This window comes from Streptomyces sp. NPDC002004, assembly GCF_053593975.1.
This window is the reverse complement of sequence record NZ_JBSFDP010000002.1, coordinates 169,630-223,828: the sequence shown is the minus strand read 5'-3', so window position 1 is coordinate 223,828 and position 54,199 is coordinate 169,630. Positions and strand designations below refer to the sequence as shown.

At 70.0% G+C, this 54,199-nt stretch carries 63 protein-coding genes and 1 pseudogene (2 of these 64 running past the window's edge); 6 read left to right on the top strand and 58 right to left on the bottom strand.

What is annotated here, in order from left to right:
• A protein-coding gene (locus ACWCP6_RS04065) for a THUMP-like domain-containing protein (protein WP_450930746.1) crosses the window boundary here: on the top strand, window positions 1-1,033 show its 3' portion. 254 nt of this gene lie to the left of the window's left edge; the window shows 1,033 of its 1,287 coding nt (coding positions 255-1,287); its start codon lies off the left edge, out of view; the stop codon is at window positions 1,031-1,033.
• Between the two features lie 36 nt (window positions 1,034-1,069).
• On the opposite strand, the gene ACWCP6_RS04060 is transcribed toward ACWCP6_RS04065, so the two are convergent.
• The 7 genes from ACWCP6_RS04060 to tsaB all read right to left on the bottom strand — a co-directional run bounded on the left by ACWCP6_RS04060 (window position 1,070) and on the right by tsaB (window position 7,820).
• The gene (locus ACWCP6_RS04060; RefSeq protein WP_450930745.1) at window positions 1,070-2,344 is read right to left on the bottom strand and encodes an RNA polymerase sigma factor; all 1,275 of its coding nucleotides are present in this window, start codon (window positions 2,342-2,344) and stop codon (window positions 1,070-1,072) included.
• An 87-nt stretch (window positions 2,345-2,431) separates the two neighbouring features.
• On the bottom strand, window positions 2,432-2,782 hold the full coding sequence (locus ACWCP6_RS04055; RefSeq protein ID WP_450930744.1) for a YciI family protein: 351 nt from the start codon (window positions 2,780-2,782) through the stop codon (window positions 2,432-2,434).
• A gap of 140 nt (window positions 2,783-2,922) precedes the next feature.
• Window positions 2,923-4,974: a cell wall-binding repeat-containing protein gene (locus tag ACWCP6_RS04050; protein WP_450930743.1), complete on the bottom strand. Its 2,052-nt coding sequence runs from the start codon at window positions 4,972-4,974 to the stop codon at window positions 2,923-2,925.
• Window positions 4,975-5,040: 66 nt separating this feature from the next.
• Window positions 5,041-5,337 (bottom strand): hypothetical protein, encoded by a 297-nt coding sequence (locus ACWCP6_RS04045; protein ID WP_450930742.1) that lies wholly within the window; start codon window positions 5,335-5,337, stop codon window positions 5,041-5,043.
• A complete protein-coding gene (gene tsaD / locus ACWCP6_RS04040; protein WP_450930741.1) occupies window positions 5,334-6,431 on the bottom strand; it encodes a tRNA (adenosine(37)-N6)-threonylcarbamoyltransferase complex transferase subunit TsaD in 1,098 nt (365 codons plus the stop codon). Before tsaD ends, ACWCP6_RS04045 begins: the two co-directional genes overlap by 4 nt.
• A 79-nt stretch (window positions 6,432-6,510) precedes the next feature.
• The gene (gene rimI, locus ACWCP6_RS04035; RefSeq protein ID WP_450931095.1) at window positions 6,511-7,155 is read right to left on the bottom strand and encodes a ribosomal protein S18-alanine N-acetyltransferase; all 645 of its coding nucleotides are present in this window, start codon (window positions 7,153-7,155) and stop codon (window positions 6,511-6,513) included.
• Window positions 7,156-7,166: 11 nt separating this feature from the next.
• On the bottom strand, window positions 7,167-7,820 hold the full coding sequence (gene tsaB / locus ACWCP6_RS04030) for a tRNA (adenosine(37)-N6)-threonylcarbamoyltransferase complex dimerization subunit type 1 TsaB (RefSeq protein WP_450930740.1): 654 nt from the start codon (window positions 7,818-7,820) through the stop codon (window positions 7,167-7,169).
• A gap of 135 nt (window positions 7,821-7,955) precedes the next feature.
• On the opposite strand from tsaB, the gene ACWCP6_RS04025 reads away from it, so the two are divergent.
• On the top strand, window positions 7,956-8,501 hold the full coding sequence (locus ACWCP6_RS04025; protein WP_450930739.1) for a hypothetical protein: 546 nt from the start codon (window positions 7,956-7,958) through the stop codon (window positions 8,499-8,501).
• A gap of 284 nt (window positions 8,502-8,785) precedes the next feature.
• Here the strand turns inward: ACWCP6_RS04025 and ACWCP6_RS04020 are convergent, their stop codons facing one another.
• The 8 genes and pseudogenes from ACWCP6_RS04020 to ACWCP6_RS03985 all read right to left on the bottom strand — a co-directional run bounded on the left by ACWCP6_RS04020 (window position 8,786) and on the right by ACWCP6_RS03985 (window position 16,489).
• Entirely contained in the window at window positions 8,786-8,971 is a 186-nt protein-coding gene (locus tag ACWCP6_RS04020; RefSeq protein WP_450930738.1) for a hypothetical protein, read from the bottom strand.
• Between the two features lie 142 nt (window positions 8,972-9,113).
• A complete protein-coding gene (gene tsaE / locus ACWCP6_RS04015) occupies window positions 9,114-9,650 on the bottom strand; it encodes a tRNA (adenosine(37)-N6)-threonylcarbamoyltransferase complex ATPase subunit type 1 TsaE (RefSeq protein ID WP_450930737.1) in 537 nt (178 codons plus the stop codon).
• Window positions 9,601-10,898 (bottom strand): annotated as a pseudogene (locus ACWCP6_RS04010) (alpha/beta fold hydrolase). The gene tsaE and the pseudogene ACWCP6_RS04010 overlap by 50 nt, the downstream one beginning before the upstream one ends.
• Window positions 10,899-10,995: 97 nt before the next feature.
• A complete protein-coding gene (alr, locus tag ACWCP6_RS04005) occupies window positions 10,996-12,156 on the bottom strand; it encodes an alanine racemase (protein ID WP_450930736.1) in 1,161 nt (386 codons plus the stop codon).
• Between the two features lie 159 nt (window positions 12,157-12,315).
• Window positions 12,316-13,743 (bottom strand): NAD(P)H-hydrate dehydratase, encoded by a 1,428-nt coding sequence (locus ACWCP6_RS04000; protein WP_450930735.1) that lies wholly within the window; start codon window positions 13,741-13,743, stop codon window positions 12,316-12,318.
• Window positions 13,744-13,917: 174 nt separating this feature from the next.
• The gene (locus ACWCP6_RS03995; RefSeq protein WP_450930734.1) at window positions 13,918-14,289 is read right to left on the bottom strand and encodes a holo-ACP synthase; all 372 of its coding nucleotides are present in this window, start codon (window positions 14,287-14,289) and stop codon (window positions 13,918-13,920) included.
• A gap of 73 nt (window positions 14,290-14,362) precedes the next feature.
• Window positions 14,363-16,210, bottom strand: a complete 1,848-nt coding sequence (gene glmS, locus ACWCP6_RS03990) for a glutamine--fructose-6-phosphate transaminase (isomerizing) (protein WP_450930733.1) — start codon at window positions 16,208-16,210, stop codon at window positions 14,363-14,365.
• A gap of 33 nt (window positions 16,211-16,243) precedes the next feature.
• The gene (locus tag ACWCP6_RS03985) at window positions 16,244-16,489 is read right to left on the bottom strand and encodes a hypothetical protein (RefSeq protein WP_450930732.1); all 246 of its coding nucleotides are present in this window, start codon (window positions 16,487-16,489) and stop codon (window positions 16,244-16,246) included.
• Between the two features lie 151 nt (window positions 16,490-16,640).
• On the opposite strand from ACWCP6_RS03985, the gene coaA reads away from it, so the two are divergent.
• Complete coding sequence (gene coaA, locus ACWCP6_RS03980) at window positions 16,641-17,630, top strand: type I pantothenate kinase (protein ID WP_450930731.1); 990 nt, start codon at window positions 16,641-16,643, stop codon at window positions 17,628-17,630.
• Between the two features lie 166 nt (window positions 17,631-17,796).
• On the opposite strand, the gene glmM is transcribed toward coaA, so the two are convergent.
• The 4 genes from glmM to ACWCP6_RS03960 form a co-directional block, all read right to left on the bottom strand.
• Window positions 17,797-19,155 (bottom strand): phosphoglucosamine mutase, encoded by a 1,359-nt coding sequence (gene glmM, locus ACWCP6_RS03975; RefSeq protein WP_450930730.1) that lies wholly within the window; start codon window positions 19,153-19,155, stop codon window positions 17,797-17,799.
• Between the two features lie 147 nt (window positions 19,156-19,302).
• On the bottom strand, window positions 19,303-19,815 hold the full coding sequence (rpsI, locus tag ACWCP6_RS03970; RefSeq protein ID WP_450930729.1) for a 30S ribosomal protein S9: 513 nt from the start codon (window positions 19,813-19,815) through the stop codon (window positions 19,303-19,305).
• Window positions 19,816-19,857: 42 nt separating this feature from the next.
• Complete coding sequence (gene rplM / locus ACWCP6_RS03965; RefSeq protein WP_450930728.1) at window positions 19,858-20,301, bottom strand: 50S ribosomal protein L13; 444 nt, start codon at window positions 20,299-20,301, stop codon at window positions 19,858-19,860.
• A 244-nt stretch (window positions 20,302-20,545) separates the two neighbouring features.
• Window positions 20,546-21,787: a glycosyltransferase family 87 protein gene (locus ACWCP6_RS03960; protein WP_450930727.1), complete on the bottom strand. Its 1,242-nt coding sequence runs from the start codon at window positions 21,785-21,787 to the stop codon at window positions 20,546-20,548.
• 211 nt (window positions 21,788-21,998) lie between these two features.
• Here ACWCP6_RS03960 and ACWCP6_RS03955 point away from each other — a divergent pair, with 211 nt between their 5' ends.
• Window positions 21,999-22,832: a hypothetical protein gene (locus tag ACWCP6_RS03955; RefSeq protein WP_450930726.1), complete on the top strand. Its 834-nt coding sequence runs from the start codon at window positions 21,999-22,001 to the stop codon at window positions 22,830-22,832.
• 7 nt (window positions 22,833-22,839) lie between these two features.
• Here the strand turns inward: ACWCP6_RS03955 and truA are convergent, their stop codons facing one another.
• The 31 genes from truA to rpsJ all read right to left on the bottom strand — a co-directional run bounded on the left by truA (window position 22,840) and on the right by rpsJ (window position 40,211).
• Window positions 22,840-23,694, bottom strand: coding sequence for a tRNA pseudouridine(38-40) synthase TruA (truA, locus tag ACWCP6_RS03950; protein WP_450930725.1), 855 nt, complete (start codon window positions 23,692-23,694; stop codon window positions 22,840-22,842).
• A 75-nt stretch (window positions 23,695-23,769) separates the two neighbouring features.
• On the bottom strand, window positions 23,770-24,261 hold the full coding sequence (gene rplQ / locus ACWCP6_RS03945; RefSeq protein WP_450930724.1) for a 50S ribosomal protein L17: 492 nt from the start codon (window positions 24,259-24,261) through the stop codon (window positions 23,770-23,772).
• Between the two features lie 140 nt (window positions 24,262-24,401).
• Window positions 24,402-25,424, bottom strand: coding sequence for a DNA-directed RNA polymerase subunit alpha (locus ACWCP6_RS03940; protein WP_450930723.1), 1,023 nt, complete (start codon window positions 25,422-25,424; stop codon window positions 24,402-24,404).
• 185 nt (window positions 25,425-25,609) lie between these two features.
• Window positions 25,610-26,014, bottom strand: coding sequence for a 30S ribosomal protein S11 (gene rpsK, locus ACWCP6_RS03935; protein WP_003948617.1), 405 nt, complete (start codon window positions 26,012-26,014; stop codon window positions 25,610-25,612).
• A 64-nt stretch (window positions 26,015-26,078) separates the two neighbouring features.
• Window positions 26,079-26,459 (bottom strand): 30S ribosomal protein S13, encoded by a 381-nt coding sequence (gene rpsM, locus ACWCP6_RS03930; RefSeq protein ID WP_450930722.1) that lies wholly within the window; start codon window positions 26,457-26,459, stop codon window positions 26,079-26,081.
• Between the two features lie 189 nt (window positions 26,460-26,648).
• On the bottom strand, window positions 26,649-26,762 hold the full coding sequence (rpmJ, locus tag ACWCP6_RS03925; RefSeq protein WP_003974245.1) for a 50S ribosomal protein L36: 114 nt from the start codon (window positions 26,760-26,762) through the stop codon (window positions 26,649-26,651).
• A 72-nt stretch (window positions 26,763-26,834) separates the two neighbouring features.
• Complete coding sequence (gene infA, locus ACWCP6_RS03920; RefSeq protein WP_003948620.1) at window positions 26,835-27,056, bottom strand: translation initiation factor IF-1; 222 nt, start codon at window positions 27,054-27,056, stop codon at window positions 26,835-26,837.
• Window positions 27,057-27,281: 225 nt separating this feature from the next.
• Complete coding sequence (gene map / locus ACWCP6_RS03915; RefSeq protein ID WP_450930721.1) at window positions 27,282-28,118, bottom strand: type I methionyl aminopeptidase; 837 nt, start codon at window positions 28,116-28,118, stop codon at window positions 27,282-27,284.
• 134 nt (window positions 28,119-28,252) lie between these two features.
• Window positions 28,253-28,912, bottom strand: a complete 660-nt coding sequence (locus tag ACWCP6_RS03910; RefSeq protein ID WP_450930720.1) for an adenylate kinase — start codon at window positions 28,910-28,912, stop codon at window positions 28,253-28,255.
• Entirely contained in the window at window positions 28,912-30,225 is a 1,314-nt protein-coding gene (gene secY / locus ACWCP6_RS03905; protein WP_450930719.1) for a preprotein translocase subunit SecY, read from the bottom strand. Before secY ends, ACWCP6_RS03910 begins: the two co-directional genes overlap by 1 nt.
• A 189-nt stretch (window positions 30,226-30,414) precedes the next feature.
• Window positions 30,415-30,870, bottom strand: coding sequence for a 50S ribosomal protein L15 (rplO, locus tag ACWCP6_RS03900; protein ID WP_450930718.1), 456 nt, complete (start codon window positions 30,868-30,870; stop codon window positions 30,415-30,417).
• A gap of 2 nt (window positions 30,871-30,872) precedes the next feature.
• Window positions 30,873-31,055 (bottom strand): 50S ribosomal protein L30, encoded by a 183-nt coding sequence (gene rpmD / locus ACWCP6_RS03895; protein WP_392715884.1) that lies wholly within the window; start codon window positions 31,053-31,055, stop codon window positions 30,873-30,875.
• Complete coding sequence (rpsE, locus tag ACWCP6_RS03890) at window positions 31,055-31,660, bottom strand: 30S ribosomal protein S5 (RefSeq protein ID WP_030788249.1); 606 nt, start codon at window positions 31,658-31,660, stop codon at window positions 31,055-31,057. Before rpsE ends, rpmD begins: the two co-directional genes overlap by 1 nt.
• Before the next feature lie 40 nt (window positions 31,661-31,700).
• Window positions 31,701-32,084 (bottom strand): 50S ribosomal protein L18, encoded by a 384-nt coding sequence (gene rplR, locus ACWCP6_RS03885; RefSeq protein ID WP_450930717.1) that lies wholly within the window; start codon window positions 32,082-32,084, stop codon window positions 31,701-31,703.
• A 3-nt stretch (window positions 32,085-32,087) separates the two neighbouring features.
• Window positions 32,088-32,627, bottom strand: coding sequence for a 50S ribosomal protein L6 (gene rplF, locus ACWCP6_RS03880; protein ID WP_450930716.1), 540 nt, complete (start codon window positions 32,625-32,627; stop codon window positions 32,088-32,090).
• A gap of 24 nt (window positions 32,628-32,651) precedes the next feature.
• Window positions 32,652-33,050, bottom strand: a complete 399-nt coding sequence (gene rpsH / locus ACWCP6_RS03875; RefSeq protein ID WP_030046382.1) for a 30S ribosomal protein S8 — start codon at window positions 33,048-33,050, stop codon at window positions 32,652-32,654.
• A 212-nt stretch (window positions 33,051-33,262) separates the two neighbouring features.
• Window positions 33,263-33,448 carry a type Z 30S ribosomal protein S14 gene (locus ACWCP6_RS03870; protein ID WP_003956452.1) on the bottom strand — a complete coding sequence of 62 codons (186 nt, stop codon included), beginning with the start codon at window positions 33,446-33,448 and terminating at the stop codon, window positions 33,263-33,265.
• Window positions 33,449-33,453: 5 nt separating this feature from the next.
• Complete coding sequence (gene rplE, locus ACWCP6_RS03865; protein ID WP_019329632.1) at window positions 33,454-34,011, bottom strand: 50S ribosomal protein L5; 558 nt, start codon at window positions 34,009-34,011, stop codon at window positions 33,454-33,456.
• Window positions 34,011-34,334: a 50S ribosomal protein L24 gene (rplX, locus tag ACWCP6_RS03860; protein WP_086726220.1), complete on the bottom strand. Its 324-nt coding sequence runs from the start codon at window positions 34,332-34,334 to the stop codon at window positions 34,011-34,013. Before rplX ends, rplE begins: the two co-directional genes overlap by 1 nt.
• A 2-nt stretch (window positions 34,335-34,336) precedes the next feature.
• Complete coding sequence (gene rplN, locus ACWCP6_RS03855) at window positions 34,337-34,705, bottom strand: 50S ribosomal protein L14 (protein WP_003998823.1); 369 nt, start codon at window positions 34,703-34,705, stop codon at window positions 34,337-34,339.
• A gap of 127 nt (window positions 34,706-34,832) precedes the next feature.
• Window positions 34,833-35,117: a 30S ribosomal protein S17 gene (rpsQ, locus tag ACWCP6_RS03850; RefSeq protein WP_450930715.1), complete on the bottom strand. Its 285-nt coding sequence runs from the start codon at window positions 35,115-35,117 to the stop codon at window positions 34,833-34,835.
• Window positions 35,117-35,341: a 50S ribosomal protein L29 gene (rpmC, locus tag ACWCP6_RS03845; protein ID WP_003974259.1), complete on the bottom strand. Its 225-nt coding sequence runs from the start codon at window positions 35,339-35,341 to the stop codon at window positions 35,117-35,119. The genes rpsQ and rpmC overlap by 1 nt, the downstream gene beginning before the upstream one ends.
• Complete coding sequence (rplP, locus tag ACWCP6_RS03840) at window positions 35,341-35,760, bottom strand: 50S ribosomal protein L16 (RefSeq protein WP_450930714.1); 420 nt, start codon at window positions 35,758-35,760, stop codon at window positions 35,341-35,343. The genes rpmC and rplP overlap by 1 nt, the downstream gene beginning before the upstream one ends.
• Before the next feature lie 5 nt (window positions 35,761-35,765).
• Window positions 35,766-36,593: a 30S ribosomal protein S3 gene (gene rpsC / locus ACWCP6_RS03835; protein ID WP_450930713.1), complete on the bottom strand. Its 828-nt coding sequence runs from the start codon at window positions 36,591-36,593 to the stop codon at window positions 35,766-35,768.
• The gene (gene rplV / locus ACWCP6_RS03830; protein WP_450930712.1) at window positions 36,593-36,940 is read right to left on the bottom strand and encodes a 50S ribosomal protein L22; all 348 of its coding nucleotides are present in this window, start codon (window positions 36,938-36,940) and stop codon (window positions 36,593-36,595) included. Before rplV ends, rpsC begins: the two co-directional genes overlap by 1 nt.
• A gap of 53 nt (window positions 36,941-36,993) precedes the next feature.
• Window positions 36,994-37,275, bottom strand: coding sequence for a 30S ribosomal protein S19 (gene rpsS / locus ACWCP6_RS03825; RefSeq protein ID WP_033528345.1), 282 nt, complete (start codon window positions 37,273-37,275; stop codon window positions 36,994-36,996).
• A 12-nt stretch (window positions 37,276-37,287) separates the two neighbouring features.
• The gene (gene rplB, locus ACWCP6_RS03820; RefSeq protein ID WP_450930711.1) at window positions 37,288-38,124 is read right to left on the bottom strand and encodes a 50S ribosomal protein L2; all 837 of its coding nucleotides are present in this window, start codon (window positions 38,122-38,124) and stop codon (window positions 37,288-37,290) included.
• Window positions 38,125-38,162: 38 nt separating this feature from the next.
• Window positions 38,163-38,579: a 50S ribosomal protein L23 gene (gene rplW, locus ACWCP6_RS03815; protein ID WP_450930710.1), complete on the bottom strand. Its 417-nt coding sequence runs from the start codon at window positions 38,577-38,579 to the stop codon at window positions 38,163-38,165.
• Window positions 38,579-39,232 carry a 50S ribosomal protein L4 gene (gene rplD / locus ACWCP6_RS03810; protein ID WP_450930709.1) on the bottom strand — a complete coding sequence of 218 codons (654 nt, stop codon included), beginning with the start codon at window positions 39,230-39,232 and terminating at the stop codon, window positions 38,579-38,581. The genes rplW and rplD overlap by 1 nt, the downstream gene beginning before the upstream one ends.
• An 8-nt stretch (window positions 39,233-39,240) precedes the next feature.
• Entirely contained in the window at window positions 39,241-39,885 is a 645-nt protein-coding gene (gene rplC / locus ACWCP6_RS03805; protein ID WP_450930708.1) for a 50S ribosomal protein L3, read from the bottom strand.
• A gap of 17 nt (window positions 39,886-39,902) precedes the next feature.
• Window positions 39,903-40,211 (bottom strand): 30S ribosomal protein S10, encoded by a 309-nt coding sequence (gene rpsJ, locus ACWCP6_RS03800; RefSeq protein ID WP_003948644.1) that lies wholly within the window; start codon window positions 40,209-40,211, stop codon window positions 39,903-39,905.
• Window positions 40,212-41,370: 1,159 nt separating this feature from the next.
• Between rpsJ and ACWCP6_RS03795 the strand changes: the two genes are divergently transcribed.
• Window positions 41,371-41,526, top strand: coding sequence for a thiocillin/thiostrepton family thiazolyl peptide (locus ACWCP6_RS03795; protein ID WP_450930707.1), 156 nt, complete (start codon window positions 41,371-41,373; stop codon window positions 41,524-41,526).
• Between the two features lie 124 nt (window positions 41,527-41,650).
• A complete protein-coding gene (locus ACWCP6_RS03790; RefSeq protein WP_450930706.1) occupies window positions 41,651-42,703 on the top strand; it encodes a hypothetical protein in 1,053 nt (350 codons plus the stop codon).
• Between the two features lie 141 nt (window positions 42,704-42,844).
• On the opposite strand, the gene nshR is transcribed toward ACWCP6_RS03790, so the two are convergent.
• The 8 genes from nshR to ACWCP6_RS03750 form a co-directional block, all read right to left on the bottom strand.
• Window positions 42,845-43,654, bottom strand: coding sequence for an NshR/TsnR family 23S rRNA methyltransferase (gene nshR / locus ACWCP6_RS03785; protein ID WP_450930705.1), 810 nt, complete (start codon window positions 43,652-43,654; stop codon window positions 42,845-42,847).
• A gap of 178 nt (window positions 43,655-43,832) precedes the next feature.
• Window positions 43,833-44,669: a class I SAM-dependent methyltransferase gene (locus tag ACWCP6_RS03780; protein ID WP_450930704.1), complete on the bottom strand. Its 837-nt coding sequence runs from the start codon at window positions 44,667-44,669 to the stop codon at window positions 43,833-43,835.
• Window positions 44,670-44,813: 144 nt separating this feature from the next.
• Window positions 44,814-45,755 carry a thiopeptide-type bacteriocin biosynthesis protein gene (locus ACWCP6_RS03775; RefSeq protein WP_450930703.1) on the bottom strand — a complete coding sequence of 314 codons (942 nt, stop codon included), beginning with the start codon at window positions 45,753-45,755 and terminating at the stop codon, window positions 44,814-44,816.
• Window positions 45,730-48,384, bottom strand: coding sequence for a lantibiotic dehydratase (locus ACWCP6_RS03770; RefSeq protein ID WP_450930702.1), 2,655 nt, complete (start codon window positions 48,382-48,384; stop codon window positions 45,730-45,732). The genes ACWCP6_RS03775 and ACWCP6_RS03770 overlap by 26 nt, the downstream gene beginning before the upstream one ends.
• A gap of 242 nt (window positions 48,385-48,626) precedes the next feature.
• The gene (locus tag ACWCP6_RS03765) at window positions 48,627-50,522 is read right to left on the bottom strand and encodes a YcaO-like family protein (protein WP_450930701.1); all 1,896 of its coding nucleotides are present in this window, start codon (window positions 50,520-50,522) and stop codon (window positions 48,627-48,629) included.
• On the bottom strand, window positions 50,519-52,324 hold the full coding sequence (locus tag ACWCP6_RS03760; protein ID WP_450930700.1) for a hypothetical protein: 1,806 nt from the start codon (window positions 52,322-52,324) through the stop codon (window positions 50,519-50,521). The genes ACWCP6_RS03765 and ACWCP6_RS03760 overlap by 4 nt, the downstream gene beginning before the upstream one ends.
• A 56-nt stretch (window positions 52,325-52,380) precedes the next feature.
• Window positions 52,381-53,097: a tpaF gene (locus ACWCP6_RS03755; protein ID WP_450930699.1), complete on the bottom strand. Its 717-nt coding sequence runs from the start codon at window positions 53,095-53,097 to the stop codon at window positions 52,381-52,383.
• Between the two features lie 3 nt (window positions 53,098-53,100).
• Window positions 53,101-54,199, bottom strand: partial view of a tpaE gene (locus ACWCP6_RS03750; protein WP_450930698.1) — the 3' portion only. The gene runs 527 nt beyond the window's last position; only the last 1,099 of its 1,626 coding nucleotides appear in the window; its start codon lies beyond the right edge, outside the window — the gene reads right to left on this strand; the stop codon is at window positions 53,101-53,103.

Sequence of the window (54,199 nt, the reverse complement as noted above, 5' to 3'; positions counted from 1 at the left end):
GACCCGGGCGTCCGTCGCGGCGTACCGGGCAGAGCGGTTCGCGGAGATGGGGGTACGTTCCGTCGCCGACCTCTGCTGCGGGATCGGCGGTGACGCGATCGCCCTCGCGCGCGCCGGGATCTCCGTCCTGGCCGTCGACCGCGACCCGCTGACCTGCGCGGTGGCGCGGGCCAACGCCGAGGCGCTGGGCCTGGACCGGCTGATCGAGGTGCGCGAGGCCGACGTCACCGAGGTGGACACCTCGCCGTACGACGCCGTGTTCGTGGACCCCGCGCGGCGCGGCGGACGCGGAAGGATCTTCGACCCCGAGGCGTACTCGCCGCCCCTGTCCTGGGCCGTCGATGCGGCCCTGAAGGCGCCGCGCGCCGCACTGAAGATCGCTCCGGGCATCCCGCACGAGGCGATCCCCGACGCGGCCGGGGCCGAGTGGATCTCGGACGGCGGCGACGTGAAGGAAGCGGTGCTGTGGTTCGGACCGGGGACCCGGCCCGGCGGCGGGAGCGGGCCCGAGGACCCCGGCCGGAGCGGGTCCGAGGGCCCCGGCGACGACGCGGGCACCGGGCGGATCGGGGGCGCGGGCGCCGGGCGGATGTGGGCGACGCTGCTGCCCGGACCGCGGACGCTCGTCGGGCGGGGGCTGCCCGATCCGGACGTGCGCCCCGTGGGGCGTTATCTGTACGAGCCCGACGGCGCCGTCATCCGTGCCCATCTGGTCGCGGAGGTCGCCGACGAGCTCGACGGGGGCCTGATCGACGAGACGATCGCCTATGTCACGGCGGACGAGCTGCGGGCCACACCGTACGCGGCGGCGTACGAGATCACCGATCAGCTGCCGTTCAACGTGAAGAGGCTGAAGGCCTTGTTGCGGGAACGCGGTGTCGGGGTGCTCACCGTCAAGAAGCGGGGGTCGGCGGTGGAGCCGGAGGAACTGCGGCGGAAGGTGAAACCGCAGGGGGCGCACGCGGCGACCGTGTTTCTGACGCGGGTGGCCGGGGCGCCGACCATGCTGGTCGGACACCCGGCCCGGCAGTAGCCCTCCGGGCGGAGAACCGCTTTCCGACGGCGGGGGTCAGCCGGGTTCGGCCGCCCTGCGCAGGAGCAGGGCCCGTTCCCTCTCGTTCCCGGTCAGGGACGCCGCTCGTTCGAACTCCGTGCGCGCCTCATCGGTGCGGCCCAGGCGCGCCAGCAGATCACCGCGGACGCTGGGCAGCAGGTGGTAGCCCTTCAGGGCCGGATCCTCGGCGAGGGCGTCCACCAGCGCCAGACCCGCTTCGGGGCCGTCCGCCATGCTCACGGCGACCGCGCGGTTCAGTTCGACGACCGGGGACGGGGTCCGGGCAGCCAGGAGACCGTAGAGGACGGCGATCCGGGGCCAGTCGGTGCCCTCGTACGTGTACGCCCGAGCATGGCAGGCGGCGATGGCGGCCTGGAGGGTGCAGGGGCCGGGAGGGCCGCCCGCCGACGCGGCGTCCGCGCGGGCGAGGGCGGCGAAGCCGCGGCGGATGAGGAGCTTGTCCCAGCGGGAGCGGTTCTGGTCGCGCAGGAGGACCGGCTCCCCGGACGGGCCGGTGCGTGCGGCCGTGCGGGACGCCTGGAGCTCCAGCAGCGCGGCGAGCCCGTGCACTTCGGGCTCCTTCGGCATCAGCCCCTGGAGCACGCGGGCCAGCCTGAGTGCGTCCTCGCACAGCGCGGGGCGCAGCAGGTCGTCGCCCGCGGTCGCCGCGTAGCCCTCGTTGAAGACGAGGTAGATGACCTCCAGGACGGAGCCGAGGCGTGCCTCGCGGTCGGGGCCGGACGGCACCTCGAAGGGGACGCCCTTGGCGGCCAGGGTGCGTTTGGCGCGCACGATGCGCTGGGCGACGGTCGGCTCGGTGGTCAGGAAGGCACGGGCGATCTCGGCGGTGGTCAGACCGCCGAGCAGCCGCAGGGTCAGGGCGATGCGCGCCTGCGCCGAGAGCACCGGGTGACAGGCCGTGAAGACGAGCCGCAGCAGGTCGTCGTCGATGGTGTCGGGGTCGGCGAGTGCGGTGTCGGCCGGGTCGGGGACGTACGGCGGCGCGGCGGCCGGGTCGCGCCCCATCTCCGCCAGCTTGCGTGCGTACCGCTCCCTGCGGCGGACCAGGTCGACGGCACGGTGCCTGGCCGTGGCCATGAGCCAGGCGCCCGGGTTGTCCGGGACACCCGACTCGGGCCACTGCTCCAGCGCTGCCACCAGGGCGTCCTGGGCCAGCTCCTCCGCTATGCCGACGTCCCGCACGATCCGTGCGACACCGGCGATGATGCGGGGCGACTCGATCCGGAAGACCGTCTCGATCGCACCCCGGGGTGTGTCGGCGTCCGTCATGGCCACCCATCAGAGCACCCCGGTGGTGTGCCCGCAAAACCTCGCCCCGGAGCACGGCGGAGAGGAGCGCACCGGGTCGCGGGCCCGTCAGCCCTCGACGATCTCCCGGAGCTCGGAGGTCACACCGATGTCGCCGTGGATCGACAGGAACCGCTTGGTCCATTCGAGCGCCTCGGCCCTGTCCTTGCACTGGAGGATCGCGTATCCGCCGACGACCTCCTTGGTCTCGGTGAACGGTCCGTCGGTGACGGACAGCTCCCTGTTCCTCCAGTGCAGGCGGGTGCCCTCCTTGGTCGGGGTGAGTCCGGCGGTGTCGAGCAGCACACCGGCCTTGGTCATCTCCTCGATGAGCGTGCCCATGTCCAGCATCAGCCGCTCGGGCAGCTCCTGCGGGATCTCGTCCTCGGCGATACGGACCAGGCTCATGTAGCGGGGCATGTCGGCTCCTCGTTCGGTGCGGGGCGGGGGCCCGTCCCCCGCCTCTCACTCATGCGTCGAACGGGAGACACCGGAATCGACACGGCCCGGAGAATTCCTCGGGGAAATTTCTCCGGGCCGTGCCGCGTCGTCCGGTCAGGTCACCGGCCGGCCGCGGTGCGGACCCGGGAGAGGTCCGGGAGCGGCGCGGCAGGGGCCCCGGGACGCACCGGGTCCGCGCCGGCCGTACGGGGCGCCGGCGACCGTTCGGCCTGCGGGCTCCGCAGGCCCTGCGGACCGCCCTGCCAGGCGCCTTCGTAGTACCCGCGGTACGTGAACCGGCTCGCGCCCGGGCTGATGGCGGACCCGGCCGCGTCCAGGACGTTCCGCGACACCGAACCGGTGCCGCCGAAGGCGATGACGAGGTTGGCGCTCGCCGCCTCACCGCGCAGGTAAGAGGCGACGCGGTCGGACGGCGTGGTCTCGTCGGTCCACAGCACCGGCCCGAAGGTGTACATGCCGGTCGCCGCGGACAGCCCGCCGCGCCAGCTGTCCGTCCGGGCGAGACCGGCCTGGTTCGGCGCCGACCACCAGAGCTTGGCGAGCGCGACGGACGTCCCGTCGTGGCCGGTGCCCGAGACCGGGTAGTAGTGCCAGCGGTTCGGCCAGTGCGGGAACGACGTGTGCGTGAGCGCGTACTTCGCGGAGCTGCCGACCGGGATGACCATGGTGCGCTCCGGGTCGACCGAGTCGAGGTACGACCTGACGGACGACGACAGCTTCTTGTCGTCGTTCAGCACGACGACGGCCTTGCCGCCGGAGCCGAGCGCCCCGGCGGCCGCGGATGCGGCGAGCGCCGAGTGGTAGTCGTTGCCGGTCGCCAGGAACACGTAGCCGGGGCTGCTCGTGATGGCCTTGGCCACCTTGACCGAGGTGGAGTAGCGCGAAGTGTCCGCGAGCCGCTTCGGGGTGAAGCCGAGCGCGCTCACCTTGGAGGCGACGGCGCTGCCCAGGATGTCCGTGCCGCCGACCAGGTAGACCGTCGAACCGCGCTTCAGCGTGCGCTTCAGCTCCGCCTGCACGGCGGACGAGACCGACGACTTCGGCGTCATCAGGACGGGCCCGGACTTCTCCCCGGCGAGCGCAGGGGCGGTCAGGGCGTAGGACGGGCTGTCCTTGCCGACGAGGACCGCGGACTTGGCGGTGAACATGCCCGGGCGGCTCTGGCCGACCGTGTTCCAGGTCCACTTCGACGCGGTGACGTTGGTGCCGTACGCGTCCGCGCCCCAGACCCGGACCGTGCTGTTCTTGCGGACCCGCTGCCAGGCGACGTCGTCCGCACCCCAGTTGTGCGCGGGCGGGGTGACGGTGCCGGTGGCGACGTCGGCGACCTGGGTCGCCGAGTCGGTGCCCGAGCCGGTGTCGTTGAAGGCGATACGGGTGCCGGTGCCGGACCACGACGGGTTGCGGACGGACGTGGTGCCGTGCGACAGCTGCTTCTCGCCGGTGCCGTCGACGCCGATCGTGAACAGCTGCTTGACGCCGTCGACGGAGCGGACGAAGGCGACCTGGGTGCCGTCGGGCGAGACGTCGGGGTCCTCGCCGCCGGCCGCGAGCTTCTTGATGGTGCCGGTGTCACCGTCGAGCAGCATCAGCACGGGCCCGGTGGCGGTGCCGCAGCTGGTGCCGGTGCGGACGAAGGCGAGCAGGCCGTTGACCGCGCCGCTGGGCTGCTTGTCGCAGCCGTCCACGTCGGTCGCGAGGAGCGGCTCCGCGTACCGGGCGCCGTCCGAACGGGCGTACCGGAGGCGCCCGTCCGCCGTGTAGACGACGTACTGCCCCTCGTACCAGAAGGTCGGCTCCGAGGCCGCGCCGGTGCCGCTCGACTGCTCCTCGATCGTCACCGGCGTGGAGCCGGTGTAGCGACGGGTCTCGACGCGCCCGGTCGCCTTGTTGACGTACGCGACCCGGCTGCCGTCCGGCGACCAGGCCGGATGCTTGGCGCCGTACGCCAGTTCGGTGCCGTGCAGCTCGGACGCCGTTCCGGCCACCAGGTAGTTGGTGTACGCGTCGGTGTAGGCGAGCTTGCCGTCGGTGGCCTGCCAGGCCACCGGGCCGGCCGCCGCGGCCCCCGGTGCCGTGGCCAGGGCGCCCCCCGCCATCGCCACGGCCGTGCCCAGCGCCGCGAGACCGCGGCGCATTCCCCTGTTCACATGTGCCCCCACAAATATTTTCGAGGTCCGCACCCTAAGGGACGGCCGTGGGGCAGGGGAACGGAGTTACGGATCACACCCCGGCAACGGGCCCGCGCCCGGCTCCCGTCCGTCCCCCAGCGACTCGAAGCGCCACCGGTGGACCGGCCGGGTCACCAAAGCACCGTCCGGATCGGGGAGTTCGGGAAGGTCGGCGGCGAAGTCCGCATCCCACCAGGTGATGACGAGGACACGGTCCCCGGGTGCGCGGAAGGTCTCGCGGCGCAGCGGCCCCGGCGTGAGCTCCCGGCCCCTCGCCCAGTCCAGCAGTTCCGCGCCGCGCCCGGCGACCGCGCGGGCCTCCCACATCAGGGCGACCGTCATCCGTACAGGTTCTCCTTGCTGACCTCGTGCACATGGTCGTGGTCGTGCGCCCGGCCCGGGACATGAGGGTCCGTGACCGGGAGGGAGGAGTCCGCGGACAGCTCCCAGTCGGACGCGGCGCGGCCCCTGGCGACCATTTCGGCGCCGAGCGCGGCGACCATCGCGCCGTTGTCCGTGCACAGCTTGGGGCGCGGCACGCGCAGCCGGATTCCGGCGGCCTCGCAGCGCTCCTCGGCGAGGGCCCGCAGCCGCGAGTTCGCCGCGACGCCGCCGCCGATCATCAGGTGGTCGACGCCCTGGTCCTTGCAGGCGCGGACGGCCTTGCGGGTCAGCACGTCGACGACGGCCTCCTGGAACGACGCCGAGACGTCACGCACCGGCACCTCCTCGCCCGCCGCGCGCCTGGCCTCGATCCAGCGGGCCACGGCGGTCTTCAGGCCGGAGAAGGAGAAGTCGTACGCGGGGTCGCGGGGGCCGGTCAGCCCGCGCGGGAACGCGATCGCGTTCGGGTCGCCCTCGCGTGCGTACCGGTCGATGACCGGGCCGCCGGGGAAGCCGAGGTTCAGCACCCGGGCGATCTTGTCGAAGGCCTCGCCCGCCGCGTCGTCGATGGTGGAACCCATGGGCCGCACGTCCGAGGTGATGTCCGTGGACAGCAGCAGCGAGGAGTGGCCGCCGGAGACCAGCAGCGCCATCGTCGGCTCGGGCAGCGGGCCGTGCTCCAGCTGGTCCACGCAGATGTGCGAGGCGAGGTGGTTGACGCCGTACAGCGGCTTGCCGAGCGCGTAGGCGTACGCCTTGGCGGCCGAGACGCCGACGAGCAGGGCACCGGCGAGTCCGGGGCCGGCCGTGACCGCGATGCCGTCCAGGTCGGAGGCGGCGATCCCCGCGTCCTTCAGCGCGCGCTCGATGGTCGGCACCATCGCCTCCAGATGGGCGCGCGAGGCGACCTCCGGCACGACGCCTCCGAAGCGGGCGTGCTCGTCGACGCTCGACGCGACCGCGTCCGCGAGCAGGGTGGTGCCGCGGACGATGCCGACACCGGTCTCGTCGCAGGAGGTCTCGATGCCGAGGACGAGAGGTTCGTCAGCCATGAAGCCGGTTCCTTGAGTTCCTTGAGTTGCGTGGGTGTCTGTCCTACGACGGGCTGCCCGCCGTACCGGGGGGCGGGCCCTAGGAGTCCCGGGTGCCCTGTTCGCCCTGCCCCGGCGGCGCGTCGGCGGCGGGCGGCACGTCCGGCGCGGGCGATACGTCCGGCGCAGGTGATACGTCCGTCATGGGCGGCGCGCCCGGTGCGGACGGCGCGCCGTGCACGGACGGGTTCCCCTGGACGGACACACCGGGGTCGGCCAGCCGCATGACCAGGGCGTCGACGTTGCCCGGCTGGTAGTAGCCGCGGCGGACGCCGATGGGCTCAAAGCCGAAGCGTTCGTAGAGCTTCTGCGCCCGGGTGTTGTCGACCCGGCATTCGAGCATCACCTCGGTGCACTCGAACGCGGTCGCGGCGCGCAGCAGATCGGTGAGCAGCCGCGCCCCGAGCCCGGTGCCCCACTGGTCGCGGGTCACGGCGATCGTCTGTACGTCGCCCACGTCGCCGGCGGCGGCGAGGCCCGCGTAGCCCACGATCCGGCCGGCCGCCTCGGCCACGACATAGCGGCGGGTGGCGCCCGAGCCGCGGGAGTGGGCCAGTTCGGACCAGAACATGCCGCGGGACCAGGTGTCGTCCGGGAAGAGCTCGCGCTCGAGCTCCATCACCGGGTCGATGTCCCACCAGCGCATCTCGCGCAGGACGGCCGCCTCGGCCGTCTCCACGGTCATCGGCTCGGCAGTCACTTGGGGGTGACCACCTTGTAGTTCTTGGGCACCTGCGCATCGGGACGGCGCAGATACAGGGGCCGCGGCGGGAGCAGTTCCTCGCCGGCGCGCAGCTTCTCGGCGGCGAGCGAGGCGATCGCGGCGGCGGAGACGTGCTCGGGCCCGACGACGTCCGGGAAGGTGTCCGGGTAGAGCAGACCGCCCGCGCCGACGGCGGGCAGGCCCGCGACCTCGTCGGCGATGTCGGCGGGCCGGTCGACCGCGGGCTCGGTGACCCGGGTGCGCGCGTCCCGGTACCGCGCCCAGTAGACCTCCTTGCGCCGTGCGTCGGTGGCGACCACGAACGGGGTTCCCAGGTCGGAGGCGTAGGCGAGGCCGTCCAGGGTGCACACGCCGTGCACCGGCACCCCGAGCGCGAGGCCGAAGGTGTCGGCGGTCATCAGACCGACGCGCAGACCGGTGTAGGGGCCGGGGCCGACGCCCACGACGATGTCGGTGACCGCGTCGAGCCCGGTCCCGGCATCGGCGAGGACACGGTCGACGGCCGGAAGCAGCAGCTCACCGTGCCGGCGGGCGTCCACCTGGCTCGACGAGGCGACGACGGATGTGCCGTCGTGCAGGGCGACGGTCACGGCGGGGGTGGCGGTATCGAGAGCGAGCAGCAGCACACAAACAGCCTACGGCTCCCGCGGCGAAGGCACGGCCGCCCCGGTCGGCCGGGAACCTGCTGCTACGGTCACGTAAAAGCGTATGAATGTGGCGAAATGTGCAGAAGTACACGGAACCGCAGAGAGGTGGCACAGGTGGCAGCGAGCAGCTCGGGGTTCGTGGCCGGCCTCACCGGGACGTCCCTCGCCGTGATCGGGGCCCTCGCCTTCCAGGCCGCGGCCGCCGTCCCCGACGAACCGCGTCCGGGCGCGACGCCCACGGTCCAGGTCCACCGGCCGCCGAAGGACAGGAAGCACCCGGAGGCGCTGCCCGCCGAGTCGGGCATCGGTGAGCGTGTCGTGTACTCGCTGGAGGACGACAGGGTGTGGCTGGTCGGCCCGAGCGGAAAGGCGCAGCGCACGTACAAGGTGACGCCCAGCGCGGTCGACCCGGCGCCCGGCCAGTACGCCGTCACCTCACGCACCCGTGCGACCTCCGGTTCCGACGGCAGGAGCGTCGAGCACGTGGTCCGCTTCGCGAGCGTCAAGGGTGTGCCGATCGGGTTCAGCGCGGCGGTCAGCGGCGCGATGGAGAGGCCGGAGGGCGACACGAAGACGGGCGGAATCCGCGAGACGCGGGAGGACGGCTACGCGATGTGGATGTTCGCGACGATCGGGAAGCGGGTCGTCGTCATCCCGTAGGCCCGCGGCTCCCTCCCCCGCCCTGCGGCGCGGTGGGACCTGCGGCGGTCCCGTGGCGCACGGTCCGTGGGGGCGGGAGCGGCAACGGTCCGGCGCGGCTGGTGAGAACCCGCGCCCTCGAGAACGTGCTCCGCGAGAACCCGCGGCGTTCGCCCGAACGGATGACCCGGCGTCCGCGGGTCACGGACGGGCCCGGCCGGTACGGCCATCGCAGGAAGTGCCCGTCGGGGCCGGGCAGGTGCGGACGGGGCCGGTGTGCGGACAGGGCACCCTCACCGCGCGCATCAGGCGGCCTTCGGCCGGTCCGCCCTCGGCTTCGGCTGCTCGGGGCCCTCGGCGCCGGTCTCGGGGTCCCGTGGCGGCGTGGACACCGCGCTGGCGGCGGCGCAGGAGGCCAGCAGGTCGCTCATCGACGGCCCGGACGGCTTCGGCGCCGCATGCTGCCGAGTGTCGCGTTCTGAAGCCGGCATGGACGCCTCCTGAGCTCCGGGGCAGGCGTGGTTAGGCAGACCTAACCGGTTCCGCCCTCCATGTGACCATGCCCGGCAGCCACGATGCAACATCTTGCCGACACGATGTCGGAACGTTCAGGTGAACGTACGAACGAGCCCGTCAGGCGGTGAGCGCCGCCAGGTCCGCCGTGGACCAGCGCGCGCCGATCCCGGTCAGCGTGACCTCGCGGACCTCGTCCGTGGTGTCCCCCACCGCGCGGTGGATCACGACGTGCAGCCGGTCGTCGGACAGCTCCTCGACCTTGCCCTCGCCCCACTCGACGACGATCACGGAGTCGGGCAGCGAGACGTCGAGGTCGAGGTCCTCCATCTCGTCCAGCCCGCCGCCGAGCCGGTACGCGTCCACGTGCACCAGCGGCGGACCGTCGACCAGCGAGGGGTGGACGCGCGCGATGACGAAGGTCGGCGACGTGACCGCGCCGCGCACACCCATGCCCTCGCCGAGACCGCGGGTCAGCGTCGTCTTGCCCGCACCCAGCTCACCCGTGAGCAGCACCAGGTCGCCGGGGCGCAGCAGCTTGGCCAGACGGCGGCCCAGCTCCCGCATCTGCTCGGGGGAGGTGACGGTGATCCGGAGTTCGGCGGGGTCACCGGCCGGTTCGCCGGCCGGGCGGTGCGGTGCTGCGGGTGCGTTCATAACAGCCCACGGTAGCCCCTGACCGGGCCGTGCAGCCGCCTCCCACCGCCGTCCCTACACGGCCGCGCTGCGGGCCCTCTCCTTCGCGCGGGCGAGGAGGTCGGCGAGCCGGTCCGTGACGACTTCGGGGTGCTCCAGCATCACCAGGTGGCCCGCGTCCGGGACCAGCACCAGCTCGGCGTCCGGCAGCTGGTCGGCGATGACCTCGCTGTGCTCGCTGGGCGTCACCAGGTCCTTGATCCCGGCCAGCACCAGCACGGGCAGTTCCGCGAAGTGCCGCAGTGCCTCGGTCTTGTCGTGCTCGACGAAGGCGGGGTAGAACTCGGCGACCACGTCGATCGGCGTGCCCTCGATCATGCGTTCGGCGAATCGTTCGACCGCCGGATCGACGTCCCTCGACGCGAACGAGTACCGCTTGATGACCCCGGCGAACAGGTCCGCCGTGGCCCGGCGCCCCCGCTCCACCAGCTCGGCCCGCTGCCCGAGCGCCTTCAGCACGCCCGGCAGGACCCGCCGCACCGCGTTGACCCCGGCGACGGGCAGCCCGAAGCTCACCTCGCCGAGCCGCCCCGACGACGTACCGACGAGGCCGACGCCGACGACCCGGTCCCGGATCAGCTCCGGGTACTGGTGGGCGAGCGCCATCACCGTCATGCCGCCCATCGAGTGACCGACGAGGACGAGCGGGCCCTCGGGCGCCGCCGCGTCGATGACCGCCTTCAGGTCCCGGCCGAGCTGGTCGATGGAGACCGGCACACCGTCGGCCTGCGCGAGGCCGCGCCCGGAGCGGCCGTGGCTGCGCTGGTCCCAGTGGACCGTGCGGACCACGCCGCGCAGCGCGGCCCGCTGGAAGTGCCACGAGTCCTGGACCAGGCAGTAGCCGTGACTGAACACGACCGTGACCGGCGCCGGGGACTTGCGCCCGAAGAGCCGGCGCCGCCGCGGAGCGAGCGTGCCGTCCGACTCGACCTCGTCGACCTCGTAGTACAGCTCGGTGCCGTCGTCCGCGTGCGCCTTCCCGGGGGTGCCGCGCAACGCGCCGTACGGGCCTGTGGAGTCGAGGGCGAGCCGGGCCCTGCGGCGCATGCCGCGGCCGACCGTGAGCCGTTCTATCGCCACACCGGCCGCGGCGCCCGCCGCGACGACGCCGATCGCGGCTCCGGCGACCCCGGCCCTGCGCCAGCTCCCGGCGGCCGAGGCGGCGGCCGTCGCCGCCTCGGCGACGGCCTCCGCGCTGCTCTCGCTCACGTGCCCGCTCCTTCGGTGGTCGGTGTGGAGGTGGTCGGGGCGTATCCGTGCTTGCTGTCGGTGCCTGCGGGTCGCTCTTGCGTGCTTGTCCGATCGTTTACGTTCCCGGCCGCTCATCCACATAGACGCGCGGGACACGCGGCGAGATGCGGGTGACGATTTCATACGCGATGGTGCCCGCCGCCTGCGCCCAGTCCTCGGCCGTCGGCTCCCCCCGGTCGCCCGGACCGAACAGCACCGCCTCCGCGCCGGCCGGGAGCTCGTCGCCGCCCAGGTCGACCACGAACTGGTCCATCGCCACCCGGCCGGCGACCGTGCGCCACTTGCCGCCGACCAGGACGGGCCCGGTGCCGGAGGCGTGCCGCGGAATGCCGTCGCCGTAGCCGAGCGGGACGAGGCCGAGGGTCGTCTCGCCCGGGGTGACGTAGTGGTGCCCGTAACTGACGCCGTGCCCGCCCGGCACATGCTTGACCAGGGCGAGCGAGGCCGACAGCGTCATCACCGGGCGCAGCCCGAAGTCCGCGGGCGTACCGAGCTCGGGGCTCGGCGAGATGCCGTACATCGCGATGCCGGGCCGCACGAGGTCGAAGTGCGTGTCCGGGCGGGTCAGCGTTCCGGGCGAATTGGCGATATGCCGCACATCGGGGCGTACGCCCTGATCCTCCGCATACGACACCATCTCGCGGAATACGGCCAGTTGGGCGTCGATCGACGGGTGCCCCGGCTCGTCGGCGCAGGCAAAGTGCGACCACAGGCCGGTGACCCGGACAAGCCCCTCCGCCTCGGCACGCAGGGACTCGCCCACCAGTTCGGGCCAGTCGGCGGGCTGGCAGCCGTTGCGGCCGAGGCCGGTGTCGACCTTGAGCTGGATCATGGCCGGACGGCCCGCCTCGCGCGCCGCGGCGGTCACCTCGCGCAGCGCCCACATGCCGCTCACCGACATGTCCAGTCCGGCATCGATGCCTGCACGCCACGGGCCGCCGGGCGTCCACAGCCAGCACATCACCCTGGCCCGGTCGGGCCCGATCCCGGCGGCGCGCAGGGCGAGCGCCTCCTCCGGCGTGGCGGTACCCACCCAGGTCGCGCCGGCGTCCAGCGCGGCCCGCGCGCACGGGATCGCGCCGTGGCCGTAGCCGTCGGCCTTCACGACGGCCATGAACTCCGCGGTCGGCGCGTGGGCGCGCAGGGCACGCACGTTCTCCCGGAGGGCCGCCAGATCGATCTCGGCCCGGGCGCGCAAGGTTCCAGATTCACTCATCGCGGGTCAGTCTCTCAGAGCGGGATGACAACGGGGCCGCCGGACAAACGAGATCCGGTGTGACGCGCGCCGCGCCCCGGCCCCGCCCCTTCCCGTCACCGGGAGCCCCCAGGGGGCCCGGCCCGCGGCCTCCGTCCGGGGCCGGCCCCCTGGGGGCACCTAGCCCCGGATGTCGCGCCAGGCCGAGGGGAGGGACTCCGCCACGGAGAGGGCGCCCACGGGAGCGCCGTCGGCGGCGAAGCGCCCGGCGAGGCCGTGGAGATACGCGCCGACGGAGCCGGCGTCCCGGACGCCGAGCCCCGCCGCGAGCAGCGCCCCCGTCGCACCGGAGAGCACGTCGCCGCTTCCCGCCGTGGCCAGCCACGGCGTCCCCGTCGGGTTCACCCGCACGGCCCCCTGCCCCCCGGGCGCGGCCACGAGCGTCGTCGACCCCTTGAGCAGGACCGCGGCACCGTACTGCCCGGCGAGCTCCCGTACGGCGGCGAGCCGCCCCGCCTCGACCTCCTCCCGGGCCACCCCCAACAGGGCGGCCGCCTCCCCGGCGTGAGGCGTCATCAAGGTGGGCGCCGAGCGCCCGAGCACGGCCGCACGCCCGGCGAGCCGCAGTCCGTCGGCGTCCACCAGCACCGGTACGTCCGAGGCGAGCACCTCCTCGACCCGGTCCGCGTCGTCCCCGATCCCGGGCCCGACCACCCACGCCTGCACCCGCCCCGCCTTCGAGGGCGGCCCCGCCGACACCAGCGTCTCCGGGAACCGCGCGATCACCGCGTCCGCGGCCGGCCCCACGTACCGCACCGCCCCGGCCCCGCCGTGCAGCGCACCCGCGACGGCCAGCACGGCCGCGCCCGGGTACCGCGCGGAACCGGCCGCGATGCCGACGACACCGCGCCGGTACTTGTCGCTCTCCGCGCCCGGCATGGGCAGCAGCGCGGCGACGTCGGCGTACTGCAGCGCCTCCAGGTCCGGCACGGCCGGGAGGTCGAGTCCGATCCCGACGAGGCGCACCGCGCCCGCGTGCTCCCGGGCCGGGTCGATCAGGAGGCCCGGCTTGTACGTTCCGAACGTGACCGTCACATCGGCGCGCACGGCGTCGCCGCCGACCTCGCCGGTGTCGGCGTTCACACCGCTGGGGAGGTCGACGGCCACGACGGCCGCGCGGGACGCATGGGCGAGGGCCGCGAGGCGGGCCGCATCCGGACGGAGGCCGCCCTTGCCGCCGATACCGACGATGCCGTCCAGCACGAGGTCCGCCGCCGCGATGTCGGTCTCCGGGGCGGTGGACACCCGGCCGCCCGCGCGCCGCAGGGCCTCCAGGCCTCCCCGATGGGCGCGGTCCGGGGCGAGCAGGACCGCGGTGACACCCGCACCGCGGGCGGCGAGGCGGGCTCCGGCGTGGAGGGCGTCGCCGCCGTTGTCGCCGCTTCCCGCCAGGACGACGATCCTGGCTCCGTAGACCCGGCCCAGGAGGTCGGCGCAGGCCACCGCGAGGCCTGCGGCCGCCCGTTGCATGAGCGTGCCCTCCGGCAGCCGGGCCATCAGGTCCCGTTCCGCCGCCCGTACCCTTTCGACACTGAACGCAGTTCGCATACCGCCGAGTCTGGCGCACCCGGGAGCCGGCCACCGGGACCTTCCCGCCGGACGTGCCCGGCACCGTGCCCGCGCGCCGCACACCGTCCATCGGTGACCCAGGGCATTCCGAGGCCTCGGGGCGCCGGGGACCCACCGCCACGGCGGCGGGGCCGGGAGCCGCTCCGGGGCGCGCTACCCCTCCGCAATCACCACCGCCGAAGCCACGCCCGCGTCGTGACTCAGGCTCACGTGCCATGCGCTGACGCCCAGTTCCGCGGCGCGGGCGGCGACCGTTCCGGTGACGCGGATGCGGGGCCGGCCGCTGTCCTCCACGTAGACCTCCGCGTCCGTCCAGTGCAGCCCGGGCGGGGCCCCCAGCGCCTTGGCCAGGGCCTCCTTCGCTGCGAAGCGGACCGCCAGGGAGGCGACGCCGCGGCGCTCACCGCTCGGCAGCATCAGCTCCGACGCGACGAACAGCCGCCCGGCGAGCCCCGGCGTACGTTCCAGCGATGCGGCGAACCGGTCGATCTCCGCCACGTCGATTCCGACCCCGATGATGCTCATGCCGTGCACCCTACGGGTGCCGGGGAGCCGCATGCCGGAGGGAAGGGCTCCGGGCCGGAGCCCACCGGTGGCGCTACTCCACCGTCACCGACTTGGCCAGGTTCCGCGGCTGGTCCACCTCGTTGCCGCGGGCCGTGGCCAGCTCGCAGGCGAAGACCTGCAGCGGCACGGTGGCCACCAGCGGCTGCAACAGGGTGGGCGTCGCCGGGATGCTGATCAGGTGGTCTGCGTACGGGACGACCGTGTCGTCGCCCTCCTCCGCGATCACGATCGTCCGTGCGCCACGGGCGCGGATCTCCTGGATGTTGGACACGATCTTGTCGTGCAGGACCGAACGGCCGCGGGGGGACGGCACCACCACGACCACGGGCAGGTCCTGCTCGATCAGCGCGATCGGGCCGTGCTTGAGCTCGCCCGCCGCGAAGCCCTCCGCGTGCATGTACGCGAGTTCCTTCAGCTTGAGGGCGCCCTCCAGGGCGACCGGGTAGCCGACGTGCCGCCCCAGGAACAGCACGGTGTTCTTGTCGGCGAGCGAGCGCGCCAGCGCCCGGACGGGCTCCATCGTCTCCAGGACCCGCTCCACCTCGTCGGCGATCTTCGCCAGGTCCCGGACGACGGCCGAGATCTCGTCGCCCCACTTGGTGCCCCGGACCTGGCCGAGGTACAGGGCCACCAGGTAGCAGGCCACCAGCTGGGTCAGGAACGCCTTCGTCGAGGCGACGGCCACCTCGGGCCCGGCGTGCGTGTACAGCACGGCGTCCGACTCGCGCGGGATCGTGGAGCCGTTCGTGTTGCAGATCGCCAGCACCTTGGAGCCCTGCTCACGGGCGTGCCGCAGCGCCATCAGGGTGTCCATCGTCTCGCCGGACTGCGAGATGGCGATGACGAGCGTGCGGGGGTCGAGGATCGGATCGCGGTAGCGGAACTCGCTCGCCAGCTCCACCTCGCACGGGACGCGGGTCCAGTGCTCGATGGCGTACTTGGCGATCAGACCGGCGTGGAAGGCCGTGCCGCAGGCGACGATGACGACCTTGTCGATCTCCCGCAGCACCCGCGTCGGGATGCGGACCTCGTCGAGGGTCAACGAACCCGCCGCGTCGATGCGGCCCAGGAGGGTGTCGGCGACCGCCTTCGGCTGCTCGGCGATCTCCTTGAGCATGAAGTAGTCGTAGCCGCCCTTCTCGGCCGCCGACGCGTCCCAGTCCACGTGGTAGGAGCGCACATCGGCCGGCCTGCCGTCGAAGTCGGTGACCGTGACCCCGTCGCGGCGGAGCTCGACCACCTGGTCCTGCCCCAGTTCGATCGCCGACCGGGTGTGGGCGATGAACGCGGCGACGTCCGATGCGAGGAAGGCTTCACCCTCCCCGATCCCCACCACGAGCGGGGAGTTGCGCCGCGCGCCCACGACCACATCGGGTTCGTCGGCGTGCACCGCGACGAGGGTGAACGCGCCCTCCAGGCGCCGGCACACCAGCCGCATCGCCTCCCCCAGGTCCGCGCAGGCGGAGAACTCCTCGGCGAGCAAATGCGCGACGACCTCGGTGTCGGTCTCGGACTCCAGGGCATGGCCGCGCTCGGCCAGTTCGGCACGCAGCGCGGCGAAGTTCTCGATGATGCCGTTGTGGACGACGGCCACCCGGCCCGCGTTGTCGAGGTGCGGGTGCGCGTTGGCGTCGGTCGGTCCGCCGTGGGTGGCCCAGCGGGTGTGCCCGATGCCCGTGGTGCCGGACGGCAGGGGGCGGTCGACGAGTTCCTTCTCCAGGTTGACGAGCTTGCCCGCCTTCTTGGCGGCGGCCAGGCCTCCGTCCGCGAGCACGGCGACGCCCGCCGAGTCATAGCCCCGGTACTCCAGCCGCTTCAGCCCGGCCACGACCACATCGAGTGCCGACTGCGAGCCCACGTATCCCACGATTCCGCACATGGCCGCAGCCTAAGGCCCGGGAGGGGAACGGGCTCAACCCTCGGTCGCGATCTCGTCGATCGCGTCCTGCACCAGCTGGAGGTACTCCACCTCCTCGCAGCGCGGCTTGCTGCCCATCTCGTACAGGTCGAGGCAGTCGTCGAGGCACTCCCCCAGGTCCTCGTCCGGCAGGTCGGCCGCCAGCTCCCCCGACACCCGTCCGGCGACGTCCGAACGCGTACCCGCGCCCACGGCGGAGCCCTCTCTGCGGCGTACGAGATCCCGAAGACGGACGGACATGGGCCCTCCCCTCCGGGGCGCGGCTCGGCCCCGGTCCCTCCGGAACGTATCCCCGTTCCCGCGGAAGGACTAGACCTTGAAGGGCTAGCACATGCGTGCGGCGTGACATACCCCACGACGCGCGCACGCCACACAGCCGTAACAATGGACTGTGATCTCTCCGGTCTCCTCGGTGCCCCGGAGCGCCCACCGGTCACGGCCGGAGGCGACTCCCTACGTCGACCTCACCCGCGCGGAGTGGAGCGCCCTGCGCGAGAAGACACCCCTGCCGCTCACCGCCGAAGAGGTGGAGCGGCTGCGCGGCCTCGGTGATGTCATCGACCTCGACGAGGTGCGCGACATCTATCTGCCGCTGTCCCGGCTGCTCAACCTGTACGTGGGCGCGACGGACGGCCTGCGCGGCGCTCTGAACACCTTCCTCGGCGAGAAGGGCTCCCAGTCGGGCACCCCCTTCGTCATAGGGGTCGCCGGCTCGGTGGCCGTCGGCAAGTCCACGGTCGCCCGTCTGCTCCAGGCACTGCTGGCGCGCTGGCCCGAGCACCCGCGCGTCGAGCTGGTCACCACGGACGGCTTCCTGCTGCCGATGAAGGACCTCCAGGAGCGCGGCCTGATGTCCCGCAAGGGATTCCCCGAGTCGTACGACCGCCGGGCGCTGACCCGCTTCGTCGCCGACATCAAGGCCGGCAAGGACGAGGTGACCGCGCCCGTCTACTCGCACCTCATCTACGACATCGTGCCGGGCCAGAAGCTGACGGTGCGCCGCCCCGACATCCTCATCGTCGAGGGCCTCAACGTCCTCCAGCCCGCGCTGCCCGGCAAGGACGGCCGGACCAGGGTCGGACTCGCCGACTACTTCGACTTCAGCGTGTACGTGGACGCGCGGCCGGAGGACATCGAACGCTGGTACCTCAACCGGTTCACGAAGCTCCGTCAGACCGCCTTCCAGAACCCGTCGTCGTACTTCCGCAAGTACACCCAGGTCTCCGAGGAGGAGGCGCTGGACTACGCCCGCACCACCTGGCGCACGATCAACAAGCCCAATCTGCTGGAGAACGTGGCGCCGACCCGCGGCCGGGCCGCCCTCGTCCTGCGCAAGGGCCCCGACCACAAGGTGCAGCGCCTGAGCCTGCGCAAGCTCTGAGCAGGTCGTCGGCGTACGACTGGACGCGCCCCGGCCGAACACCGACTTCGAGCACGCTGCCCAACATGCTCGGCATCGTCCCGGCCGGCACGCTCACGCTGCTGGCCCAGAAGTACCTGTGGGCCAGGCAGCGTCAGCGCACGGCGGCCCGACGTTCGCCGAGGTTCTAGCCCAGCGCCGACTTCACGGCGTCGGCGAGACGGCCGGCGACGGAGCGGGCCTGCTCGATGTCGGCGGCCTCGACCATCACGCGGACCAGCGGCTCGGTGCCGGAGGGGCGCAGCAGCACCCGGCCGGTGGAGCCCAGCTCGCGCTCCGCCTCCGAGACGGCTCCGGCCAGTTCGACGGAGGTCTTCACGCGCGTCCTGTCGACGTCCGGCACATTGATCAGCACCTGCGGCAGGCGCTCCATGACGGAGGCCAGGTCCGCGAGCGTACGGCCGGTCTGGGCGACCCGGGCCGCCAGCATCAGGCCGGTCAGCGTGCCGTCGCCGGTGGTGGCGTGGTCGAGGATGATGACGTGCCCGGACTGCTCGCCGCCGAGGGCGTAGCCGTGCTCCTTCATCTCCTCCAGGACGTACCGGTCGCCGACCGCGGTCTGCACGAGCGACAGGCCCTCGCGCTCCATGGCGAGCTTGAAGCCCAGGTTCGACATGACGGTCGCGACGACGGTGTCCGAGCGCAGCGCGCCCCGCTCCCGCAGCGCGAGGGCGAGCACGGCGAGGATCTGGTCGCCGTCGATCTCGGCGCCGGTGTGGTCCACGGCGAGGCAGCGGTCGGCGTCGCCGTCGTGCGCGATGCCGAAGTCGGCCCCGTGCTCGACGACGGCGGCCTTGAGCAGGCCGAGGTGGGTGGAGCCGCAGCCGTCGTTGATGTTGAGGCCGTCGGGCTCGGCACCGATCGTGACGACCTCGGCGCCGGCGCGCGCGAACGCCTCGGGCGAGACGCGGGCGGCGGCGCCGTGCGCCTCGTCGAGCACGATCTTCAGACCGTCGAGACGGTTGGGCAGGACACCGATGAGGTGGGCGACGTACTGGTCGAGACCCGAGTCGTGGTCGGTGACCCGGCCCACCCCGGAACCGGTCGGGCGGTCCCACGGGGCGCCCGTGCGGTGCTCCTCGTAGACGGCCTCGATACGGTCCTCGAGCTCGTCGGCGAGCTTGTGGCCACCGCGGGCGAAGAACTTGATGCCGTTGTCCGGCATCGCGTTGTGGCTGGCGGAGAGCATCACGCCGAGGTCGGCGCCCAGCGCGCCGGTGAGGTACGCCACCGCGGGGGTGGGCAGCACACCGACGCGCAGGACGTCCACGCCCGCGCTGGCGAGGCCCGCCACGACGGCGGCCTCCAGGAACTCTCCGGATGCACGTGGGTCACGCCCGACGACGGCCTTGGGCCGATGGCCCGCGAACGTACCCGCTTCGGCGAGCACATGCGCCGCCGCAACCGACAGGCCGAGCGCCAGCTCCGCCGTCAGGTCCGCGTTGGCGACACCGCGCACGCCGTCCGTGCCGAAGAGTCGTCCCACTGGTGCCTCCGTACTTCGTGCTTTCCGTACTGCCGTACCTGCGTACGTCAGAAATCCTCATGCCGTTATACGACAAGACCCCCGTACGACGAACGCCCCGGCGACACAGCGTGCCGCCGGGGCGTTCGTCGTACAAGCAGGCAGCGATTAGCGCTTGCTGTACTGCGGGGCCTTACGGGCCTTCTTCAGACCGGCCTTCTTGCGCTCGACCGCACGGTCGTCGCGGCGGAGGAAGCCGGCCTTCTTGAGCGGGCCACGGTTGTTGTCGACGTCGGCCTCGTTCAGGGCGCGGGCCACGCCGAGGCGCAGGGCGCCGGCCTGACCGGAGACACCGCCACCCGCGATACGGGCGACGACGTCGTAGCGACCCTCGAGCTCGAGCACCTTGAAGGGCTCGTTGACTTCCTGCTGGTGCACCTTGTTCGGGAAGTAGTCCTCGAGGGTGCGACCGTTGATCTTCCACTTGCCGGTGCCCGGGACGATCCGGACGCGGGCAATGGCGTTCTTGCGGCGGCCCAGGCCGGCGGCCGGCTGGGGCTCACCGAAACGGGAAGCCATCGACTCCGAGGTGTACTCGCCCTCGACGGGGACCTCGGACTCGGTGGTGTAGCTCTCGATGTCGATCTCTTCGAGCGGCTGCTCGGCAGTGGTCTCGGCCACGATGCTCCTCAGATTCTCTTCAGTCTTAGGGGGTGGCCGGACTTACTGCGCGACCTGGGTGATCTCGAACGGCACCGGCTGCTGGGCAGCGTGCGGGTGCTGGTCGCCCGAGTAGACCTTCAGCTTCGAGAGCATCTGACGGCCCAGGGAGTTCTTCGGGAGCATGCCCTTGACGGCCTTCTCGACGGCCTTCTCCGGGTTCTTGTCCAGCAGCTCGTCGTAACGGACGGAGCGCAGACCGCCCGGGTAGCCGGAGTGGCGGTACGCCATCTTCTGGGTCCGCTTGTTGCCGGACAGGTGCACCTTGTCGGCGTTGATGATGATGACGAAGTCACCAGTGTCAACGTGCGGTGCGTAGATCGGCTTGTGCTTGCCACGCAGCAGGGTGGCGGCAGTGGTGGCCAGGCGGCCCAGGACGACGTCCTGAGCATCGATGACGTGCCACTGGCGCGTCACATCGCCGGGCTTGGGGCTGTACGTACGCACGGTCGTAGCCTTCGCTTCTTCTGTGGTGTTGGGTCCTGTCAAGGCCACCACGGACGATCACGACAGCCATGACCGCACAGCGGTGACGCAAACCGCGTGCTGGTCGCTGGTCATCGGCCCGGTGGACCGGCGTAGAAGCCACTCCGTGAGTTGAGCAAGCCAATACGCATAACGAACTAGCAGGATACCCGCGGCCACCCGGACGGGTCAAAACGGCTAACCGGGCGGGAACCTCTGCCGTGTTTCAGGGTACCCGTGGTTCCGGGTGCCCTGCCGCGCGCTGCGACGACTCGGCCGGTTTCCGGCGCGGAGCGGCGACGAGACCCGGGCCGCGGAGGGGACGGCGGCGCGCACAGTGCACCGCGACGGTGACGGCCAGGGTGCACAGCGTCACCGCGTCCTTGAAGGCCCGGCGGGTGCCGGGTTCCAGGTACGGCCAGGTGAAGCCCGGGACCTGGGGCACCAGGGCTGTCCAGAACCACGGCGAGCGGGCCACGGCACCGGGTTCCGGCGCCCCCGCGAGCAGCAGCGGCACGACGACGAGGAAGTAGTGGTCGTACGAGGGGCGCGAGACCAGGAAGGCCGCGAGCATCAGCATCACTGCCGTCTCGACGGGCCTGCGGTGACCCCGGTCACCACGGCGCCAACGGCTCCGCGCGCACCACACCCCCGCCCCGGCGGCCGCGAGCCCCAGCGCCGTCGCCGCGGCCCGGGGCACCCCCAGCCGGGGCAGCACCGCACCGGGCGAGGCCTCGTAGAGGCTGACGAACGTGTCGTGCCCCGAGACGAGGTACGGCAGGGTACGGGTGAAGAAGCCCGCCGGATCGGGCATCAGCAGCGCGGCGAGCGCGGAGGCCACCGCGGGCAGCAGGACCGTCGCGGCCAGCGCCCGCCACCGGCGCGCGAACACGAAGAGCAGCGCGATCGGCGCGAGGAGCGGCTTCAGCGCGACCGCGGCCCCGATCACCACGCCCGCGGCCACCCAGCGCCCCCGCACCGCGAGGAGCAGCGCGAACGGCAGCGCGACCGCGGCGGTGACCGTCCAGTTCCCCAGCACCACGAGGTGCCCGAAGGGCGCGAACCCGAGGGCGAGACCGATCAGGCCCAGCGCGGCGTAGCGGCTGCGCCACGGAACGCCGTGGATCCGCAGCGCACACGCCCATGCGAAGGCGAGGCCGGCGAGCACCGTCGTCGGGACGAGCACGCGCAGGACCGCGACGGGGAGCACCGCCTGCGGGACCGCGGCGACGACGGCGCTGGGCAGATAGAGGAAGTGCCGGTCGTCGTAGGGAGACCCGCCGTTCAGCCAGGTGGCCGCGGCGCGCACGACGATCGCGTTGTCCATGCCGCCGTCGGCGGCGATGCGCCCGACGTGCACGATGTACGCCGCCGCCACGGCGGCGAGGGCGGCCCACGCCTGCCAGGGTGCACGCTCCCGTGTGAGCCGGTGAGCGAGGCCGAATCTATCCGCTTTGTCCACGTCCATGAGGCACCACGCTAGGGGCGCACCGGCGGGATGTGGTGGACCTCGCACAGGCGCCGCCGAGCCGTGACGGCCCGGGAGACCGGAGCGAAGGGCCGCGGGCGACTCCCCATAGTGACCGGGTCGAGTCGCTGCGGTGACCGTCGGCCCGGCGAAAGGTTTCCGCCAAGCCGATGTGCGGTTGATGTGACCGCGTCCCTCTAAGATGCGGCCCATGAGTTTTGGGCAGGGGGGACCTCGGTGGGCTTCCGGCACGCCGGACTGGGCGGCGCTGGCTGAGATGTCCGAGGCGCGCGCACGGCGCCGCAGGATGCTGATGATCGGTGGCGGGGCGCTCGCCACCGTCGCCGTCGGGGCCGCGGTGGCCGTCGCCGTGGTCTCGGCGAACAAGGACCAGGGCACCGGCGCATCCGCCGGCCGGCCTCCGGCGACGGCGGACATCCCGCCGTCCACGACCGAGCCCGCCCCTTCCTTCGCGGAGACCACTCCCCCGCCCCCGCCGGACCCCAAGGAGTTCATATCCAGCGCCAAGAAGGACAAGGCGCCCCTCACGCCCGAGTCCTTCTTCCCCGGCACCAAGCTGACGGTGGGCGACGTCGTCTACAAGAAGGGCGCCCTCGACAGCACCAAGAGCTGCGCCTCGCACGCCCAGGGCCCACTCCGGAACGTCCTCGGCAGCAACGGCTGCACACAGCTCCTGCGCGCCACGTACTCCAGGAACGGCGTCGCCGTCACCGTGGGCGTCGCCGTCTTCGACACGGCCTTCAAGGCCACCAAGGCCAAGGACCAGACCGACAAGGGCAATGTGACCTCGCTGTCCGGCTCCGGCGTCCCCGCCTTCTGCCGTACGTCGGTCTGCCGCTCGACGGTCAACTCCTACGGCCGGTACACGTACTACACGATCGCCGGCTTCACGAACGGCAAGGACGTCACCGAGAAGGACCGCGCGGTCTTCACCACCGGGGACGACCTCGCCGAGTTCACCTTCCGGCAGATCATCCGCCGCGGCGAGGTCCAGGCGTCCGCCGCGGCCAACGCGCCCCAGTAGCCGGGGCTCAGCAGCAGCCGCGACCCGGCAGGCTCCGCTTGTTCCGCGCCTCCCGGTTGCGCGCGGCCAGGTGCTCGTCGGCCGGGTAGCCGACCTCCTCCAGGGTGAGCCCGTGCGGGCGCACCACATGGACGGCGGAGTCCCGCACGCCGGCGGCGAGCACCTTCCCGGGCCAGTCCGGGGTCCGGTGGCCGTCGCCGACGAACAGCAGCGCCCCGATCAGCGACCGCACCATGTTGTGGCAGAAGGCATCGGCGCGGACCGTGGCGGTGACGACCCCGTCCGCCCCCCGCTCCAGGCTCAGCTCCTGGAGGGTCCGGATGGTCGTGGCCCCCTCGCGCTTCTTGCAGTAGGCCGCGAAGTCGTGCTCCCCGAGCAGCGCCCGGGCCGCCTCGTTCATGGCACCGACGTCGAGCGGCCAGTCGTGCCAGAGCACGTGTCCCCGCAGCAGCGGGTCGACGCCGCCGGGGTTGTCGCTGACCCGGTACGCGTACCGCCGCCAGATGGCCGAGAACCGGGCGTTGAAGCCGGCGGGCGCCTCGGCCACCGACCACACCCGTACGTCCTTCGGCAGCCGTCCCGCGAGCCGCTTCAGCAGCTTCTCGCGGTGCTCGGCCCACAGCTCCTCGGGCAGGTCCACGTGGGCCACCTGCCCCCGTGCGTGCACACCGGCGTCCGTCCGCCCGGCCACGGTCAGCTCATACGTCACCCGCGACCGCGTCACCGTACGCAGCGCGTCCTCGATCTCCGCCTGCACGGTCCGCCGGCCCCCGGCCTGCTTCGCCCACCCGTGGAACTCCGACCCGTCGTACGACAGGTCCAGACGGACCCGGACCGACCCGGGCTCTACCTCGTCACTCACACATAGATCCTCTCAGGCACGCGAAAGCGGGCCCGCCCCGGACAGGGGCGGACCCGCTCAGACGTGAGCCGAAGCTCAGGCGTCCTTGGACTCCTCGGCCGGAGCCTCGGCGGCGTCCTCGACCTGGGTCTCCTCGACCTTGGTCTCGGCCTCCTTCACGGCGCGCTTGGTGGCCGCCTCGGCCTCACCGGTGGCCTGCTGGGCCACGGTCAGGGCCTCCACCAGCTCGATGACGGCCATGGGCGCGTTGTCGCCACGGCGGTTACCGATCTTGGTGATACGGGTGTAGCCACCCGGACGGTTCTCGTAGCGCGGGCCGATCTCGGTGAAGAGCGTGTGGACGACGCTCTTGTCCGTGATCACCTGGAGCACCTGACGGCGGTTGTGAAGGTCGCCCTTCTTCGCCTTGGTGACCAGACGCTCGGCGTACGGCCGCAGACGGCGGGCCTTCGCCTCGGTGGTGGTGATACGGCCGTGCTCGAAGAGCGCCGTGGCGAGGTTCGCCAGCAGAAGCTTCTCGTGCGCGGCGCTGCCGCCCAGACGGGCACCCTTGGTGGGCTTCGGCATCGTGTTTCTCCTTGAGATCTGCACCGGCCGTGTCAGGTACCGGTGTCAGGGCCCCGCAGACGGACGCCTGCGGGCAGCTATCACGCCCGTCCGGGGCCGCTCGGTCCTGGCTGACCGAGCGGCTCACGAACGGGTACTGCTCAGTACTGCTCGGTCTCGACGAACCCGGTGTCGCCGTCGTCCTCGGCGCCGAAGGCGTCCGCGGCAGCGGTCGGGTCGAATCCGGGCGGGCTGTCCTTGAGGGCCAGGCCCATGCCGGCCAGCTTCGCCTTGACCTCGTCGATGGACTTCGCACCGAAGTTGCGGATGTCCAGCAGGTCCGCCTCGGAGCGGGCGACGAGCTCACCCACGGAGTGGATGCCCTCGCGCTTGAGGCAGTTGTACGAGCGAACGGTGAGCTCGAGCTCCTCGATCGGCAGCGCCAGGTCGGCGGCCAGGGCGGCGTCCGTCGGGGACGGGCCCATGTCGATGCCCTCGGCGTCGATGTTCAGCTCGCGGGCGAGACCGAACAGCTCGACCAGGGTCTTGCCGGCCGACGCCATGGCGTCACGCGGACGCATGGCCTGCTTGGTCTCGACGTCGACGATCAGCTTGTCGAAGTCGGTGCGCTGCTCGACACGGGTCGCCTCGACCTTGTACGTGACCTTGAGCACGGGGCTGTAGATGGAGTCGACCGGGATACGGCCGATCTCCTGGCCCACCTGCTTGTTCTGCACGGCGGAGACGTAGCCGCGACCGCGCTCGACGGTCAGCTCCATCTCCAGCTTGCCCTTGCCGTTGAGCGTGGCGAGGACGAGGTCGGGGTTGTGCACCTCGACACCGGCCGGGGGCGCGATGTCGGCGGCGGTGACGAGACCCGGGCCCTGCTTGCGCAGGTACATCACGACAGGCTCGTCGTGCTCGCTCGACACGACCAGCTGCTTGATGTTGAGGATGAGGTCGGTGACGTCCTCCTTGACGCCCGGCACGGTGGTGAACTCGTGCAGGACACCGTCGATACGGATCGACGTGACCGCCGCACCCGGGATCGAGGAGAGGAGCGTACGACGCAGGGAGTTGCCGAGGGTGTAGCCGAAGCCCGGCTCCAGCGGCTCGATCACGAACCGGGAGCGGAACTCGTCGACGACCTCTTCGGTCAACGAGGGACGCTGAGCGATCAGCATGTGTGGATCAGATCCTTCAGTCGTGGGCGCCCGCTATTTGACGCCCGACGGTCCGCACCTGTGCACGGTGCGGGTACTGCAAGGGTACGGGCGGTACGGCCCTTGGGGGGCCGTACCGCCCGGACACTCGTGGCCGCACGGCCGGAGCCGTACGAAGCTGCCGCGTCGGACGCGGCGGCGCAGCGTCAGACGCGGCGGCGCTTCGGCGGACGGCAGCCGTTGTGCGGGGTCGGGGTGACGTCCTGGATGGAGCCGACCTCGAGACCGGTCGCCTGGAGCGAACGGATGGCCGTCTCACGACCCGAACCCGGGCCCTTGACGAAGACGTCGACCTTGCGCATGCCGTGCTCCTGCGCGCGGCGAGCGGCCGACTCGGCGGCCATCTGCGCGGCGAACGGGGTCGACTTGCGCGAGCCCTTGAAGCCGACGTGGCCGGCGGAGGCCCAGGAGATCACGTTGCCGGTCGGGTCCGTGATCGAAACGATGGTGTTGTTGAACGTGCTCTTGATGTGCGCGTGGCCGTGAGCGACGTTCTTCTTTTCCTTGCGGCGCACCTTCTTGGCAGCGCCCTGACGACCCTTGGGGGGCATCTATAACTCCTACGGGAGGTGGTCGGTCCTACAGCGAAGACCGCTGACGAGCGTCCGCTGCGGACTACTTCTTGCCCGGCTTCTTCTTACCGGCGATGGCGCGACGCGGGCCCTTGCGGGTGCGGGCGTTGGTGCTGGTGCGCTGACCGCGGACGGGCAGGCCACGACGGTGGCGCAGACCCTGGTAGCAGCCGATCTCGGTCTTGCGACGGATGTCGGCCTGGACCTCACGGCGGAGGTCACCCTCGGTCTTCAGGTTGGCGTCCACGTACTCGCGGATCTTGACCAGGTCCTCCTCGGACAGGTCGCGAACGCGGGTGTTGGGGTCCACGCCGGTGGCAGCCAGCGTCTGCTGCGAGAGGGTCCGGCCGATGCCGAACACGTAGGTGAGGGCGACCTCCACACGCTTTTCGCGCGGGATGTCAACACCGGAAACGCGTGCCATTCAATGGCTCCAGTTGATTCTCGGAGGTCTTCCGCAGGACCGGCTCCCAGCCGCCGTACCAGGTACGAACTGGGTCCCCGGCCTCCGACCGGGGGTGTCGGACCAGATGAATCGGGTCCGGGTCCTGCGTATGTACATGTGTTGCTTGCGTCGCGCGAGATCTGCGGATGCAGAGGGTGCGGTCGTGCGTCAGCCCTGGCGCTGCTTGTGGCGCGGGTTGTCGCAGATGACCATGACCCGACCGTGACGGCGGATCACCCTGCACTTGTCGCAGATCTTCTTGACGCTCGGCTTGACCTTCATGGGTGTGAGGTTCTCCGGGTCAGTGCCACCACCCGCGCTCCTTCGAGAGGAGGCACGGAGTGCGGGCAAGATCTACTTGTAGCGGTAGACGATCCGGCCACGCGTCAGGTCGTACGGAGACAACTCCACCACGACCCGGTCGTCAGGGAGGATGCGGATGTAGTGCATGCGCATCTTGCCGCTGATGTGTGCCAGGACCTGGTGGCCGTTCTGGAGCTCGACCTTGAACATGGCGTTCGGAAGAGACTCGACGACAGTGCCCTCGATCTCGATGGCACCTTGCTTCTTGGCCACGCTTCGCCCTTCGAATCGACTACCTTGATCGGTCTCGTGCGCATGCGGGCATGCGTATGCACGAGAGCCGACGAGTCAGTCTACGCCAGCGCTCTCGGAAAAGACGAATCGGAAGGGGTGCCCCGGCCCACACCGGTCGCATCCGGTGGTGCCGCGCGGCGGCGCGGCGGCTCGGGGGCGTACGCGGGGGTCCGGCGAGGCGCCGAGACCCCCTTGCTTCGGACGTCAGCCCAGCGGGTCCGGTGCGACGGTGACGCCGTACTCGGCCAGCTTCGCCCTGCCGCAGTCGGGGGCGGTGAGGACCAGGGGGCCCTGTTCGGTCAGGGCGACGGAGTGCTCCCAGTGGGAGGACCAGGTGCCGTCCGTGGTGATCACGGTCCAGTCGTCCGCGAGCACCTCGGTGCGCGGAGTGCCGAGGGACACCATCGGCTCGATCGCGAGGCACAGGCCGGGGACCAGCTTGGGGCCCTTGCCGCGGCGCCGCTCGACGTAGTTCAGCAGGTGCGGGTCCATGTGCATCTCGGTGCCGATGCCGTGGCCGCCGTAGTCCTCGACGATCCCGTACTTGCCGCCGCCCGGCTTGGGCTGGCGGCGGATGTACGTCTCGATGGCGCGGGAGATGTCGACGAGCCGGTTGCCCTGCTTCATCGCGGCGATGCCGGCCCACATCGACTCCTCGGTCACCCGGGAGAGCTCGATCAGCTCCGGAGCGTGGCCGCCGCCGACGAACGCGGTGTAGGCGGCGTCGCCGTGCCAGCCGTCGATGATCGCGCCGGCGTCGATGGAGATGATGTCGCCGTCCTTGAGAACGACGTCCTCACTGGGGATCCCGTGGACGACCACCTCGTTGACGGAGGTGCAGATGGTGGCGGGGAACCCGCCGTAGCCGAGGAAGTTCGACTTGGCTCCGTGCTCGGCGATCACCTTGCGCGCGACGTCGTCGAGGTCCTTGGTGGTCGCGCCGGGGACCGCCGCCTCGCGGGTGGCCGCGTGGATCGCGGCGACGACCAGTCCCGCCGCACGCATCTTCGCGATCTGCTCGGGCGTCTTGATCTGCACCATTGCGGCTGTCGCCTTCCTGCACCAGTAATGAGGGGGTTACCCCAACGATAGGGCCGCGGGGAGCCACCCCGCCCCCGCTCACGCCACGGCCGCGGCGCCCCGCAGGGAGCCGCGGCCGTGTCGTTGTGTCGATCTTAAGCGGCGCGCTCGCCCTTCAGGGCGTCCATCGCACGCTCGGTGACGTCGTCCACCTTGCCGAGTGCCGAGATCGTGACGACCAGGCCCTGGGCACGGTAGTAGTCGATGATCGGCTCGGTCTGCGTGTGGTAGACCTCGAGCCGCTTGCGGACGGTCTCCTCGTGGTCGTCGTCGCGCTGGTACAGCTCGCCGCCGCAGACATCGCAGACGCCCTCGGTCTCCGGCTGCTTGTACGACACGTGGAAGACGTGGCTGGAGTCGTTGCGGCAGATACGGCGGCCGGCGATCCGCTTGACCACCTCGTCCTCGGGGACCTCCAGGTCGAGGACGGCGTCCAGCTTCATGGACTCGGCCTTGAGCATCTCGTCCAGGGCCTCGGCCTGCGACACGTTCCGCGGGAAGCCGTCCAGCAGGAAGCCGTTCTCGGCGTCCGGCTGGGACATGCGGTCCTTGGCCATTCCGATGGTGATCTCGTCCGGCACCAGGTTCCCGGCGTCCATGAACGCCTTGGCCTTCTTACCGAGCTCGGTGCCCTGACTGATGTTGGCGCGGAACAGGTCGCCCGTGGAGATGTGCGGGATCGACAAGTTCTTGGCGAGGAACGCAGCCTGCGTTCCCTTGCCGGCACCGGGCGGCCCGACGAGGACGATTCGCATCAGCGGAGGAACCCTTCGTAATTGCGCTGCTGGAGCTGACTCTCGATCTGCTTCACGGTCTCGAGACCCACACCCACGATGATCAGGATGCTGGTCCCACCGAACGGGAAGTTCCCGCTTGCCCCGAAGCCAGCCAACGCCATCGTCGGCACGAGAGCGATCAGTCCCAGATACAGCGAACCCGGCCAGGTGATCCGGTTGAGCACGTAGCTGAGGTACTCAGCGGTCGGTCGGCCAGCCCGGATGCCCGGGATGAAGCCACCATACTTCTTCATGTTGTCCGCGACTTCCTCGGGGTTGAACGAGATGGCCACGTAGAAGAAGGCGAAGAAAACGATCAGCAGGAAGTAGCTGGTGATGTAAATCGGGTGGGTGCCCTTAACAAGGTTGTCCTTGATCCACTGGCTCCAGGCAGAGTTCCCGCCCGCGAACTGCGCCACCAGGCTCGGAATGTAGAGCAGCGACGACGCGAAGATGACGGGAATCACACCCGCCTGGTTCACCTTGAGCGGGATGTACGTGGACGTGCCGCCGTACGACCTGCGGCCGATCATGCGCTTCGCGTACTGGACCGGAATGCGGCGCTGGGCCTGCTCGACGAAGACCACCAGGCCGACCATGACCAGGCCCACCAGGATCACGGTGCCGAACTCGATCCAGCCGCCCGCGAGGGAGCCCTGCTTCTTGATGGCCCACAGCGCGCCGGGGAAGGTCGCGGCGATCGAGATGAACATCAGGATCGACATGCCGTTGCCGATGCCGCGGTCGGTGATCAGCTCACCGAGCCACATGACGACGGCCGTACCGGCGGTCATGGTGACCACCATGGTGACGGTGGTGAAGATCGAATGGTTCGGCACGATCTGGCCGGCGACCGGGCAGCCCTGGAACAGCGTGCCGGTGCGGGCGGTGGCCACCAGGCCGGTGCCCTGGAGGATCGCCAGCGCGACGGTCAGGTACCGCGTGTACTGGGTGATCTTGGCCGTGCCGGACTGGCCCTCCTTCTTGAGGGCTTCCAGGCGCGGGATCACCACGGTCAGCAGCTGCAGAATGATGCTCGCCGTGATGTACGGCATGATGCCGAGCGCGAAGACCGTGATCTGCAGCAGCGCACCGCCGCTGAACATGTTGACGAGGCCGAACAGACCCGTATTGGCGTTCGCCTGGTCCATGCAGATCTGGACGTTCTTGTAGCTGACGCCGGGGATCGGGATGTGGGTACCCACGCGGTACACCACGACGATGGCCAGCGTGAAGAGCAGCTTCTTGCGCAGGTCGGGCGTCCTGAACGCCCGGGCGAACGCGGTGAGCACGGTGCCTCCTGCGACCCCCGCGCACATGCGTCAGAGGTGACGGTCTTGAGGATCGACGAGATCGACGAATGGATGAGGTACAGCCACCTTACCGGCGGGTCTGCCCCCTGTGGAACGACCAACCGGGGATACCCCTTATGTGGGGTATCCCCGGTGGGATCGTTCAAGTCATCGAGACGCCTGAAGGAATCAGACGAGCTCGGTGACGGTACCGCCGGCGGCGGTGATCTTCTCCTTGGCGGAGCCGGAGACGGCGTCGACCGTCACCTGCAGCGCCACGGAGATCTCGCCCTGGCCCAGGACCTTGACGAGGCTGTTCTTGCGCACGGCACCCTTGGTCACGAGGGACTCGACCGTGACCTCGCCACCCTCGGGGTAGAGCGCGGCCAGCTTGTCGAGGTTCACGACCTGGTACTCGGTCTTGAACGGGTTCTTGAAGCCCTTCAGCTTCGGGAGACGCATGTGGAGGGGCATCTGGCCACCCTCGAAGCGCTCCGGAACCTGGTAGCGGGCCTTGGTGCCCTTGGTACCACGACCGGCCGTCTTACCCTTCGACGCCTCACCACGACCAACACGGGTCTTGGCGGTCTTGGCGCCCGGGGCGGGACGGAGGTTGTGGATCTTGAGCGGGTTCTGCTCCGCCATGATCAGTCGACCTCCTCGACCGTCACGAGGTGGCGGACGGTGTGCACCATGCCGCGGAACTCGGGGCGGTCCTCCTTGACGACCACGTCACCCAGGCGCTTGAGGCCCAGGCTCCGCAGGGTGTCACGGTGGTTCTGCTTGCTGCCGATGTACGACTTCTTCTGCGTGATCTTGAGGCGGGCCATTACGCACCCGCCCCGGCACGTGCACGCAGGAGGGCCGCGGGGGCGACGTCCTCGAGGGGCAGACCACGGCGAGCCGCGATCTCCTCGGGGCGCTGCAGACCCTTCAGGGCCTCCACGGTCGCGTGCACGATGTTGATCGCGTTGTCGGAGCCGAGCGACTTCGACAGGATGTCGTGAACGCCGGCGCACTCGAGCACGGCACGCACCGGGCCACCGGCGATAACACCGGTACCGGGGGAAGCCGGCTTGAGCAGGACGACGCCCGCGGCCTTCTCACCCTGGATCGGGTGCGGGATGGTGCCCTGGATACGGGGGACCTTGAAGAAGTGCTTCTTGGCCTCCTCAACACCCTTGGCGATGGCGGCCGGCACCTCCTTGGCCTTGCCGTAACCGACACCCACGGTGCCGTCACCGTCGCCCACCACGACCAGCGCGGTGAAGCTGAAGCGACGACCACCCTTCACAACCTTGGCGACGCGGTTGATCGCGACGACGCGCTCAACGTACGCGGTCTTCTCGGCGGCAGCTGCGCCGCCGTCACGGCCCTTCCGGTCCCGCCGCTCGCCGCCACCGGCACCGCCACCGCGGCGCTGGGGTCCAGCCATTGGATTTACCTCTCTCTTTTCCGCTAGCTACGGAACCGGCTCAGAACTTGAGCCCGGCTTCGCGGGCGGCGTCCGCCAGGGCGGCAATGCGCCCGGCGTACTGGTTACCACCACGGTCGAACACGACGGCCTCGACACCGGCGGCCTTCGCGCGCTCGGCGACCAGGGCGCCGACCTGCTTGGCCTGCGCGGACTTGTCGCCCTCGCCACCGCGGATCGAGCTGTCCAGCGTGGACGCCGACGCCAGGGTGTGACCCTTGAGGTCGTCGATCACCTGCGCCACGATGTGGCGGTTGGAGCGGGTCACGACCAGACGGGGACGCTCCGCCGAACCGGCGATCCGCTTGCGGATCCGGATGTGACGGCGCTTGATCGCGGCGCGCTTGTAGGCGTCGCCCTTCAGGATCTTCTGCCCGTATGCCATGGCTTACTTACCCGCCTTTCCGACCTTGCGGCGGATGACTTCGCCCTCGTACTTGACACCCTTGGCCTTGTACGGGTCGGGCTTGCGCAGCTTGCGGATGTTGGCCGCAACCTCGCCGACCTTCTGCTTGTCGATGCCCTCGACCGAGAAACGGGTCGGGGTCTCCACCTTGAAGGAGATGCCCTCGGGCGCCTCGACCAGGATCGGGTGGCTGTAGCCGAGCGAGAACTCGAGGTTCGAGCCCTTCGCCGCGACGCGGTAGCCGACACCGCTGATCTCGAGCTTCTTCACGTAACCCTGGGTCACGCCGGTGATCATGTTCGCCACCAGCGTGCGGGACAGGCCGTGCAGGGCCTTGTTCTGACGCTCGTCGTTCGGGCGGGTCACCGAGAGGGTGCCGTCTTCGCCCTTAGCGATGTCGATCGGCGCGACGACGGTGTGGGAGAGGGTGCCCTTGGGGCCCTTCACCTGGACCGTACGGCCGTCGATGGTGACGTCCACGCCGGCGGGAACCGTGATGGGGAGCTTGCCAATGCGCGACATAGCTGTTTCCTCCGTTCCCTTCCGTTACCAGACGTAGGCGAGGACTTCCCCACCCACGCCCTTCTTGCCGGCCTGCTTGTCGGTGAGGAGCCCGTGCGACGTGGAGATGATCGCCACGCCGAGGCCGCCCAGCACCTTCGGCAGGTTGGTGGACTTCGCGTACACCCGGAGACCGGGCTTGGAGATCCGCTTGATGCCCGCGATGGAGCGCTCACGGTTCGGGCCGAACTTCAGCTCGAGGACGAGGTTCTTGCCAACCTCGGCGTCCTCGACGCGCCAGCCCGTGATGAAGCCCTCCTGCTGGAGGATCTCCGCGATGTGCGACTTGATCTTCGATGCCGGCATCGTCACGGAGTCGTGGTATGCCGAGTTCGCGTTCCGCAGACGCGTAAGCATGTCTGCGATCGGATCAGTCATGGTCATGAATTGGCCTTCGGCCTCTCTCGCCGGGGTTTCCTGGTGCGCCATCCCTCTCCCCGATCCGAGACGGGACGGGTGCGGCGCGGTGGACCTACGGCGTAGTAAGTCGTACGGGCACGGCAGGCGCCCAACCCCACAAGCCTACGGCATGTGAGGTGGGCCTCCTGCCGGACCCAGATGCTTACCGAGAGTCCTGTATCAACCCAACTGGGTTGTTACCAGGAGCTCTTGGTCACGCCCGGCAGCTCGCCACGGTGAGCCATCTCACGAAGGCACACGCGGCACAGGCCGAACTTGCGGTACACGGAGTGCGGACGGCCGCAGCGCTGGCAGCGGGTGTACGCACGCACACCGAACTTGGGCTTACGAGCAGCCTTGGCAATGAGAGCCTTCTTCGCCATCTCGCTTACGCCTCCTTGAACGGGAAGCCGAGGTGACGGAGAAGGGCACGGCCCTCAGCGTCGTTGGTCGCCGTGGTCACCACGGTGATGTCCATACCCCGGACGCGGTCGATCTTGTCCTGGTCGATCTCGTGGAACATGACCTGCTCGGTGAGACCGAAGGTGTAGTTGCCACGGCCGTCGAACTGCTTGGGGGACAGACCACGGAAGTCGCGGATACGCGGCAGCGCGAGCGACAGGGTGCGGTCCAGGAACTCCCACATGCGGTCGCCACGGAGCGTGACGTGGGCACCGATCGGCTGACCCTCACGCAGCTTGAACTGCGCGATGGACTTACGGGCCTTGGTGACGGCCGGCTTCTGGCCGGTGATCGTGGTGAGGTCGCGGATGGCGCCCTCGATCAGCTTGGAGTCGCGGGCGGCGTCGCCCACACCCATGTTGACCACGATCTTGACGAGGCCGGGAACCTGCATGACGTTCTCGTACGAGAACTCCTCACGCAGCTTGCCCGCGATCTCCTCGCGGTACTTCGTCTTGAGACGCGGAGTCGTGGTGGTAGCCATCAGATGTCCTCACCCGTCCGCTTGGCAACGCGGATCTTGTTGCCCTCGTCGTCGAAGCGGTAACCGACGCGCGTGACGACCTTCTGACCGTCCTTCTCCACGACCAGCTGAACGTTGGACACGTGGATGGGGGCCTCGGTGGTCACGATGCCGCCGGCCTGGGAACCACTGGCGGTCGGGCCGGCCTTCGTGTGCTTCTTGACCCGGTTGACACCCTCGACCAGGACGCGCTCCTCGCGCGGGTAAGCGGCAATGACCTTGCCCTGCTTGCCCTTGTCCTTACCGGTGATGACCTGGACCAGGTCGCCCTTCTTGATCTTCATGCTTACAGCACCTCCGGCGCGAGCGAGATGATCTTCATGAACTTCTTCTCGCGCAGCTCACGGCCCACGGGGCCGAAGATACGGGTGCCACGAGGGTCGCCGTCGTTCTTCAGAATGACGGCGGCGTTCTCGTCGAAGCGGATGTACGAGCCGTCCGGACGACGGCGCTCCTTGACGGTGCGAACGATGACCGCCTTGACGACGTCACCCTTCTTCACGTTGCCACCGGGGATCGCGTCCTTGACGGTGGCGACGATGACGTCACCGATGCCCGCGTAGCGGCGACCGGAGCCACCGAGCACACGGATGCAAAGGATCTCCTTCGCACCAGTGTTGTCGGCGACACGCAGTCGCGACTCCTGCTGGATCACGTCTATCTCCTGATCGTCTGCCGGTTCCCCGGGGGCCGCTCAGTGAGCGGCCCCCGGAGCCTGGCGGAACTGTCCTGCGGGATGTGCCCCGCAGGCCTACTTGTTGGAATTCCCTTGCGGGAATTACCTACTTGGCCTTCTCGAGGATCTCGACGACGCGCCAGCGCTTGTTGGCGGACAGCGGCCGGGTCTCCATGAGGAGGACGCGGTCGCCGACACCAGCGGCGTTCTGCTCGTCGTGCGCCTTGAGCTTGTTGGTACGGCGGATGACCTTGCCGTACAGCGCGTGCTTGACGCGGTCCTCGACGGCGACGACGACGGTCTTGTCCATCTTGTCGCTGACGACCAGACCCTCACGGGTCTTGCGGAAACCGCGCTCGGTCTTGTTCTCAGTCACGTTGCTCTCGCTCATCAGGCGCTCTCCACCGTCTCGATACCGAGCTCGCGCTCACGCATCAGGGTGTAGATCCGGGCGATGTCCTTACGGACCGCCTTCAGACGGCCGTGGTTCTCGAGCTGACCGGTCGCCGCCTGGAAGCGGAGGTTGAACAGCTCTTCCTTGGCCTCGCGGAGCTTCGCCAGAAGCTCCTCGTTGCCCAGCTCACGCAGCTCGGACGCCTTGGTACCGGCCGACATCACACTTCACCTGCCTCGCGCTTAACGATCTTGCACTTCATCGGCAGCTTGTGTGCCGCACGGGTCAGGGCCTCGCGCGCGATCTTCTCGTTCGGGAACGACAGCTCGAACATCACCCGACCGGGCTTGACGTTCGCGACCCACCACTCCGGCGAACCCTTACCGGAACCCATGCGGGTCTCGGCAGGCTTCTTGGTCAGCGGGCGGTCCGGGTAGATGTTGATCCAGACCTTGCCGCCACGCTTGATGTGGCGGGTCATCGCGATACGAGCCGCCTCGATCTGGCGGTTGGTCACGTACGCCGGGGTGAGCGCCTGGATGCCGTACTCGCCGAACGCAACCTGCGTACCACCCTTGGACATACCGCTGCGCTTCGGGTGGTGCTGCTTGCGGTGCTTGACCCTACGGGGGATCAGCATTTCGGTCAGGCCTCCGTTCCGGTGCTCTCAGCCGGAGCGGCGGCGGGAGCCTCGGCCTTGGGGGCCTCGGCAGCCTGAGCCTGCTGCGGCTTACGACCGCGACCGCCACGCTCGCCACCGCGGCCACCACGGGCCGGGCGGTCGGCACCGCCACGAGCCGGGCGGTTGCCGGCACGGGCGGCGGCGTTCTCGGCGCGGACCTCGGCGATGTTCTTGACGTCGCCCTTGTAGATCCAGACCTTCACACCGATGCGGCCGAAGGTCGTCTTGGCCTCGAAGAAGCCGTAGTCGACGTTCGCGCGGAGCGTGTGCAGGGGCACGCGGCCCTCGCGGTAGAACTCCGAGCGGGACATCTCGGCGCCGCCGAGACGGCCACCACACTGGATCTTGATGCCCTTGGCGCCCGCCTTCATGGCCGACTGCATGCTCTTGCGCATGGCACGGCGGAAGGAGACGCGGGAGGACAGCTGCTCGGCAACGGCCTGGGCAACCAGCTGAGCGTCGGTCTCGGGGTTCTTGACCTCGAGGATGTTCAGCTGGACCTGCTTGCCCGTGAGCTTCTCGAGGTCACCGCGGATGCGGTCGGCCTCGGCGCCACGGCGGCCGATGACGATGCCCGGGCGGGCGGTGTGGATGTCCACGCGGACACGGTCACGGGTGCGCTCGATCTCAACCTTCGAGATGCCGGCGCGCTCCATGCCGGACGTCATCATCCGACGGATGGCGACGTCTTCCTTGACGTAGTCCTTGTACAGCTTGTCGGCGTACCAGCGGGACTTGAAGTCCGTGGTGATGCCGAGCCGGAACCCGTGCGGGTTTACCTTCTGGCCCATTACCGGGTTCCTTCCTTGCTGCTGACGACCACGGTGATGTGGCTGGTCCGCTTGCGGATCCGGTAGGCACGGCCCTGGGCACGCGGACGGAACCGCTTCAGGGTCGGGCCCTCGTCAACGAAGGCCTCGGAAACAAAGAGGCTGTCGACATCGGTGTGGTCGTAGTTGTGCGCGGCATTGGCGATGGCGCTGTCCAGCACCTTGCCGACCGGCACGCTCGCGGCCTGCGGGGCGAAACGCAGGACCGCCTGAGCCTCCGCGGCGTCCATGCCACGGATGAGGTCCACCACGCGGCGGGCCTTCATGGGCGTGACGCGGATGTACCGCGCCTGGGCCCTGGCTTCCATGGTTGTCCCTTCAGTGTCTGACACGTTCGTCATTGGTCGTTACACCCCGCTGACTAGCGGCGCTTCGACTTCCGGTCGTCCTTGACGTGACCCCGGAAGGTGCGCGTCGGCGAGAACTCGCCGAGCTTGTGGCCGACCATCGACTCGGTGACGAACACCGGGATGTGGGTCTTGCCGTTGTGCACCGCGATCGTGTGGCCGAGCATGGCCGGGATGATCATCGAGCGGCGGGACCAGGTCTTGATGACGTTCTTGGTGCCGGCTTCGTTCTGGGCGTCCACCTTCTTGATCAGGTGGTCGTCGACGAAGGGCCCCTTCTTGAGACTGCGCGGCATCTAAACCCGCTCCTAGCGCTTCTTGTTCGTCTTGCGGCGGCGGACGATGTACTTGTTGCTCGCCTTCTTGGGAGAACGAGTACGACCCTCCTTCTGACCCCACGGGGAGACCGGGTGGCGACCACCGGAGGTCTTGCCCTCACCACCACCGTGCGGGTGGTCAACCGGGTTCATCGCCACACCGCGAACGGTCGGGCGGACGCCCAGCCAGCGCTTACGGCCGGCCTTGCCCCAGTTGATGTTGCTCTGCTCGGCGTTGCCGACCTCGCCGACGGTGGCGCGGCAGCGCACGTCGACCAGGCGGATCTCACCGGAGGGCATGCGGAGGTGGGCGTAGGAGCCCTCCTTCGCGAGCAGCTGCACGGAGGCACCGGCGGAGCGGGCGAACTTGGCGCCGCCACCGGGGCGGAGCTCGATCGCGTGCAGCGTCGTACCGACCGGGATGTTGCGGAGCGCCAGGTTGTTGCCCGGCTTGATGTCGGCCCCGGGACCGTTCTCGACGCGGTCACCCTGCTGCAGGTTGCGCGGGGCGAGGATGTAGCGCTTCTCGCCGTCGGCGTAGTGCAGCAGCGCGATGCGCGCGGTGCGGTTGGGGTCGTACTCGATGTGCGCGACCTTCGCCGGCACGCCGTCCTTGTCGTGACGACGGAAGTCGATCACACGGTAGGCGCGCTTGTGTCCGCCACCCTGGTGGCGAACGGTCACACGACCGGCGTTGTTACGGCCGCCCTTGCTGTGCAGCGGGCGGACCAGCGACTTCTCCGGCGTGGACCGCGTGACCTCGACGAAGTCGGCGACGCTGGAGCCACGACGGCCCGGAGTCGTCGGCTTGTACTTGCGGATACCCATTTCTCAGTCCTCGTCCGATATCGGACCAAGGCGCTCCGTTAGGAGGCCTGGCCGAAGATGTCGATACGGTCGCCCTCGGCAAGGGTCACGATCGCGCGCTTGCTGTCGGCACGCTTGCCGAAGCCGGTGCGGGTGCGCTTGCGCTTGCCCTGGCGGTTGATCGTGTTGACCCCGGTGACCTTGACCGAGAAGACCGCCTGGACGGCCTCCTTGATCTGGGTCTTGTTGGCCCGCGGGTCGACGATGAACGTGTACTTGTTCTCGTCGATGAGCGCGTAGCTCTTCTCGGAGACGACCGGCTTGACGAGAACGTCACGGGGGTCCGTGAAGCTCTTGCTCAGCGGAGTCTCGACAGTGTTCTTGCCCTCGGTGGCGTGACGCTTCGCCTTGGCGACGCGCGCGGCCTTGGCGGCCTTGGCGGCCTTCGAGGCGATGCTCGGGTGACGCGTAGCCATCAGGCCTCGCTCCCTTCGGTGTCAGTGGCCTTCGGGCCGGACACGAAGGACTCGAAGGCGGCCTGGGTGAAGACCACGTCGTCCGAGACGAGAACGTCGTACGTGTTCAGCTGGCCCGGCTCCAGGATGTGAACCTGGGGCAGGTTGCGGGCGGACAGCCACGCGGCCTCGTCGGCACGCTCGACGACGAGCAGCAGGTTCTTGCGCTCGCTGATCTTGCCGAACAGGACCTTGGCGTCCTTGGTGGACGGGGTCTCGCCCGCGATCACGCCGGAGACGACGTGGATGCGGTTGTGACGGGCCCGGTCGGTGAGGGCACCGCGCAGGGCGGCGGCCTTCATCTTCTTCGGGGTCCGCTGCGAGTAGTCACGCGGCTGCGGGCCGTGGACGACGCCACCGCCGGCGAACTGCGGCGCACGGGTCGAACCCTGACGGGCGCGGCCGGTGCCCTTCTGGCGGTACGGCTTCTTGCCACCGCCGCGGACCTCGCCACGGGTCTTGGTCTTGTGCGTGCCCTGGCGGGCAGCGGCCAGCTGCGCGACGACGACCTGGTGGATCAGCGGAACGCTGACCTTGGCGTCGAAGATCTCCGCGGGGAGCTCGACGGACCCGGCCTTGTCGCCAGCAGGCGAAAGGATGTCAATGGTGCTCATCGGTTACCTCAGGCCCCCTTGGCCGCGGTACGGACCAGGACGAGGCCGCCGTTCGGACCGGGAACCGCGCCCTTGATGAGCAGCAGACCCTTCTCCGCGTCAACGGCGTGGACGGTCAGGTTCTGGGTGGTGACCCGCTCGTTGCCCATGCGGCCAGCCATACGGAGGCCCTTGAACACACGGCCCGGGGTGGCGCAGCCACCGATGGAACCGGGAGAGCGGTGCTTGCGCTGGGTGCCGTGTCCGGCGCCGAGGCCACGGAAGTTGTGGCGCTTCATGACACCGGCGAAGCCCTTGCCCTTGCTCTTGCCGGTGACGTCGACCTTGACGCCGGCCTCGAAGGTCTCGGCGGTCACTTCCTGGCCGAGGGTGTACTCGCTGGCGTCAGCGGTACGGATCTCGACGAGGTGGCGACGGGGGGTGACGTCGGCCTTGGCGAAGTGGCCCTTGAGGGGCTTGTTCACCTTGCGCGGGTCGATCTCGCCGAAGGCGATCTGGACCGACTCGTAGCCGTCGGTGTCGTTCGTACGGACCTGGGTAACGACGCAGGGCCCGGCCTTGACGACGGTGACCGGAACAACACGGTTGTTCTCGTCCCACACCTGCGTCATGCCGAGCTTCTCGCCCAGGATGCCCTTGATCTGCTTAGCCATCTCTCAGATCACCGGCCTCAGAGCTTGATCTCGATGTCGACACCGGCCGGAAGGTCGAGTCGCATCAGAGAGTCAACGGTCTTGGGGGTCGGGTCGAGGATGTCGATCAGGCGCTTGTGCGTGCGCATCTCGAAGTGCTCGCGCGAGTCCTTGTACTTGTGCGGCGACTTGATGACGCAGTACACGTTCTTCTCAGTGGGCAGCGGCACCGGGCCCGCGACCGACGCACCAGTACGGGTCACCGTCTCGACGATCTTCTTCGCCGAGGAGTCGATGACCTCGTGGTCGTAGGCCTTGAGCCGGATGCGGATCTTCTGTCCCGCCATGGCTACTTCGTAGTCCTGTCTCTCGTAAACGCTCTGGAACCCGGCATCTGCTCCGCTTTTCTCCGACCCACGCGGTCGGGCGTGTCGCGCTCCCGCTGACATGGATATCCCTGAGGATTTCCCTGCTGGGGGGCACGGCCGAAACCGCAGGACCGGCGCTGAGCCGCAATCGACCGAAGCCGCGTGACACCGGGTGCCTGGCCGAGGCACCCCGCTGACACTTCCCGGAAGATTCCCGTACGTCCGCCCCAGCGCTGCCTTACGGCAGTTGGAGCGACGAGTACTGTGGGACTCGCTTCCAGTCCTCCCGGCGGGAGGCGCGCAGCATCGGCACTCAACCGAGCAACCCCGATAGTCTGCCATACGGGGTGCTGGGCTGGCCAATCGAGCCGAAGACATTACCCCGGGGCGAGTTCACGTCAAACCCGCGGCGCGGGCGCGCCGACGATGCGGCTTCCGCGGTCGGTGGGGTGGGTGCCGACGCACCGACGTGGTGCGCGTGCGCGCGTACACAGGGTGGCCACCCCTGTCCATACGTCCCGGCCGTCGCGCGGCAGGCCCCGACCGGGCAACGAGCCCCTGCGCGAGCCACCCTTCCGTCTCCTGAGGGACGGCAGGGCCGCGACGATCGCCACCCCCCTCCGGAAGTCCCGCGGAAGCGGCGCCGAAGCCGCCACGGAGCCACGTCGAGGCCACCACGGAGTCATGTCGCAGCCGCCACGGAGCCGGCACACCTTCGCAGCCGCCACAAGCCATGGGGATAGCCCGGCGGCGCCGAAGAGGAGGACCACGCCGGTCGAGGCTTTCCCGTCGATACCTCACGGACCGTGAGCCCTGGATTGCGCCCTGCTGTCGCCGCGCACCCGCGACGGTTCCGACCGCCGGATGGTTCATCGATTCTCGGCCGAAGAGGCCAGGTGAGGAGCGGTGAGTGCCGCCCAGGGTGCCACCGTCGAATCCTCGTCGGTGGGGCACAAGCGCCGCACCGCCCACTCTTTCGATCACGCAGCCGGCCGCCGCGGCCATTCGACATCCCTTTTGTCTGATATGCCCCTGTTTTTCGGCATGAAATCAGAAGTCAACCATGACTTAAAAGCCAGGCATGAAATTCCTTTTCGGATTGCTAGTGTTGTTTTTGCAACGGAGGGGGGTGATTTACATGGACAACATCCAGGAGCTGGACCTCAACGCGCTTGAGATCTCGGACCTGCTGGCCGACTCGGGCAAGGATGACGAGACGCTGTCCCAGGTGATGGCAGCTTCGTGCACATGCAGTGGCTGTGCATGCAGTTCTTCGTCCTCGTCCTCGTCCTGATATCAGCGATGAGGTCGGCTGCTGCCGGGGCACGTGCCTTCTCAGTGAGGCCGGTCCCGGCAGCAGCCTTTTTTGTGGAAGAACCGCGCGAAATGGGTACGACACGGTGTCGGGAGGCTTGCCGGTGCATCTGTTGGTGACGATCCCCGTGGACCAGGGCGGGTCCCTTGTGCCGCAGGGATTTCGAGGCGTCGTCACGGACCTGTTCGCCTCGGCGCAGCCCTTCCGGAACGGCGACTACTTCTTCGTACGGACCTGGGACCAGGAAAGCGGAGGCGACTGCTTCCACATCAGTCTCGAATCCGAGCAGGTCACCCTGTCCGAGGCACGCGACCGCGTCCGTCAGGTGACGACGGCCCGCGGATTCACTCCGTCCTTCGAGGAGATCCCCTTCGAGAAGGTCCCCTCACCGCTGTGGAATTCCGGACTCGCCGGCTCCGAATTCGACGCGGCCTCCAAGAGGCTCTATCGGGCCGTGGCACCGGCCCTGGTCGAGTTCGCGGCGGCACTGGGCGACGACGCCACCCGGAACTACCTTCTCGCCCTCCGCCTGATGGTCGCCCACTCCGCAGCGACATTGCTGGAATCCGAACAGCTGGACGTGCCGTCACTGTCTTTCGACGACCTGCTCCCCCTGCGACTGCTCAGCTACCGCTCGCATTACGAGGGCATCTACGCCCGGGTGAACGATCCCGAATCCTTCGAGCGCCGCTATGCCGCGTACTACGACGGCCTCGGCGCCCACGCCCGGGAATTCATCGCCTCCCGCCTGGCATCGCCGCTGCCCGACGCCGACGACACATTGATCCGCCCCTGGGCCGACGCAATGCGTGCGCAGTTCGCCGAGGTGCGCGAAAGCTTCCGGGCCGGCCGGATCGTCGACGACGGCCCCACACTGGCGGATCTCAAGGACAGGGAGGAACCGCTGCGGCCGACGCGCTTCCACACCTTCATGTCGGAGGCGATGGAACAGCTGCTGCACCGGAACCCGGACTTCCTGGCCTTCCGCATCCAGACCAGCCTGCTCTACAGCTGCCTGCACACGCTGGGCTTCGGCCTGGTGGAGCGCTATCTGTTCTGCTACATCCTCGCGCGCGCCAACGAGGACGTTGCGGGGAAGTCCACGCAGGAGCTCCAGCAAGGACTCGGCTCGCTCGCGAGGCTGCTCGCGAGCTGATGCCCCGGGTGCGGCTGCGCGCGGATGATCACGCCCATCGCAGCGCGCAGCCGAGCATGTGCCGCTCCGCACCGCCGGTCATGTGCTGCCACGGACCCGGACCGCCCTCAGGTCGCCGTGATCACCGTGGCATCGTGCGGCTCATCGACCGTCGGAGAGATTCCGTCCGGCCCGCCCGTGCAGCGCGATCCCGGCCGAGACGGAGACGTTCAGCGACTCCGCCGACGGGTTGATCGGGATCGACACCGAGTTCGCCGCGATGCCTTCGAAACCGCTCGACGTGCCGGTCTTCTCGCTGCCGAACAGGAGCGCGAGCCGCTCGTCGAGGCCACGGAGATCGTCGACGGTGAAATCACCCTCGGCGTCGAAGGCCATCAGCCGCATGCCGCTGTCGCGGAAGTAGTCGATCGCCTCCTCCCGGGACGCGAGGACGATCGGGAGCGAGAACACGTATCCCCGGCTCGCCCTGACGAGCCGCCGGTCCGCGATGCTGACGAGATCACTGTCCACGAGGACGATGCCCGCGGCTCCGAGCGCGAAGGACGTCCGGACGATGGCACCGATGTTCCCGACGATCTTCACCCCGTCCAGGACGATGACGTCGCCGGTCGAGCCGGCCAGATCGTCGAAGCCACGAGGCCTCGGGACCCGGGCGATACCGAACGTCTTGGGGCGCTTGTCGGTCTTGAACACCTGGTTGACGATCGAGGACTCGATCAGACGCAGCGGAATGTTCCGCTGCTGACAGGCATCGAGCAGTTCGCTCGGCACGGGACTGCTGTCGGTGCCGTAGACCTCGATGAAGTCCAGCCCCGCGCGAATGCATTCGAGCAGCGGCTCCGTGTCCTCGATCAGCGCCGTCCGGACAACGGATCTCGAATGCTTGGTGACGTCGATGATTCTCTGTACGGCGGGATCGGATTTCCCGGTGATGACGTCGAGGCTGGTCATGGCGGAATTTTACATGATCGGTTCAGGCGGTCGTCGGCCCGGCCTCCGAAGGGACCGGGCCCGCGCAACCGAGGCCGCGCACGGCCGGAGCCACTCCCGGACCCGACCGCACCCGCCCGAACCGCCGCCGCCGGATGCTCCTTGGGGGGTGGTGCGGTGCCACCGGGCAGCACGGTGCTCACTCATGCCGGACAGCGGTGATCAGCCACACCGCCGAGCCGTAGTGCACCCCTTCGCGGGAGTGATGCGTGCGCAGGTTCTCGCGCAGTTCGTCGTGGGCCTTCGCCACGGTGCTCGCGTCGACGCCGCGCAGCATCCAGCCGAACTGGCCGATGACGAACCGCTCGGCGTCCTCGACGTCGTCGCCGAGGTACATCGGCCGGCGCAGGCCCTCGACCTCGATGCCGGCGAACCCCGCCCCGCTCAGCAGCGCACGCACCTGGCCGGGATCGCTCAACGAACCGGGTGTGGGCGTCGTTCCGGGCAGTGCGCGGCCCGCCGCGAAGATCTCCCGGAAGGTACGCATCCACTCGTTGTGTTCCACCGGCTGCCAGGAGAGCATCGCCAGCCGCCCGCCGGGGCACAGTGCCGAGGCGATGTTGCCGAACGCCGCCGCCGGGTCGCCGAAGTAGATGGCGCCGTGCCTGCTCACCGCCAGGTCGAACCGTCCCGGTTCGAACGCGTACACCTGCGCGTCGGCCTGCACGAACGTCACGTTGGCGACCTGGTCGCGCAGCGCCCGCTGCCGCGCGAGCTCGAGCATTCCGGTGGACAGGTCGACGCCCGTCACCGTGCCCGCGCTCGCGATCCGCGCAAGGTCCCGTGTGGTCCGGCCGGTGCCGCAGCCGATGTCCAGCGCGATGGTGCGCTCCTCGGCCTGTGCGGCGGCGAGCAGCCGCTGCTGGTAGCCGGCGAGCCCCTGGTCGAACCGGTCCGCCCGCTCGACCCAGTACGCACCCAGCTCACCGTTCCACGCGCGCAGTTGCACCACATTGGACCGGTCGACGACCGACATGTACGGCCCCCCTCTGCTCTGCCTCGCGCGCGAGCCGGGTGCCGTGCACCGTCCGGCTCCCGCGCGCCTTCGCCATCCGACCGCCTGCGGTACGTGCGCGGGGCCGGTGTCCGCCGGCCGGACCCGGCTCCCACGCACCGCGGCTCATACGGGTTCCAGCTCGTCCAGCGCCCGTCGCATCACATGCGCCATGAAGGCCTCGCCGGCCGGGATGATGCCCAACCGGTTGTTGGTGGTGTGGATGTAGTTCGAAAGGCAGTGCGCGTACGTCGTCTCCCCGAGCCGGAGCTCCGCGAGATCGCCGTCCGTCACCGCACCGGGGAGGGAGCGCGCGGCGGTCAGCGCGTCCGCGTAGATGCCGTGGAGCGCGTCGGTTCTGCCCTGGTGCCAGACCGAGGTGCAGAGGTTCCGCACGTTGTCGCGCATCTTGGCGTACAGGCCCTCCCACATGGCGTCGTACCCCGCGGGCACATAGGGACGCCACCAGGCCTCGTACCTGTCGAGGAACTCCCGGCTTTCCTGGACACCCAGCCCCGAGCCGCTGAGCGACATCGCCGTGAACCTCATGGCCTCCCCGATCGGCGCCTTGAGCTCGCGGCCCGGCCGGGCGGAGAGAACGTCCAGCACGGCGACGGAGGTCGCGCTGAAGACGCGTTCGGCGATGTCGACGCCCGCGGGCCCGCCGTACTTCCGGTACTCGGGAACGTACTCGTCCCGTTCGACGGTGCCGGCCGGCCTGATGTCCGCCGGTTTCTCGCCTTCGAGGTCGGCCAGCTGGGACTGCAGGGAGACCTCGTAGGCGTACTCGTCGGACAGCTCCGCCGTGAGCTGCGGGACCGCGGCGGCCAGCGACGCCCCGACCGACTCGAGGGTGGCATCGGATGCGCCGTCGATCCTGAGCCGGATGTGCGGGCCGCCCTGCCAGTAACGGAGGAAGAAGAAACGGCCTCCGTCGCCGGCATCCCGCACGAGCGGAGCAACCGCATCGCACAGGAACCCGGTCTGCAGGGAGTGCGGCAGATAGATGTGGAATGCGCGCCAGCCACCCCGGGCCGGGCCGTTACGCCTTGTCTCGGTAGAGCTCAACGAAAAACTCCTCTGCGGCTGCCGGTCCAGGTCCCTGGTCGTACTCGTCCACGGCCGGCAGGCACTCTCGAATCGACACGTAGACGCCGTCCCGCGACAGCGCGGACTTGGCGAAGCTCCGCACGAGGTAGGGATTCCGGAAGTCCACGTACATCGGCTTGTGGACGCTCGCCTTGTGCAGGTGCTCGAAGTCGGACCAGTTCCGCGGGAGACCCCTGGTCCGGCCGGCCAGCACGTTGTACTCCGCCAGCGTCTGGCAGAGCACGAACGCGTGCCGCGGCAGGCCACGGCTGCGACGCCACTCGTCGAACGCGGTCAGCGCGGTGTACGAGTCCTTGCTCACCTCGGCCAGCAGGGGAATGTCCTTCGCCGGCACGGTCCAGGACTGCCGGTCGACGACGACGTCGCCGACCTGGAGACGGGGGGACGAGCCCGGGTACGAACTGGGATCCAGCGCGTCCCGGATGTTGTTCAACGGATGCCAGGGGTACCGCGTGGTCGGGCTCAGCGCCTCCAGCAACTGGTACAGCACGGGCACCCCGACGGGGATCAGGAAGTTCAGGGGCATCAGGTCGAGGGCTTCCCCGGCCACGGGGTCCCAGAGAACCAGGCTCCGGTTGTCGTGATCCACGCGGATGAGCAGGTCGCCGAGACCGTAGGCCTTCTGGTCCCCCGCCGCGGGCCACGACCCGGGGTAGTTGAGTACCCGGTCCGTCAGGGGCGGGTGCAGGTTGAAGTTGAACCCGAGCACCGCATTGAGATCCACCTGCCGCGGGGCGGCGCTGCGCAGGTGCTCCCGCAGCGCGGAGCGCAGCGTCCATCCGTCGACGCCCGACCCCTCGATGAACTTGCTGAACCGCGAGAAATAGACGCCGTACCCGGTGAGCACGCCGTTCACCACGACCGTGGGCTCCGGCGCGGCACCGCGGGCGAACTGGAGACGGAAGGTGATGGACGTGGGGTCCACGGAGTCCTGCACGGCCGCGCACGCGTCGGCGACTGCGCGCGGGTCGAGGCGCAGCACCCCGTCCTCCTCGACGACCTGCTTGCCGATCTCGCGCAGCGCCTGGGTGCGCCGGGTGGCGAAGTCCGCCGCGAGGACGGACTCCCGGCCCCCGAGCACATCGTCCTGCTCCGCTTCCGACAGCCGGGTGAACCGGTCGAAGAACTCCAGGAACGGCAGGGTCTCGCGGTCGCCGAAGTGCGCGAGGGCGAACGAGTACAGCCCCAGTCGCTTCACCTGCCCGTAGTCGAGCAGTGACGAGAACCTCCAGAGGCTCTCCAGGGCGGGAAGGTTCCCGGTGACGGAACCCAGGTTCCAGGTGGCGGGCAGCGCCCGTGTCCAGGCGTCCTCGTACACCGGAGAGCGGACGACCGCCTCGGGCGGGACGCCGACCTCGCACACCTCCGCGATACCGGTGATGGCCCGGTCCGCGGCCTGCAGCAGGGACTGCCGTTCCGGAGCCGAAGCGTCCGGGAAACCGGTCTCCAGCGCCCGCAGGGTGGCGAGGTGACCCGCCACGGCGGACGTGGCCCCGCTCGTCCCGGAGCCGAGGAACTCCGTCAACTTCTCGGAGTACGCAGGGTCCTGCTCGTCGAAGCCGGGGCGGTAGGACAGCAGACCGGTGCGCAGGAGCGCGTTGAGGATCTTGCGGCTGACGGCCTCGTCGCCGGTGAGCCCGGTCAGGCCCTCCAGCACCGCCGGTACGGGTGCGGAGCCCTCCGCCAGGAGTTCCAGAACGCGGTCGACGGTCGCGTCACGCTTGATCCGCACCACCGCTTCCGAGCCGCCGAACCCGTTGGCGGCGCGGGGGTCGGCCTTGATCCCGATGAACTCGACCGACGTCGCGTCCGACCGCAGCGACGAGTTCAGGAGCAGGGTGCCGAGTTCCAGGCCGCCGGGGACGCGCTGCAACGCGCCGAGCATCCAGTTCAGCAGGACGCGGTTCAGCGTCGTCTCGGAGTGGGTCGCGGTGTCGTCCGTCGTACCGTCGGCCCCGGCCAGGTCGGGCGGGAAGGCGCCGACCTCGGTGAAACGGCCGAACGGCGACGGCTTCAGGGCCGCTCGATAGGCGAAGTTGACCAGCGAGGACTCGAAGGTGCGCGCCTTGCTCGGCTTGACGGACCCGCTCTCGCCGGAGACGTACCGCTGGAGGCTCTGGTACAGCTGGTCGCCGGAGAGCTGGATGCTCTTCGCCATGGAGTCGTGGTCGAACAGCCGGCGGAAGCCGTCCCGCGCCGACTCCTTCTCCTGCTCCAGCGACGACAGCGACTCGGCGTCGCAGCGTTCCGCGCGCCGGACGAGGTCGTACCACGTCCGCAGCTCCGTCAGCGTGCCGCCGTCCAGATGCGGCTCCAGCGTCTCGATGCGGCGCAGTGCTCGATCGGCCCGCTGGTTGAAGATGTCGCGCCGCAGCCGGACGAGCTCGGTGCGCACCGAGTCGTCCATGTCCGGTACGAGCGCGGCCAGCAGATCCGACAGCTCACCTGCACGGCGCTCGCTCTCGGCGCGCAGTTCGCGCGACTCGTCGATCTTCGCCCAGGTCTGCTCGAATCGCAGGTCGTCGAGCTCGGCGACGGGCAGCCTGCCCCGCCGGTAGACGACGTAGGGACTGATGTTCACATTCATCGAGCAGCGCCCTCGATACGGCGCGAAACATTCGCGCGAGAACAGTACGGACCGGCAAGAACTCGCAAGCGGATCACGCCTCCCGGGACGCGTAGGTCCGTCGTTCCGAAAAATCGTCCGATCGCACGAGCACGAACTCCCTTTCCTGTGTTCCTTGGTCTTCCTGGTTTTCCTGGTCTTCCTGGCATGTCACGAGTCGGGGGTGACACCGGTGCGGTCACGGCGGGCGGCTCGGGCACGGTCTACGGGAACGGGTGCGGCGGCACGTCCACCGGTGACTGCCCGGGCGCCAAGAGGGAGGCATGGGGCAGGGTGTCGCCGTGGAGCCGCGGCAGACCTTCCATTCTTCGGGTGCTGTGCCCGAAGGTCATCGGCAGGAATCCGGGGACGAAGGCACGCGCGCAGACCAGCCCGCGCCACCGCAGCTCAGGAGTGGTGACGTCGGCCGCGTAGACGACCGAGCCCACCGCCTCGATCCTTTCCCTGACGTGGTCGAGGTCCTCCCGGAGCGTGGCGAACACCGGACTCGCGTCCGACACCTCGGTCAGGCTGATGTCGGGACGGTCCCGCGTCGTCAGGAAGTCGAACCACTTCCTGGACGTGGGCAGGGCTCCGAGCAGGCTGTGGTCCGACATCGTCCGCACCGAACCGAAGTCGGTCGCCAACCGCTCGCCGTGCTCACGGTTCTCCTCGAAGGAATGCGTGATGGCGGCGAGGATGGCGGACACTTCGAGGATCGCCGACGCGGCTGCCGCCCTGGGGTACAGACTCGCGCCGGCCGACACGAAGGTGCAGGGACCCGATGTCGCATCGCGTTGGGCCAGCGCCACCACGACGGGGAGCCCGGTGTCCAGAGCCGCCCAGTAGAGCCGGATGCGGAATCCTGTGATGATCTCGACGCGTTCCACCAGGTCCCGGACCTCGCGGTCGGCCGGACCCAGCGTGAGCTCGGGAAGCAGGAGTCTGCGGTACCACGTCAGCAGGAAGGCGTCCCGCTCGACGATTTCGAGAATGCCGTGCAGCGTCGCTTCCTCGGGGCTCTGCCCCAGCGCGAAACCGTTCGACGTGTCGTAGAACAGCGGCTTCCGCGATGCGGACCTGGTCACCCAGGACAGCGCCATCTCGGGAAGATACCGGGCGGGCCCGTCACCGAGCGGGGTGACCTCGGCCCAGCGTATGTTCTCGTCCGCCTGCAACGGCGCGAAGGGAAAGTCCTCCTGCGCGTAGTGGGCGTCGAGGTGATAGCCGAGCGTGCGGGGATCGATGGCCCGCTCGCCCAGTTCGGCGAGCGACGCCTCGACGACTCCGTCATCCGCCCGGTAGTGGAAGCCGGTATAGCGTTCCAGCCCCTCGAGGACCGCCGTGACCCTGCTCTTCGAGAAGTCCAGGGTCCTGCCGATGCCCGGTTCCAGATCGCCGCTGTTCAGCGGCATACCGATCTGGGCCGCCGGAACCGGACCGTCCAGATCGAGGAGCGGCTCCCTGAACAGCGAGTGCGCGCCCACGTAGTCGGATGTCAGGGTCGACGGCAGTGCCCGCCGGCTGCGCAGGGTCCCGTCGGCCTTCAGCAGGAGCTCGGGCCCGGAATCGAAGCTGACCGCGCTCGCGGCCATGCGCGGGGTGCACACCGGGCAGCCCGACCTCGGAGGTACGCGCCCGTACTGCACCGCGCAGCTTGCCCGCTCGATCGTCGCGAGCGTGCCCGCGGGATGCCGGTCCTCCATGAGCGAGGCCGCGATCCGTGCGACGACGGCCTGCAGCGCGGGTCCGATCCGCTGCCACAGCACCGCGTGGTCCGTGCCCTGCGCCGTGTCGGTGTCGAGCGGCGCGTGACGCGGAACCTGCTGCCTGGTGACAAAGCTGGACAGGCACGCCGGACATCCGTTGTCGCCGCTGTAGTCGTACGCCAGCACGTACAGCCTGCTGCGCCAGAACAGGACCGCCACGCACTTGTCCTGCGTGTACCGGGGATCCGGGGGTCCGTGCAGCCGTTCCGGAGCCGTCAGCCGCCCCAGAAGGATCTCCGCCGGGCGCGGCGTGCCGTCAGCGGCCAGAAGAGCGGTGAGAAGGTTCTCGGTGGGCATCTCGTACGGCTGTTCCTCGTCTCCCGGCCTGCCCGGGTCCCGTAACGTCCTCACGGCAGTTCCACGAGCTGGACTTCGTCCCGCACGAAGGGCACCGCGTGCGGGAGGGGCTCGGCCTTCTCCGGCAGCGCGATGTGCTCCCGCACCTCCCGCCAGGTCCGGAAGTGCGGATTCACATGAACGAGAACGCCGGCGTCGTTGACCAGTCCGAGCAGCGCCATGGAGACGGCTTCCCCGTAACAGGCCCCCAGGCCGTGTGCGACCGCGCCCTCGGCCCCGAGTCCGGCTGCGCGGTAGAGGCCGTTCGGCAGGCGTGCGCCGACCCAGCGCAGCGCATCACCCCGCCCGCTGCGGGCGATGCTGCGCTCGATGTACCGGCTCGTGCGACCGCACTCGTCGTGACCCAGGTCCTCGGCCGTTATCGGGACCGGCCCGGACTCGCCGAGGGGTTCGCGCAGACAGGACCTCAGCAGCGCACGGTAGATCGCCTCGTCCACGGTCCACCCCGCGCCGAGGTTCCGCGCCGCCGGGCCCTCGGGCGTCGGGTCCGCGATCTGTTCGACGGCATTGAGGGAGGCCTGGTAGAAGGCCTCCCGCGAGGACAGCGTGGCGGCGCGCACCTCCCGGACGTGGGAGACACCCGCGAGGTCGGTGAGGACGGTGGCCCGGGCGGTCCCGAACGGAACCTGGGCCAGCTCGCCCCCGTCGAGGTCGAGGAAGGGTCCGACCCGCCGGTCCGTCCAGCCGGCCAGGGTGGCGATGATGCGGTCGTTGTCGTCGTGCAGCCGCTCTTCGTCCTGGGAACTCGTGATGTTCCTGCGGACGAGCTGCTCACGGCTGCCCTCGGCCGGGCCGCCGTGGTCGTCGGGCACCCTCGCCCGGTGACAGCGGCACCCCGAGTCGTGCCACACCGGATGCGGCTTGACCGCGAGCAGGCCCCCGTCGTCCGAGAGTTCGGTGGCCGCTGTGGAGCGGTCGCCCAGTCCGGCGCAGCGCACCACGATCGAGTGCACCAGGGCGGCCGCCTTCAGCTCGGCCGCCGTCTCCGCCGACGCGCCCTCGGGTGCGCCTTCGGCCGGGCCGGTCCACGTCCGGCCGTACCTGCACAGGCAGTCCCAGCAGCCGGTGGAGTCGGCGTCGGACCAGACGCTCCAGTGCAGTGGGCCGATCCCGCCCACGACGCCGTGCGGCACGCGCCGCTCCAGCAGGGCGTCCTGGATCCGGACGGTGTGCTCGTGCGGCAGAGCGTCCGCATCGACGACGGCCATCACGTCGTCCCGCCATCGGCTCCCCGCCGGGCCCGCGTCCGCCTCCGGCACCGGCACCGGCACCGGCCAGGAGGCCTCCCCGGACACGGAGTGGTACTCGGTCCGCAGGCCGTGCAGGAGTGACGCGTCCAGAGCTCGGCGCATGTGCTCGAGCCAGCCGGGGCTGCCGAGCAGGACGAGCGTGGTGCCGAGTACGGCGTCCAGCGCGCGCACCGGCTCGCTCGTCAGCTGGGAGAGATACGGGATCAGCCATGCCGAAGCGGATCCCTTCCGCTCCGCGTACCGGCTCAGCGGCTCGTCCAGGCGAACGGCGCAGCCGCGGGCGACGAGCGTGTCGAGCAGCCGTGACACCACGGGTTGCGAGGCGGCCGGGAACTCGTCCACGACGTCCCGCACCGCGCGGTTCCCGTCCAGCATGCCCAACAGTGTCGAGACCAGATCGAACGCCGCCGCGCCCTTCACCGTGAAGGATGCGGAGCCGTTGCCGATCCACACCCCCTCCGTCGTCCGCAGCACCGACACGTCGGGGCGCGCGACGACTGAGCCGGCGGGCCCGGCACCCCCGGTGAGAACGGTCGCTTGCTGCATGGTGTGAACTGCCCCCCGTATCCGATGTGTCCCGCAGTCAGCCCGCGTTGGAAAGGTCATTCACCGCGGGGTCGCTCACGCGGTGGACGGGCGTAGGTCGAGGAGAGCAGCGGGTGTCTGGTGACACCGTCGCCCTGGACCAGGTTCCGCACCGCCGACGCGATGAAGCCCCCGAAGAGCGTGCCGACGTAACCGTGGGACTGGAACCCCAGATGGAAGTCGTAGAGCGCCATCGCGGCACGCGTGGCGCACACCCGGTAGCCGTGCGACCCGGCCCACGAGTCCGCCTGATCGAGGTGGCCGTACATGGTGACGATCCCGCCGGCGGTCGCGAACTCGCGCTGCACGCCCAGGTCTTCCAGGTCTCCGAGGGCCGACAGCGGCGCGAGGAACGAGGACTCCTGTGCCGTGACGCGGTAGACGCCGGGCTCCAGTCCCTCACTGCGCAGCGCGAAGACGAACGCCTCGAGCGGGCCGGCGGAGTCGTCCAGGTCCCAGTCCGCGGAGTCGCGCTGCAGCGCGCCCCGGAGCAGATGGAGGATCGCCTGCGTGCGCACCGGCTCGTCCGCGTACTGCAGCGACGACCGCCGCTGGAGCAGCGTCTCCAGCAGGTCGTGACCCGGTCCGAGTATCTCCTCGTCCAGGTCGACGGGGACGGGGGCCGCATGCGCGAACGGGACGGGCGCTCTGCGGGCCGCGAGCCCGTCGGCCGTGCTCGTGCGCGCGCCGAAGCCGTTCAGCACGGGAAGCATCGTCGAGAGGTCTGATCTCATGGTTCACCCCAGTCCCATGACGGCCACGACGGGCTCGTCGGTCGGCGAGATGCCGAGATGCTCGCTCAGGGAACCGTCGTCCCAGTCCTCGTGGAGCGAGAAGTCCAGGGCCAGGTGCTCGGCCACCTCCCGGGCGCTGGTCAGCGCGCACCCCGTGTCGAGCAGGGCGAGCCGCAGCCCGAAGGTGCCGTACTTGCGGACCACCTTCCTGAGATTGCCGGTGACGACCAGCAGGAGTCGCCGGTCACCCGGCGGGACCCGCGTCGACAGCTGCGCCAGGGCGTGATCCCGCTCGCTGTAGGCGTAGACGCCCACCGGCAGCACGCTCTCGTCCCGCGACACCAGGTAGGCCGTGGCCGAACCGATGTTCCCGGCCGCAGCGGTCCACCGCTTCACCCATCCGTCCGAGGACAGTTCACGGATGCCGAACGCGATCTTGAGCACCAGGCCGGCCTCGGCGAGTCCGACGTCCGCCCGGCCTCCCGGTGCGGTTCGCCGGTGCTCACGGGCCAGCCTCGACAGATCCGGCTCCGGCAGCGGCACCTGCGGACAGCTCGGCCATTCCCGGAACTCGGACTGGAGCTTGATGTTCGACGACTGGTAGTGGGCCAGGTGCCCCTTGGGGTCGAGGAACCGGCGCGGGGGAAGCGCGACCGCCGCCTCGTACGCGGCGCAGTCGGGTGGTACGGACGCCTCCGGGCCCTCGCTGAAGGAGCAGGTGGGGCAGCCGGGACGCGTGGCGCTCGCCCGGTACGCCGTCGACAGGGTGGCGAGGTCGATCACGGCGGCGTCGAGCGGCAGATGGGTCATGGTCGCCCGCGATACGAGCGCGACGACATGGTGGGCGACGAGGCCCGCGACAAGGTCGAGTGAGCGCTCCGGCGGGTCACCCGCGGGCTTGTCCTCGCCCGATGTCCCGCACTGCAGACACGGCGTGAACGACGGGTCCACGTAGGGGCCCATGACCAGCGATGTCGCGTCGACCCGCACACGCAGGAGCGGCCGCCGCTCCTCCCAGCACCTGCGCTCCAGTCCGGCGAGCTCCGGCTGCGACTGCGCGGTCTCGAAGAAGACCACGAGCGTGTTCTCGGCGGCCGGCCGC

Coding starts and splice junctions, on each gene's coding strand:
- ACWCP6_RS04060 (WP_450930745.1), bottom strand. CDS start 2,344: ATGACGGACGCCGACACACCCCGGGGTGCGATCGAGACGGTCTTCCGG.
- ACWCP6_RS04055 (WP_450930744.1), bottom strand. CDS start 2,782: ATGCCCCGCTACATGAGCCTGGTCCGTATCGCCGAGGACGAGATCCCG.
- ACWCP6_RS04045 (WP_450930742.1), bottom strand. CDS start 5,337: ATGACGGTCGCCCTGATGTGGGAGGCCCGCGCGGTCGCCGGGCGCGGC.
- tsaD (WP_450930741.1), bottom strand. CDS start 6,431: ATGGCTGACGAACCTCTCGTCCTCGGCATCGAGACCTCCTGCGACGAG.
- rimI (WP_450931095.1), bottom strand. CDS start 7,155: ATGACCGTGGAGACGGCCGAGGCGGCCGTCCTGCGCGAGATGCGCTGG.
- ACWCP6_RS04020 (WP_450930738.1), bottom strand. CDS start 8,971: ATGCCGGCTTCAGAACGCGACACTCGGCAGCATGCGGCGCCGAAGCCG.
- tsaE (WP_450930737.1), bottom strand. CDS start 9,650: ATGAACGCACCCGCAGCACCGCACCGCCCGGCCGGCGAACCGGCCGGT.
- alr (WP_450930736.1), bottom strand. CDS start 12,156: ATGAGTGAATCTGGAACCTTGCGCGCCCGGGCCGAGATCGATCTGGCG.
- ACWCP6_RS04000 (WP_450930735.1), bottom strand. CDS start 13,743: ATGCGAACTGCGTTCAGTGTCGAAAGGGTACGGGCGGCGGAACGGGAC.
- ACWCP6_RS03995 (WP_450930734.1), bottom strand. CDS start 14,289: ATGAGCATCATCGGGGTCGGAATCGACGTGGCGGAGATCGACCGGTTC.
- glmS (WP_450930733.1), bottom strand. CDS start 16,210: ATGTGCGGAATCGTGGGATACGTGGGCTCGCAGTCGGCACTCGATGTG.
- ACWCP6_RS03985 (WP_450930732.1), bottom strand. CDS start 16,489: ATGTCCGTCCGTCTTCGGGATCTCGTACGCCGCAGAGAGGGCTCCGCC.
- ACWCP6_RS03960 (WP_450930727.1), bottom strand. CDS start 21,787: ATGGACGTGGACAAAGCGGATAGATTCGGCCTCGCTCACCGGCTCACA.
- ACWCP6_RS03955 (WP_450930726.1), top strand. CDS start 21,999: ATGAGTTTTGGGCAGGGGGGACCTCGGTGGGCTTCCGGCACGCCGGAC.
- rplQ (WP_450930724.1), bottom strand. CDS start 24,261: ATGCCGAAGCCCACCAAGGGTGCCCGTCTGGGCGGCAGCGCCGCGCAC.
- ACWCP6_RS03940 (WP_450930723.1), bottom strand. CDS start 25,424: ATGCTGATCGCTCAGCGTCCCTCGTTGACCGAAGAGGTCGTCGACGAG.
- rpsK (WP_003948617.1), bottom strand. CDS start 26,014: ATGCCCCCCAAGGGTCGTCAGGGCGCTGCCAAGAAGGTGCGCCGCAAG.
- rpsM (WP_450930722.1), bottom strand. CDS start 26,459: ATGGCACGCGTTTCCGGTGTTGACATCCCGCGCGAAAAGCGTGTGGAG.
- rpmJ (WP_003974245.1), bottom strand. CDS start 26,762: ATGAAGGTCAAGCCGAGCGTCAAGAAGATCTGCGACAAGTGCAGGGTG.
- map (WP_450930721.1), bottom strand. CDS start 28,118: ATGGTGCAGATCAAGACGCCCGAGCAGATCGCGAAGATGCGTGCGGCG.
- ACWCP6_RS03910 (WP_450930720.1), bottom strand. CDS start 28,912: ATGCGAATCGTCCTCGTCGGGCCGCCCGGTGCCGGCAAGGGAACGCAG.
- rplO (WP_450930718.1), bottom strand. CDS start 30,870: ATGGCGGAGCAGAACCCGCTCAAGATCCACAACCTCCGTCCCGCCCCG.
- rpmD (WP_392715884.1), bottom strand. CDS start 31,055: ATGGCCCGCCTCAAGATCACGCAGAAGAAGTCGTACATCGGCAGCAAG.
- rpsE (WP_030788249.1), bottom strand. CDS start 31,660: ATGGCTGGACCCCAGCGCCGCGGTGGCGGTGCCGGTGGCGGCGAGCGG.
- rplR (WP_450930717.1), bottom strand. CDS start 32,084: ATGGCATACGGGCAGAAGATCCTGAAGGGCGACGCCTACAAGCGCGCC.
- rplF (WP_450930716.1), bottom strand. CDS start 32,627: ATGTCGCGCATTGGCAAGCTCCCCATCACGGTTCCCGCCGGCGTGGAC.
- rpsH (WP_030046382.1), bottom strand. CDS start 33,050: ATGACCATGACTGATCCGATCGCAGACATGCTTACGCGTCTGCGGAAC.
- ACWCP6_RS03870 (WP_003956452.1), bottom strand. CDS start 33,448: ATGGCGAAGAAGGCTCTCATTGCCAAGGCTGCTCGTAAGCCCAAGTTC.
- rplE (WP_019329632.1), bottom strand. CDS start 34,011: ATGGCTACCACCACGACTCCGCGTCTCAAGACGAAGTACCGCGAGGAG.
- rplX (WP_086726220.1), bottom strand. CDS start 34,334: ATGAAGATCAAGAAGGGCGACCTGGTCCAGGTCATCACCGGTAAGGAC.
- rpsQ (WP_450930715.1), bottom strand. CDS start 35,117: ATGAGCGAGAGCAACGTGACTGAGAACAAGACCGAGCGCGGTTTCCGC.
- rpmC (WP_003974259.1), bottom strand. CDS start 35,341: ATGTCGGCCGGTACCAAGGCGTCCGAGCTGCGTGAGCTGGGCAACGAG.
- rplP (WP_450930714.1), bottom strand. CDS start 35,760: ATGCTGATCCCCCGTAGGGTCAAGCACCGCAAGCAGCACCACCCGAAG.
- rpsC (WP_450930713.1), bottom strand. CDS start 36,593: ATGGGCCAGAAGGTAAACCCGCACGGGTTCCGGCTCGGCATCACCACG.
- rplV (WP_450930712.1), bottom strand. CDS start 36,940: ATGGAAGCCAGGGCCCAGGCGCGGTACATCCGCGTCACGCCCATGAAG.
- rpsS (WP_033528345.1), bottom strand. CDS start 37,275: ATGCCGCGCAGTCTCAAGAAGGGGCCCTTCGTCGACGACCACCTGATC.
- rplB (WP_450930711.1), bottom strand. CDS start 38,124: ATGGGTATCCGCAAGTACAAGCCGACGACTCCGGGCCGTCGTGGCTCC.
- rplW (WP_450930710.1), bottom strand. CDS start 38,579: ATGGCTACGCGTCACCCGAGCATCGCCTCGAAGGCCGCCAAGGCCGCC.
- rplD (WP_450930709.1), bottom strand. CDS start 39,232: ATGAGCACCATTGACATCCTTTCGCCTGCTGGCGACAAGGCCGGGTCC.
- rplC (WP_450930708.1), bottom strand. CDS start 39,885: ATGGCTAAGCAGATCAAGGGCATCCTGGGCGAGAAGCTCGGCATGACG.
- rpsJ (WP_003948644.1), bottom strand. CDS start 40,211: ATGGCGGGACAGAAGATCCGCATCCGGCTCAAGGCCTACGACCACGAG.
- ACWCP6_RS03795 (WP_450930707.1), top strand. CDS start 41,371: ATGGACAACATCCAGGAGCTGGACCTCAACGCGCTTGAGATCTCGGAC.
- nshR (WP_450930705.1), bottom strand. CDS start 43,654: ATGACCAGCCTCGACGTCATCACCGGGAAATCCGATCCCGCCGTACAG.
- ACWCP6_RS03780 (WP_450930704.1), bottom strand. CDS start 44,669: ATGTCGGTCGTCGACCGGTCCAATGTGGTGCAACTGCGCGCGTGGAAC.
- ACWCP6_RS03770 (WP_450930702.1), bottom strand. CDS start 48,384: ATGAATGTGAACATCAGTCCCTACGTCGTCTACCGGCGGGGCAGGCTG.
- ACWCP6_RS03760 (WP_450930700.1), bottom strand. CDS start 52,324: ATGCAGCAAGCGACCGTTCTCACCGGGGGTGCCGGGCCCGCCGGCTCA.
- ACWCP6_RS03755 (WP_450930699.1), bottom strand. CDS start 53,097: ATGAGATCAGACCTCTCGACGATGCTTCCCGTGCTGAACGGCTTCGGC.